Origin of the sequence: Staphylococcus microti, from assembly GCF_000934465.1 — a bacterium.
GTDB classification, from domain to species: domain Bacteria; phylum Bacillota; class Bacilli; order Staphylococcales; family Staphylococcaceae; genus Staphylococcus; species Staphylococcus microti.
Genome location: NZ_JXWY01000001.1, coordinates 1 through 43408, shown reverse-complemented (window position 1 = coordinate 43408; position 43408 = coordinate 1). Strand labels below are relative to the sequence as shown.

Annotated in this window: 40 protein-coding genes and 1 pseudogene; 14 read left to right on the top strand and 27 right to left on the bottom strand. The window is 38.8% G+C overall.

Going from position 1 to position 43408, the window contains the following annotated elements:
- Positions 1 to 58: 58 nt before the first annotated feature.
- From deoC to TP70_RS00190, 4 genes and pseudogenes are all read right to left on the bottom strand, one after another.
- On the bottom strand, positions 59 to 721 hold the full coding sequence (gene deoC, locus TP70_RS00205; protein WP_044358479.1) for a deoxyribose-phosphate aldolase: 663 nt from the start codon (positions 719 to 721) through the stop codon (positions 59 to 61).
- Positions 722 to 734: 13 nt separating this feature from the next.
- A pseudogene (locus TP70_RS00200) lies at positions 735 to 2085 on the bottom strand (MFS transporter).
- A gap of 12 nt (positions 2086 to 2097) precedes the next feature.
- Entirely contained in the window at positions 2098 to 2805 is a 708-nt protein-coding gene (deoD, locus tag TP70_RS00195) for a purine-nucleoside phosphorylase (protein WP_044358478.1), read from the bottom strand.
- A gap of 326 nt (positions 2806 to 3131) precedes the next feature.
- Positions 3132 to 3869 (bottom strand): GntR family transcriptional regulator, encoded by a 738-nt coding sequence (locus tag TP70_RS00190; RefSeq protein ID WP_044358477.1) that lies wholly within the window; start codon positions 3867 to 3869, stop codon positions 3132 to 3134.
- A 333-nt stretch (positions 3870 to 4202) separates the two neighbouring features.
- Between TP70_RS00190 and TP70_RS00185 the strand changes: the two genes are divergently transcribed.
- A complete protein-coding gene (locus TP70_RS00185) occupies positions 4203 to 4979 on the top strand; it encodes a DMT family transporter (RefSeq protein WP_240626955.1) in 777 nt (258 codons plus the stop codon).
- Between the two features lie 494 nt (positions 4980 to 5473).
- On the opposite strand, the gene TP70_RS00180 is transcribed toward TP70_RS00185, so the two are convergent.
- From TP70_RS00180 to TP70_RS00170, 3 genes are read right to left on the bottom strand one after another with little or no spacing between them, the layout of a single operon-like run.
- The gene (locus TP70_RS00180) at positions 5474 to 6835 is read right to left on the bottom strand and encodes a gluconate:H+ symporter (protein ID WP_044358476.1); all 1362 of its coding nucleotides are present in this window, start codon (positions 6833 to 6835) and stop codon (positions 5474 to 5476) included.
- 17 nt (positions 6836 to 6852) lie between these two features.
- Entirely contained in the window at positions 6853 to 8229 is a 1377-nt protein-coding gene (locus TP70_RS00175) for a four-carbon acid sugar kinase family protein (RefSeq protein ID WP_044358475.1), read from the bottom strand.
- A 9-nt stretch (positions 8230 to 8238) separates the two neighbouring features.
- Positions 8239 to 9114: an NAD(P)-binding domain-containing protein gene (locus TP70_RS00170; RefSeq protein WP_044358474.1), complete on the bottom strand. Its 876-nt coding sequence runs from the start codon at positions 9112 to 9114 to the stop codon at positions 8239 to 8241.
- Between the two features lie 121 nt (positions 9115 to 9235).
- Between TP70_RS00170 and TP70_RS00165 the strand changes: the two genes are divergently transcribed.
- Positions 9236 to 9838, top strand: coding sequence for a GntR family transcriptional regulator (locus TP70_RS00165; protein WP_044358473.1), 603 nt, complete (start codon positions 9236 to 9238; stop codon positions 9836 to 9838).
- 51 nt (positions 9839 to 9889) lie between these two features.
- Here TP70_RS00165 and TP70_RS00160 read toward each other — a convergent pair whose 3' ends face one another.
- Together TP70_RS00160 and TP70_RS00155 are read right to left on the bottom strand one after the other, a co-directional pair.
- Positions 9890 to 10072 (bottom strand): hypothetical protein, encoded by a 183-nt coding sequence (locus tag TP70_RS00160; protein WP_044358472.1) that lies wholly within the window; start codon positions 10070 to 10072, stop codon positions 9890 to 9892.
- Between the two features lie 119 nt (positions 10073 to 10191).
- Entirely contained in the window at positions 10192 to 10944 is a 753-nt protein-coding gene (locus tag TP70_RS00155; RefSeq protein ID WP_044358471.1) for a membrane lipoprotein lipid attachment site-containing protein, read from the bottom strand.
- A gap of 180 nt (positions 10945 to 11124) precedes the next feature.
- Here TP70_RS00155 and TP70_RS00150 point away from each other — a divergent pair, with 180 nt between their 5' ends.
- Positions 11125 to 11361: a hypothetical protein gene (locus TP70_RS00150; RefSeq protein ID WP_044358470.1), complete on the top strand. Its 237-nt coding sequence runs from the start codon at positions 11125 to 11127 to the stop codon at positions 11359 to 11361.
- A 76-nt stretch (positions 11362 to 11437) separates the two neighbouring features.
- Here TP70_RS00150 and TP70_RS00145 read toward each other — a convergent pair whose 3' ends face one another.
- The 3 genes from TP70_RS00145 to TP70_RS00135 all read right to left on the bottom strand — a co-directional run bounded on the left by TP70_RS00145 (position 11438) and on the right by TP70_RS00135 (position 13547).
- Positions 11438 to 11971, bottom strand: coding sequence for a hypothetical protein (locus TP70_RS00145; protein WP_052502842.1), 534 nt, complete (start codon positions 11969 to 11971; stop codon positions 11438 to 11440).
- Positions 11972 to 12275: 304 nt separating this feature from the next.
- Positions 12276 to 13208, bottom strand: a complete 933-nt coding sequence (locus tag TP70_RS00140) for a hypothetical protein (RefSeq protein ID WP_044358468.1) — start codon at positions 13206 to 13208, stop codon at positions 12276 to 12278.
- A 165-nt stretch (positions 13209 to 13373) separates the two neighbouring features.
- The gene (locus tag TP70_RS00135; protein WP_044358467.1) at positions 13374 to 13547 is read right to left on the bottom strand and encodes a helix-turn-helix domain-containing protein; all 174 of its coding nucleotides are present in this window, start codon (positions 13545 to 13547) and stop codon (positions 13374 to 13376) included.
- A gap of 208 nt (positions 13548 to 13755) precedes the next feature.
- On the opposite strand from TP70_RS00135, the gene TP70_RS00130 reads away from it, so the two are divergent.
- The 4 genes from TP70_RS00130 to xylE all read left to right on the top strand — a co-directional run bounded on the left by TP70_RS00130 (position 13756) and on the right by xylE (position 19291).
- Positions 13756 to 14910 (top strand): ROK family transcriptional regulator, encoded by a 1155-nt coding sequence (locus tag TP70_RS00130; RefSeq protein WP_044358466.1) that lies wholly within the window; start codon positions 13756 to 13758, stop codon positions 14908 to 14910.
- A gap of 156 nt (positions 14911 to 15066) precedes the next feature.
- Positions 15067 to 16389, top strand: a complete 1323-nt coding sequence (gene xylA, locus TP70_RS00125) for a xylose isomerase (RefSeq protein ID WP_044358465.1) — start codon at positions 15067 to 15069, stop codon at positions 16387 to 16389.
- Positions 16390 to 16394: 5 nt separating this feature from the next.
- A complete protein-coding gene (gene xylB, locus TP70_RS00120; RefSeq protein ID WP_044358481.1) occupies positions 16395 to 17885 on the top strand; it encodes a xylulokinase in 1491 nt (496 codons plus the stop codon).
- Positions 17886 to 17893: 8 nt separating this feature from the next.
- Complete coding sequence (gene xylE, locus TP70_RS00115) at positions 17894 to 19291, top strand: D-xylose transporter XylE (protein WP_338091855.1); 1398 nt, start codon at positions 17894 to 17896, stop codon at positions 19289 to 19291.
- A gap of 54 nt (positions 19292 to 19345) precedes the next feature.
- Here xylE and TP70_RS00110 read toward each other — a convergent pair whose 3' ends face one another.
- Positions 19346 to 19546 (bottom strand): hypothetical protein, encoded by a 201-nt coding sequence (locus TP70_RS00110; protein WP_244914282.1) that lies wholly within the window; start codon positions 19544 to 19546, stop codon positions 19346 to 19348.
- Positions 19547 to 19809: 263 nt separating this feature from the next.
- Positions 19810 to 20130: an SdpI family protein gene (locus TP70_RS12335; protein WP_169924283.1), complete on the bottom strand. Its 321-nt coding sequence runs from the start codon at positions 20128 to 20130 to the stop codon at positions 19810 to 19812.
- A 201-nt stretch (positions 20131 to 20331) separates the two neighbouring features.
- On the opposite strand from TP70_RS12335, the gene TP70_RS00100 reads away from it, so the two are divergent.
- Together TP70_RS00100 and TP70_RS00095 are read left to right on the top strand one after the other, a co-directional pair.
- Positions 20332 to 21285: a 2-hydroxyacid dehydrogenase family protein gene (locus tag TP70_RS00100; RefSeq protein WP_044358461.1), complete on the top strand. Its 954-nt coding sequence runs from the start codon at positions 20332 to 20334 to the stop codon at positions 21283 to 21285.
- Positions 21286 to 21298: 13 nt separating this feature from the next.
- Positions 21299 to 21643 (top strand): cupin domain-containing protein, encoded by a 345-nt coding sequence (locus TP70_RS00095; protein ID WP_044358460.1) that lies wholly within the window; start codon positions 21299 to 21301, stop codon positions 21641 to 21643.
- A gap of 213 nt (positions 21644 to 21856) precedes the next feature.
- Here TP70_RS00095 and arcC read toward each other — a convergent pair whose 3' ends face one another.
- From arcC to allC, 8 genes are all read right to left on the bottom strand, one after another.
- A complete protein-coding gene (arcC, locus tag TP70_RS00090; RefSeq protein ID WP_044358459.1) occupies positions 21857 to 22792 on the bottom strand; it encodes a carbamate kinase in 936 nt (311 codons plus the stop codon).
- Between the two features lie 12 nt (positions 22793 to 22804).
- Positions 22805 to 23458: an oxamate carbamoyltransferase subunit AllH family protein gene (locus TP70_RS00085; RefSeq protein ID WP_142382266.1), complete on the bottom strand. Its 654-nt coding sequence runs from the start codon at positions 23456 to 23458 to the stop codon at positions 22805 to 22807.
- A 95-nt stretch (positions 23459 to 23553) separates the two neighbouring features.
- Positions 23554 to 24819 (bottom strand): YlbE family protein, encoded by a 1266-nt coding sequence (locus TP70_RS00080; RefSeq protein ID WP_044358458.1) that lies wholly within the window; start codon positions 24817 to 24819, stop codon positions 23554 to 23556.
- Complete coding sequence (gene fdrA / locus TP70_RS00075) at positions 24819 to 26570, bottom strand: acyl-CoA synthetase FdrA (RefSeq protein ID WP_044358457.1); 1752 nt, start codon at positions 26568 to 26570, stop codon at positions 24819 to 24821. Before fdrA ends, TP70_RS00080 begins: the two co-directional genes overlap by 1 nt.
- A 15-nt stretch (positions 26571 to 26585) precedes the next feature.
- Positions 26586 to 27635 carry an ureidoglycolate dehydrogenase gene (gene allD, locus TP70_RS00070; RefSeq protein ID WP_044358456.1) on the bottom strand — a complete coding sequence of 350 codons (1050 nt, stop codon included), beginning with the start codon at positions 27633 to 27635 and terminating at the stop codon, positions 26586 to 26588.
- A 27-nt stretch (positions 27636 to 27662) separates the two neighbouring features.
- Positions 27663 to 28679: an ureidoglycolate dehydrogenase gene (gene allD / locus TP70_RS00065; RefSeq protein WP_044358455.1), complete on the bottom strand. Its 1017-nt coding sequence runs from the start codon at positions 28677 to 28679 to the stop codon at positions 27663 to 27665.
- A gap of 18 nt (positions 28680 to 28697) precedes the next feature.
- Entirely contained in the window at positions 28698 to 29489 is a 792-nt protein-coding gene (gene allE / locus TP70_RS00060) for a (S)-ureidoglycine aminohydrolase (protein ID WP_044358454.1), read from the bottom strand.
- A gap of 18 nt (positions 29490 to 29507) precedes the next feature.
- Complete coding sequence (allC, locus tag TP70_RS00055) at positions 29508 to 30731, bottom strand: allantoate deiminase (protein ID WP_044358453.1); 1224 nt, start codon at positions 30729 to 30731, stop codon at positions 29508 to 29510.
- A gap of 179 nt (positions 30732 to 30910) precedes the next feature.
- Between allC and TP70_RS00050 the strand changes: the two genes are divergently transcribed.
- Together TP70_RS00050 and TP70_RS00045 are read left to right on the top strand one after the other, a co-directional pair.
- Positions 30911 to 31699, top strand: a complete 789-nt coding sequence (locus tag TP70_RS00050) for an alpha/beta hydrolase (protein WP_044358452.1) — start codon at positions 30911 to 30913, stop codon at positions 31697 to 31699.
- Positions 31699 to 32937 carry a Zn-dependent hydrolase gene (locus tag TP70_RS00045; RefSeq protein ID WP_044358451.1) on the top strand — a complete coding sequence of 413 codons (1239 nt, stop codon included), beginning with the start codon at positions 31699 to 31701 and terminating at the stop codon, positions 32935 to 32937. The genes TP70_RS00050 and TP70_RS00045 overlap by 1 nt, the downstream gene beginning before the upstream one ends.
- Before the next feature lie 48 nt (positions 32938 to 32985).
- Here the strand turns inward: TP70_RS00045 and allB are convergent, their stop codons facing one another.
- Both allB and allW read right to left on the bottom strand, forming a co-directional pair.
- Complete coding sequence (allB, locus tag TP70_RS00040; protein ID WP_044358450.1) at positions 32986 to 34269, bottom strand: allantoinase AllB; 1284 nt, start codon at positions 34267 to 34269, stop codon at positions 32986 to 32988.
- Positions 34259 to 35719 (bottom strand): allantoin permease, encoded by a 1461-nt coding sequence (gene allW, locus TP70_RS00035; RefSeq protein ID WP_044358449.1) that lies wholly within the window; start codon positions 35717 to 35719, stop codon positions 34259 to 34261. The genes allB and allW overlap by 11 nt, the downstream gene beginning before the upstream one ends.
- A 141-nt stretch (positions 35720 to 35860) precedes the next feature.
- On the opposite strand from allW, the gene TP70_RS00030 reads away from it, so the two are divergent.
- Together TP70_RS00030 and TP70_RS00025 are read left to right on the top strand one after the other, a co-directional pair.
- Positions 35861 to 37465 carry a PucR family transcriptional regulator gene (locus tag TP70_RS00030; RefSeq protein WP_044358448.1) on the top strand — a complete coding sequence of 535 codons (1605 nt, stop codon included), beginning with the start codon at positions 35861 to 35863 and terminating at the stop codon, positions 37463 to 37465.
- A gap of 109 nt (positions 37466 to 37574) precedes the next feature.
- The gene (locus tag TP70_RS00025) at positions 37575 to 38816 is read left to right on the top strand and encodes an MFS transporter (protein ID WP_044358447.1); all 1242 of its coding nucleotides are present in this window, start codon (positions 37575 to 37577) and stop codon (positions 38814 to 38816) included.
- 128 nt (positions 38817 to 38944) lie between these two features.
- On the opposite strand, the gene TP70_RS00020 is transcribed toward TP70_RS00025, so the two are convergent.
- The 3 genes from TP70_RS00020 to TP70_RS00010 form a co-directional block, all read right to left on the bottom strand.
- Positions 38945 to 39700, bottom strand: a complete 756-nt coding sequence (locus tag TP70_RS00020; RefSeq protein ID WP_044358446.1) for a hypothetical protein — start codon at positions 39698 to 39700, stop codon at positions 38945 to 38947.
- A 302-nt stretch (positions 39701 to 40002) separates the two neighbouring features.
- Positions 40003 to 41307 carry a YjiH family protein gene (locus tag TP70_RS00015; RefSeq protein ID WP_052502839.1) on the bottom strand — a complete coding sequence of 435 codons (1305 nt, stop codon included), beginning with the start codon at positions 41305 to 41307 and terminating at the stop codon, positions 40003 to 40005.
- A gap of 29 nt (positions 41308 to 41336) precedes the next feature.
- Positions 41337 to 42020: a flavin reductase family protein gene (locus TP70_RS00010; RefSeq protein ID WP_044358443.1), complete on the bottom strand. Its 684-nt coding sequence runs from the start codon at positions 42018 to 42020 to the stop codon at positions 41337 to 41339.
- 206 nt (positions 42021 to 42226) lie between these two features.
- Between TP70_RS00010 and TP70_RS00005 the strand changes: the two genes are divergently transcribed.
- Positions 42227 to 43018 (top strand): hypothetical protein, encoded by a 792-nt coding sequence (locus tag TP70_RS00005; protein ID WP_044358441.1) that lies wholly within the window; start codon positions 42227 to 42229, stop codon positions 43016 to 43018.
- The last annotated feature ends 390 nt before the right edge of the window (positions 43019 to 43408 follow it).

The following is a 43408-nucleotide window of genomic DNA, read 5'->3' as shown; positions in this document are numbered from 1 at the left end:
AAGTGAACACGTTGAAATGGTGTTGTCATCACAATCACTCCTTAAAGTTTTATGTCTTTTAATAATCTGTGTCTGCTTCTAACCCTTGCATAATTTGTACGCCTGCACTTGCGCCAACACGTGTTGCGCCTGCGTCTAACATTGCTTGGAAGTCTGCCAAGTTACGCACGCCACCTGACGCTTTCACTTCTAATGCATCGCCCACTGTATCTTTCATTAATTTCACATCTTCCGGTGTTGCGCCGCCACCAGCGAAACCAGTAGATGTCTTCACAAAGTCCGCACCTGCTGCTTTAGAAAGTTCGCATGCTTTGACTTTTTCTTCATCTGTTAATAAGACTGTTTCGATAATGACTTTAACCGTTTTATCGCCAGATGCTTCGACAACCGCTTCGATGTCTGCTTGTACATCATCATAACGCCCGTCTTTCAACGCACCGATATTAATCACCATATCGATTTCATCGGCACCTTTCGCAATTGCATCTTTCGTTTCGCATGCTTTCACGTCAGATGTTGACGCTCCTAATGGGAACCCGATAACCGTACATACTAAGACATCTGAGTCCGCTAATTTTTCAGCTGAATACGCCACATGTGTTGGATTCACACATACTGATTTGAAGTGGTATTCCTTCGCTTCTTCAATAATTTTGTCAATTTGTGCGCGTGTTGATTCAGGTTTTAATAAAGTATGATCAATATATTTTGCGTAATTCATGTTATAACTCCTTTTATGCTTCTGTTTTTGTCCAACGATTTAATACAACAAATAATACAAGTCCAACAATACTCATCAACGCTAAGATAATTAAAATCATACCAAAGTGAGACGTCAATGCTGTATTACCCGGGAAATTAAGTGCTTTAAAATCAATCAAAGCTGCTGCAATCGCAATTCCTACTGATACTGCCACGTTAATAATTAAGTTGTAGAAACCAATCGCAACACCTGTCATACTGACGTCGATTGTGCGAATCGCTTCATTTAATAACGGTGCGTACATTAACGCAAAGCTACCTGCGAAGAAAATCATTGAGATTACGAAAATCGATACATGTTGACCAACGACAAATGCTGGTAAGAACAAGCTCAACGCAATTAAGCCAATCGCTGTGATAATCGCTTGTTTTGAATTTAAGAAATTCGCAATTTTACCACTCAATGCACCGACAACAACTGCCACTAAATAACCAGGAATCAGTAATAATGATGTTGTATCTAATTCAAAATGATAAATCTGTTCCATAATAAATGGGAACGTAAAAATATAACCTAACTGTATCATATACATCACAAACACAATAAATAAAAATGATGCATAGCGTTTGTTTTGGAAAAATTTCTTATCAACCAATGGCTGTTTCGCATTTTTAATGTATAGCGCAAAAATAGCAATAACAATCAATGCACCTGCTAAATACCACCAGTTAAAGTTCGTAATAAACAACATCACCGTTGTCGCAATCGTTGACACTAAAACCAATCCAATAAAATCAAGATGTGCTTTGTTCACTGACTCTTCTTTTGGTAAAAGTTTAAACTAGGAACGGAAGTGTAAACACAACGATTAATGCGATTAAAAACATATTCGTCCAGTGTAAGTACGTTGAAATAAAACCACCTGATAACGTACCGATAACGAGTGATAATGAATAACTACTCGTACTCAAACCGAGATACGTCTTCTGATCTTCTTTGGACAAGTACTTCGCAACATAAATAACATACAATGTCTCAGCCGCCGCAAGTCCTGACGTTTGAATAATACGTCCTGTTAACAACAGCGGGAAGTTCCCTTGGAAAATATAACCAATAATTGAACCGATAATGATTAAACACACACCGTAAATAAACAGTGTACGGATACTGATCGCATCAGACAGTGATGAATACACCACTGCCCCGATACCAATTACAAGTCCTGCAAGAGTCGCTTGCCAACTTACCGTCGTTACCGAAATGTTCAAGTCATCCGCAATCGCAACTGAAATTAATTTGAACGAGTTGTCGATAACCAAACTGAAAACGAATAGAAAGAGTAAGATCGGTACCGCTTTTTTCACTTTGTCATATGATGTCATCACAGTCACTCCTTAAATGAGAGACAGTGCGATTTCAATCATATCCGTAAACGCACGTTCTCTTTCTTCTGGTGTTGTGGCTTTGTTGTGAATAATGTGGTCACTTACTGTAAACACACCTAACGCTTCGACACCTGCATATGTCGCATTCATATATAACGCTGCAGATTCCATTTCTACGCCTAAAATACCCATGCGTTGCCAACGTTCATTCGCTGTTTCATCTGCATTATAGAAAATATCACTTGATAACACGTTACCAACATGATAGTTCACACCTTTTTCACGTGCTTTACTTACCGCACCTTCTAATAAACGATAAGAAGCGATTGGCGCGTAGTGACCTGGTAAACGATATTGTTTCACATAGTCAGAATCTGTTGATGCCGCTTGCGCAATAATCACATCGTATAAGTCGATATCCGGTTGCATTGCACCGCATGAACCGACACGGATTAACTTCTTACAACCAAATGTATGAATCAACTCATATGAATAAATACCGATTGATGGAATCCCCATACCTGAACCCATCACAGATACTTTTTGACCTTTGTACGTGCCTGTGTAACCGAACATGTTTCTTACACCATTGAACTGTTGTACATCTTCCAAATACGTCTCCGCAATAAACTTCGCACGTAGTGGATCTCCTGGTAATAATACTGTCTCTGCAATCTCTACGCCGTTCATCGGCTTAATATGTGGTGTAGCTTTCATGTATAACGACCTCCAAGTTGTATAGTAATTTGTCTATTTGTCTAACCACTTATATCTTACAACTTGTAGATAGCGCTTTCAAGATGTAATTTGTGACAAATTGTCGAACGACGAAATTGAAACCAATTGAACGATGATATTAATTGCATATGCCTGAAAAACCAGCCTTATCGAGACACTACAACAAAGCTTTACTAAATAAAAAGCCATACAAGGTGGCACCGTTCATGTGCATTTCCTCATATGACTTTCATTTGTATTTTATTATCATAGACTAGACAACTACTTTTTATTTTAGACAACGCCAACAACATACTAAGCTCTGTCTACGTTGTTTCTTTCATACGTGTCACGGTTATATCTGCCTGCGTTTGCGGCACATACCATTTATTGATGACAATCGGACTTTCATGACCACTGTACACCGTCTCCACAATCAGCCAGCAATGTTCACCACCATCAAACGTATGAGCATCATGCGCAAAGTGCGGCTTTTGTGTCATAGTAAATTTCAAATCAGACTGCGCTGCATATTGATACACTTGTTGTTCAACAAACGTTCGCACAGCCGCTTCATCTTGCGTCGACACCTCATACATATCAATGACATTAATTGGAATAAACGTAAAGCACATCGCATCTGCTTGTTGTGTCTCATTGTCTTTGCGTGTGTAATAACGCTCCATCGCCACAACCACTGATGGATGATCCGGGAACAAATGATTCGTATACTCGCTTTCCAAATCAACACGATAGTGAATCGCATCAAGTGTCATCGGATAACGTGCCATTTGTTGGAGGGGATGCGCCAATCGTGCCATACTCGATGCACTGTGATCTCGATGTTGCGACACGACGAAATGACCTTTCCCACGAATACTCTCCACAACACCATCTTCCGTCAACAGCTTAATCGCTTGGCGCAACGTCATACGACTCACACCAAAACGTTCACAAAGGACCTTCTCCGTCGGTAATGCCTCGCCACCCGGAAACTTGCCCATTTGAATTTCTTCATAAAGCGTATTATAAATTGTTAAAAATTTTGGCTGTGCTTGCGTCACCAAAATAACCTCCCGTACTATACATACTTATATCCTTATCATACACCAACTACATTCAAGACATAAAGCGCAATATTTGCCGATACTCGGGCAATTCGAGACATCCTTCTGAGTGACCGCACTATGACAGCACACTGACCCAATCACTTCACATTGTGTTCTGACGCAACTTTCGCTATAGTAAAATACAAGTTATTGTATGCAAGGGGGAATACGCATTGAATCCATTTATGTACATCTGCTGTATGCTTATTTGGGGACTGAACTTCATCGCCGTGAAAATACAAGGCACTGACGCACCACTCGAAATTTCATTATTGTATCGGTCCATTATTGTATCGGTCCATTATCGCATTCGGTCTCTTTTCCATTCTTTTGTATGTTCAACACAAACGTCCAACAGGGTTAAAAAGAAATCTATGGACGGTCATTGGCTTTGGACTATGTAACTTTGCGATTAGCTATTTATTATTGTATTACGGCACGATACTCACAACATCTGCCCTTGTGACACTTATTTTCTCTATGAAAGTTGTAACAACACCGCTCTTTATTAGCATCGTTTTAAAACAGCGTGTAAGCAAGAAGATTTATGTCGGTGGTACATTAGGTATTTTAAGTGTTATCGTGACACTCATTCCACAACTGCATCAATTAAGTGGAGACGTTTTGTTAGGGGCCGCCCTTGCTATACTCGGTACATGTATCACTTCCTTAGGCGACGTCTTCTCACTTTATAATAGTGATAAAAATATTGACCCCGTACTAGCAAATACTGTTGGTATGTTCAGTGCCGTCGTGCTATTACTTGTTTTTTCAATAGTAAGTGGACAATCATTCGTCATTCCAACACAACCTACATACTGGCTCGGCTTAAGCTATCTCGCCATATTGGCATCATTTGTTGCTTGGCTCTTTTATTTAAAACTTGTTAAAAACATTGGTGCTTCTAAAAGTAGCTATATGGTTGCCGGTTTTCCAGCAATTGGGGGTATTGCGAGCGTGATGATTGGCGAATCACAGCTAACGATTTATCTCGTACTCGGTATTATTTTCGCAGTGTTAGGGGCATACATCGCCTTGTCAAAAGAGCGCACAACCGCATCGTAAATGTCTCTAATTACAGCCTTAAAAATGATACACTGGCTGTAAGGAGTGATTCTCTTGTATATTAAAAACCGACTGCTCTTTATTTTAGGACTACTCACCATTATATTAATGCTTATTTTTCATCAAACGTTAGCCAACACATTAATAAGGCCACTTATTTATTTCTTAGGTGGTTGTATAATCTCTGCATCTCTAGGTTATCGTGAAAAACAATAAATGATAAAAGCCGTACAATAGCGACATCTCTCACTATTGTACGGCTTCATTTTATGTAGTATTTATTTTATATCCGCGCCACAACGCCGATTCTCGTTAATGTAGTATTAATTTTCTGTCCGCGCTACAACGCTGACTCCCATTAATGCAGTATTAATTTTCTATCTGCGCTACAACGCCGACTCATTTACACACTTATTATCCGTTGTGTTTATAAAGATATTTTGTTTAAAATTTTATGTTGTTTCATCACATACTTACTTTTCCATATACAACGGCTATATTACCATTCCTAACAACAAGACAAAACCTAGACCAAGTACCGACAAGATAGACTCTAACAATGTCCAAGTTAAAAATGTTTCTTTCATTGATAAGCCAAAGTACTCTTTGAACATCCAGAATCCAGCGTCGTTTACGTGTGAGCAGAAAATACTACCCGCACCAATCGCAAGTACGACAAGTGCTAAGTTAACATCTGACGACTGCAACATTGGCAAGACAATACCGACTGATGAAATGGCAGACACTGTTGTGGAACCTAATGCTAGACGTAATAACGCAGCGGCTAACCATGCCAACACAATGGGTGACATGTTCGTATCACTGAAGATATTTGAAATGGCGTCACCTACACCACCGTCGATTAAAATTTGTTTGAACGTACCGCCACCACCGATGATGAGTAATAACATCGCAATCGGTGTAATCGCTGCTGTCACGGAATCCATAATGTTATTCATTGAACGTTGTTGTCTAATGCCCATTGTATAAATCGCAAATAGCACCGCAATCAGCATCGCTGTTGATGATGAACCGATAAAGTAAATAAATCCTTCTAATCCGCTTGCTTTACCATCTTCATGCCCTGTCACCAGTTGCACAATCGTTGCGATAATCATTAAAATAACTGGTAAAAGTGCTGTTAATAAACTCACACCAAAGCTTGGTAATGTGGTTACTTTTAATTCATTAACATCATTGTCGACAGCCGCTTCATTCACTTTATCAAAAGCAGATGGAGCCAATTTACGTGCCATCGCAGGGAATGTACCCCCTACAATAATTGCCAATGGAATACCGATAATAATCCCATACATTAACACGTAACCCACATTCGCATTAATTGCTTCTGAAATCGCAACCGGACCTGGATGTGGTGGTAAGAAACCATGTGTTACCGCAATCGCTGCAGTCATCGGTAGCCCAACCTGTAATCGTGGAATATCCATACGTTTCGCCAACGTAAACACGAGTGGAATCAATAATACGAACGCTACTTCTAAAAATAGCGAAATCCCAATAATAAATGACGCAATAATCATCGCCCATGTCACATGTTTCGTCCCGAACGTCACAATCAACGTGTCGGCAATTTTCGTTGCACCCCCACCGTCTGACAGCAGTTTACCTAAAATCGCACCGAGACCGAAAATAATCGCGATATGTCCAAGCGTATCGCCCATTCCTTTTTCAACAGTTGCGACCACTTGATCAATCGGCATTCCTAAAATAATACCCGTCACCATCGACGTAATAATTAATGCGATAAATGTATTCAACTTCAAGCCCATAATTAAAAACAGTAATAATGCCACACCAATGACAACGCCAATAATTGGCCAAACATCTCCCATCATATACAGTAACCCCTCTCTTATCCTTTACGTGTTTGATTCATTTGATAAACATTCGTTAACGTTTCAACAGCGCCAACATTTCCCGGGAAAATCACATACGGCATACCCGCATACTTCGCTTCATCTCCCGTTAACCATACGGGCACACCATTCGTCACTTGACCGATGACTTCCGCTTTTTTAATGCCTAACCCTTTCGTTGCGACATCACTTGACGTAATCCCGCCTTTCGCAATAATAAAACTTGGCTGGATTGTTAGATTTTGAACGATTTGAACTAAACTGTCTGAAATACGTGTTGAAATATTTAAGTTTTGATCGGTATCTGTCGTTTTCACAACATCACGTGACGTATACAGCACCACATCTTGCCCTGTACGCAACAACGCCTCTACTTGTTGTGTTAACTGTTGGATATAATCATCCACTAACTCTGGCGTTTCTAAAATTTTTACACCAAACTCCACCGCTTGAATATCCGAATGTGCTAACAAATGTTGTAACTGTTCAGACGACTTCTTCACATGCGAGCCAACAATCATCAAGCCACCGTGATCACTCTGTTGATAGTCGTTCAACTGAATAATTTCCCCCGGCGTCTGACAAATCGCTTTTACAAAAGACGCAGCCGTTCTAAAAATAAAGCGTTTCGGCTGTTGATTCAGAAAATCAATTAAGCATGCCACAAAATAATCCATATCTTCATCATTCAACGCATCAACAACCACCGCTTCAAAACCTTCAAGTTGTGCAAAGACATCGAATAAACTGTCTCGATTTCTTAATTGTTGCAACGTAATATGTTGTACGTTTTCTTGCTTAATTGCACCATGACTCTTTTCTTCTATGAAAGCTGCCATCGTCTCACTTTTAAAGCCAAACGTCGTATCATGCGCAAACTCACTATCTGAAACAGGAATAAGCACACCATTGTCTTCTAAATAGTGCACACCCTCGTATGTGAAGCGATTGCCTTCAAAAAATGCCGGCGCATAAAATACCGCATCGAATGGCTTGTCTGCCGCATCATTTAACACTTTAGGTTCTAAATAAAAATGCCCACGTAACGTCGAGTCACCACGGCTAATCACCATGTAAGGCATATCTAACTTTTGTGATACAGACTCAATATTTTTAATAATCGTCTGATGTAACACGGTTGTTTCTTTTTCAGTTAATGCACGTGAATTCGTTAAAATATAAAACATATTATGTGGTTGTCGAAAACCATCTTCAATATACTGTTCTGACCAATCTGTATACACCGGCAAATCTTTCACCGTTTGTGTCCCTGTTGGATCATCGTCTAATACAACGATTTTAAACTTCAACATCTCCAACCCTTTACGAAACTCATCGCCTTGGCGTTGTTCAATTAATTGTCGATTCAACATAACTCTCACCTACAATTGATTAATATTTTCGATATATTTGATCACACCTGAATGATCATTCATACCATGATCAGACGCCACTTCCGCCTTGTACATCTCTTTCACCATATTGGCAACAGGGAGCGCCAAATTCACAGTATCTGCCGTCATCATGACATTTTTTAAATCTTTATAGTTAATATTGATCGTGCCACCCGGTGCATAGTCTTCTGCGATCATCTTAGGGAACTTCGCCTCCATAACCGCTGAACCTGCCAAGCCACCACGAATGGCGTCAAACATATCTTGTAATTGAATATCGAACTTTTTCGCCAAAACAACCGCTTCTGACAATGCCACAATATTCGTATTCACAATAATTTGGTTTGCAAGCTTTACAACACTACCAGCTCCTACATCGCCGACGCGAATCACAGACGCCGACACAGGTGCCAACACTGTTTTAACCGTGCCTAACACTTGTGCGTCACAACCAATCATTACCGCTAGTTCACCGGTAATCGCCAGTGGCTCCCCACCACTAACCGGTGCATCACAATATTGTACGTTCACTTCTTCCAGCATTTTATGAATTTCCAGTGCTTCATTCGGTGTAATAGAACTCGTATCAATCACATACTTCGTGTTAATGGTCGGTTGCGCCATTAACGCATCTTCTCCGCTATATAACACCGCCTTCACAATTGCACCACTAGGCAACGACGTGATAATATATTCCGCCTGTTCCGCCATCATTTGCATCGTAGCAGGGTGGCCTCCTAGCTGCGCCAACTCATTAATAGCCGCTTCATTCACGTCATACACATAAACATCATGACCTGCGTTGATAAAATGCTTTGCCATCGGTTTTCCCATAATCCCAAGTCCAATGCATCCAATTTTCATATTAACCCCTCCAATTGTAAACGTTTGCAAGAGTTATTGTATATCATTTTTTATAAATTGTATACATTTTTCTTCTATTGCATTTTGTAGTACACTAATTTTGATAAGGGGGCACGACGATATGATGCGTAAAGACACATCGATCTATCAACAAATGCGGGACGATATTATTCACGGTATCTTACAACCCGGAGAAAAAATTACAGAAGTGAAAATGGCGGAAAAATATAATGTGAGTCGCACACCCATTCGAGAAGCAATGAAACAACTGGAACTTGAATATTTGATTAAAGATGGTTATATTTTCGTACCAAACGCAGAAGAATTTCGAAAAATATTTGAGCTACGCATCTTACTCGAAACACACGCACTCAAAAAAGCAGCCATCGTCTTTGTCCAAGAAGACATTGATGAACTGCGCAGTTATACGAATATTGACGTCGACGCCGATGAAAACTTAGTCATTGAAACAAATGATCAATTTCATCAAAAACTCATGAGCGCGACACATAATGAATTTATTATGGAAACTTATGAAAAAATGAAAGGCTTTATATTCTTATTCAGCAAAACCGTCATCAACAAGCGACGTCACGGCCTTATCGAAGAACATAGAGAAATCGTGACCGCATTAGAAAAAAGAGACATCGACCAAGCCGTTCACTTACTGAAAACACATCTGGAGAAAGATTTAACCTTCACACTGCATTACTTAGACTTATAACAGCGAAAAGCCATACAAAAGCGACATGTTCACTTCTGTACGGCTTCTTTTTTATGAATTTTTTGGCGGTTTCCCTATTAAGAAGAACCAAATAGCAACCAATAATAATGTATTCACAAGACTAAAGATAATCTTATGTTCTGAGATAACTGCGTACGGTACCAAGTAACGCGCTGTACAAAAAACAAGGAACGCAATTAGACCCGTTTTTAATGCATACATCAATCGGTCCATCGTTTAACCCCCTGTTTTTATTAGTGTAACATCGTTGCATCTTGGCTGATGTTATCGGCTATGCATAACAAAGCCTCTATTTATGTAACATCATCGCTACATAAATAGAGGCACAAATCTTAGTCTACTTTATCTACATATTTGTCGTCTTGTGAATCAAACATTGGCGTTTCAACCTTATCACCTACTTCGGTGATTAAGTATATCTCTTTACGCTGACTATAAAAACCAGCATATTTTTTATCGTAAATTTCAAAAGGATACTTAGGAACAGATATTGATACATTATACTCAGCAGGATCTATATTAAAATAATGATTTTCATTTACAAATGTAAACGTTTCTGAAGACGTCTCATTCCCTGAACCATCTGTGAAAACAGTTAATTCTATATCTTTAAATTCTGGCTCTTTGTATTTGATATTTTTTGCCTCATCATAAGATTTCTTTACATCATCCATTTTCAGCGAATTCAATTCTGCGTCACCTTCCAAATTTTCATCATCTTTGTGATTAATATAATACATATGTGATTTTAATTGGTCCAACTTGAATCCCTTCATTGTTTTAAAATACTTCTTATCATCTTTTAGCATTTTTTCTTTTTTCTTATCATCATCCAATTTGGCCATGTCACCTAAAGTAGTATCTGATTTGATATTATATAATTTTGATTTACCATCTTTAGTTACAATCATCATTTCAATTTCCGAATCCTTATCAATATCTTCTGAACCATCTACAACATAACTAATATGTTCTTTCCCACTATTGAAAACTTCACCCATTTTCAATTCTTTTGAGTTTGTGACATTTGAACAGCCTGTTAATAAAAATGTCGAAACAATCGCACCAAATAAAAGTTTTTTCATTCTTTTAATCCTCATTTCTTATCATTTTATATACCGTTATTATCTCATACAACATTCTAATATTAAAGTACTATTTTATTGATTTACTAAACATTGTAATGGTGTGTTATTTTGTTTAATGTGATGAAAATGTTACGATTGGTATAGCGTATGAAAACTTAACAAAGGGGGCGAGCGTATATGCCATCGTACATCACGATTCCTATTATTATTGTGATTTTGGCACTACAATATTTCATGGCAAGTCGTCAATCCGCAATATGGGGTGCAGTTATTCCTGTTCTATACGTTTTTGTGATGGGCTACTTGTATGTGACACACCATTTTCCAAGTTTCTTATCTTTTATCTTATTCTTTGCGTTAGGTGCTGTATTCCTAATTGAAGAATGGCATCGTGGCCGTAAAAGTATCAAATAGTCAAAAAGTGTGAGCAGGAGGTCGTTATCCCGTTCACACTTTTACTTTATATAACTAGATAGCTATATTCTTAATTTTACTTTTTCATCGCATTAATAATTTGTTCAGTAGATTGTGCCTGTTGATTGTTAATCATTTGAGCATTCATATAGCCATTGCGATGATCGTTATATTGATTGATTTGCGCAATGACTTTATCTGCAAATGCTTGAGCATGATGTGCCTCAAAAAACGGTAAAGGCACACTGACTGAATGACCGTTATTTTCATAGCGAAAAACAGTAATAATTCCAGAAGCAATTATCAATGCACCTAAGGCTAATAAAACAAACGCACGTATAAAACTCGTTCCAAATAAGCCAAAAGAAAGTAAACAAATTAATAATCCAAATATCATACGTACTAATTTGTATGAGCTACTTGTGTATACGTTAGATACATTTCCCAATGGCGTTGTATGCTTTCGACGACCAGCAGGTATTAATCCGAAAAGCACTGTATTGGGAATATCAATCATAACATTATGTGAGTCAACATCCATTTTCCCTTTAATCCAAGGTGTCGCAACTGAAACAGCGAATTTTTTCTCAATATCTTTATTAACTTGCACTATTATTGTCTCCTATCTTTTATTTTTTTACTTTTACTGCAAGGATGGTCTCTTGATACTCAAACACGTTCTAACCTATTTAAAGTATTGAAACTTTCCAAAACAGATAAATAATTGTGTATTTACATTATCTCATAAAATTTTATAATATTGAAGTACTATTTTAGTTATTCACTTTAATTTGTATTGATAATTCCTTTGATATTTCAAATTAACTTATATTCTGTAAATAAAAAAATGTGGGTAGCATAATTTGACTGTTATACTACTCACACTTTTGGTCTGATTTTATTCTTATGAAATTCTACTCTTCAATACCTTTTTCATCATATTTCGTTACAACACCGTCTGCACTCACAATATAAGATCCGGCTAAGTTCCCGGCCTTATCAAGGAATGAAAAGCCCCAACTACCATCGCCTAATTGTGCAGGTTCTTTGTACGTATACGTATTAGTGTCTAACAAATGACCTTCATAATCTTCTACTAAGTCGATTACATTTTCACGCGTTACTTTGATACTAGAGCTACTGCTAGATGAACTAGAAGATGTATCCTGTGCTTGTGATGTTTCTTCTGACGGTGCTTGTCCGATTACAATTTTGCTTGCCAATCCTTTGTAATCTTCACTACTATGGCGATTGTATAGGTCCTTTACATTGAATACATGACTTGCACCATACGGATCATTAACAATTTGATCATAAGTTTTAGGTGACTGTGTAATGTATATAACTACTTGATCATCACTGATTAATACACCTGTACCCCCTGCAGTTGTCTTTGCCGGTGAAGGTCCATAAAGTCTAACATTACTTGGTGTCCCAGGATGACCATTGGGATTCCCAGGAACAAGTGTAATCCGACTTATAGTCTTTATTTCACTGTGCCCACCATTATGTGTCTTTTCATACTGACCATTTGCTAAATCATTAGGTGTTACAACAATATCATTTATTCCACTTTCATATAAAGCCAACGCATATTTTTCCTCATCCGTTAAGTTTTGGACGATTTCATCGACAGACGGTTGTTTTTGACTGGATTGATTCATATTACTTTTAGGTTGGTTGTTCGATTGATTTGTAGTGTTATTTTCATTCGTTTTATTTTGGCTCGTTTCATTATTTGATGTTTTGTCTTGAGATTGATTGCTTTCGTTATTATCCCCACCCGAACATGCAGCTAACGTAAGGGCTAATCCTGTTGTTGTTAAAATACCTAGTACCTTCTTCAAATTCAAATCATCCTTCCTTATTATCACATCATTTAATTTAAAAACATTATCTCATACATCATTTGAATATTAAAGTTTTATTTCATTGATTTACTATCATTAAGTATAAAAACAAAAAACGCCACAATTTCTCTAAATTAGAGAGAACGTGGCGTTATATTAACGTTATTCATTTACAATAATATCTTCCGGCTGACAGTCCAAGTAATTACAAATCGCTTCAAGTGTACTAAAACGAACGGCTTTGGCTTTACCTGTTTTTAGGATAGATAAGTTGGCGATGGTTACATCAACGGCTTGTGACAACTCGGTCAGCGAGACATTTCTTTCTTTTAACACTTCATCACACTCTAACTTCCCTTATTCAGCTACTCTGGAAGTTACGCGCAAGTTAAATCCAATCTTCCCTCCAACGACACGTTTTCTCAATTAATGCTATACTTATTTATTATTGATGCGGACTGGGAAACGAAAATGATGACAATGATTCAATTTCTGTTCCACGTCCAATGACTAACAGTATCAACTTATTAAAGGGGTTCACGCAATGAAACAGATGCCATATTTATCCTTTACAGCTAATGAACGCATGGTGTTAAAAACGATTTTCAATCATAAACCGCTCTCGATGACGGATATTTCGCAGTTGACGAATACGAATAAGGCGACGATTTCGGGGGTATTAAATCACTTAAAAGCACAACAACTTGTCTGTGAAGTCGGGCAAGGCGAGAGTACGAAAAAAGGTGGGAGAAAGACGATTTTGCTGGAGATTAATCCGGATTTTGGCTATACGGTCTCTCTTGATTTTACGTATGATTCTGTCGATATGATGGTCAATGCGTTTAATGGAAAAGTGCTAGCCTATGATTCTTACCCACTAACGGAAAAAACGATGGCGCATGCATTGTCGATTGTGGAATCAAAGTTGAATCCAAGCGATCAACGTGGCACACAACATGGCTTGCTCGGGATTGCGGTGTCAATTCACGGCATCGTCAATCAAGATCAATCGATTCGTACGTTGCCGTTCCTTGAGTTGGATGACATTTCAGTACGTGAACGGCTGGAACAGTATGCGGAAGTGCCGATTTTAATTGAAAATGAGGCCAACCTTGCTGCGCTTTATGAACATGCGTTACGCAATCATACATGTACGGAAAGTTTAGCAACGTTAAGTATTCATAAAGGGATTGGTGCTGGGCTTATTTTAAACAATCAGTTGTATCGTGGTTCAGATGGCAGTGCTGGCGAAATTGGGCAGTCACTGGTGCTCGTCTCAGACACACAACCTGTCCACTATGACAAAATTGAAAATATTTGTTCTCAAGATGCGCTTGTTTCACGTTTGCGTGCACATTTGAACGAACCACTCACACTCGAAACAATCAGCCAATATTACAAAGCACAACACCCGATTGTTCGGGAAGAAGTCCAAACATTTGTTGAACGTATCGCGGTGCTTATCTATAACTTTTCTATGCAGCTCAATCCAGCACATATTTATATTAACTGCCCTATTATGAATGAAATACCTGAAATATTAACGCAAATTCAAGACCAACTCCACACGCTTTCATATGACGCGACAGCGATCCGCCTCACATCCAACGTACAATATGCAACATTGTTTGGTGGTGCGCTTGGCATTACCCAACAAATACTTAATATCGGCAATATTAAACTCGATTTTTCATCTTAACAAGAGGTACTACGGCGAAATCTAACCAACGTTTCGTCGTAAAACCTCTTTTTTATTTTCTAACCCCCAATAGAAAACGTTTACAAAATAAATAAAACGTGCTATATTCTAGTTAGTTAATTTATTAAACAAACTAACATGTAGGAGGTTTTCTCTATGACATATTTCGATATAGACAAAGTAGCTTATGAAGGTCCGACATCAACGAACCCTCTTAGTTTTAAGTATTACAATCCAGATGAAAAAATCGGCGACAAAACGATGAAAGAACATCTCAGATTTAGTGTGGCTTACTGGCATACATTCACGGCTGATTTATCGGATCCATTTGGTGTAGGAACGGCACAACGTGATTGGGATAATCTAGATGAAATGGATAAGGCGAAAGCACGTGTAGAGGCTATTTTTGAATTTATGGATAAAACAGGTATTGAATATTTCTGTTTCCATGACGTGGATATTGCCCCTGAAGGTAAAACACTTGCTGAAACGAACCAAAATTTAGACGTTATCACAGATTTAATTAAAGATAAAATGGCTGAAACAGGTAAAAAGTTATTATGGAACACAGCGAATAACTTTACACATGAACGCTTTGTTCACGGTGCAGCCACGTCTTCTCATGCAGATGTGTTTGCGTATGCAGCTGCAAAAGTTAAAAAATCGCTTGAAATTGCTAAAAAGTTAGACGCTGAAAACTTTGTATTCTGGGGCGGACGTGAAGGTTACGAAAGCTTACTCAACACGGATATGAAATTAGAGTTAGACAACTTAGCACGTTTCTTTAAAATGGCAAAAGCGTATGCAGATGAAATTGGTTTTACAGGTCAATTTTTAATCGAACCTAAGCCAAAAGAACCAACATCACATCAATACGATACAGATGTTGCGACAGCACATGCCTTTTTACAAAAATATGACTTAGACGGTTTCTTTAAATTCAATATTGAAGCGAACCATGCGACTTTAGCAGGTCATACATTCCAACACGAATTACGCTATGCGCGTGATAACGGTATGTTAGGTTCTGTCGATGCCAACCAAGGTCACCCATTGCTTGGCTGGGATACAGACGAGTTCCCATCAGATGTTTACGAAACGACTTTAGCGATGTATGAAATTTTGAAAAATGGTGGCTTAAATCCAGGTGGCCTCAACTTCGATGCGAAACCAAGACGTACGTCATTTACGCAAGAAGATTTAGTGTTAACACATATCGTTGGTATGGACGCCTTTGCGCTTGGCTTACGTGTGGCACATAAAATGATTGAAGACCGTTTCTTTGAAGACATCGTTGACAATAAGTATGCCTCTTTCAAAAATGGTATCGGCGAAAAAATCATAAATGATGCGACGTCTTTTGAAGAATTAGAACAACACGCCCTACAACTTGGCGATATCGCATTACAATCTGATCATTTAGAAGTTATTAAATCACGCATTAACCAATATATTTTAACGATTAACAACGAGGGATGATGCACATGAAATACGTAATCGGCATGGACATCGGAACGAGCGGGTTAAAAAGTTTAAAAGTCAATATGGCAGGAGACGTTGTAGATCAATACAGCGTCTCTTATCATACAGAGCACCCGCAATCCGGTTATAGCGAAATGAACCCTGAAGTATGGTACGACGCAACCATTGAAAGCTTGAAATATTTTATTAATGAAGAAACAGCACAAGACATTGTCGGCATCAGTTTTTCTGGCCAAATGCATGGGCTTGTCATGATTGATGCGCAAGGCGATGTGATTCGTCCTGCGATTTTATGGAATGATACGCGAACAGCTAACGAAGTCCAGTCATTGCTTAATACTGTTGGCCTGGACACATTCCTCGCACAAACGCAGAACACGGTGTTAGAAGGCTTCACTTTACCAAAACTGATGTGGGTGCGTCGACACGAACCTGATAACTTCGCAAAAATTCATAAAATCATGTTACCGAAAGACTATATTGCCTACCGTCTCACAGGCAATGTGTACAGCGAACCGTCAGATGCGTCAGGAACGTCACTGTTCAATGTCAAAGAAGGCAACTGGGCACAACCTTTGTTACAACAACTTGACTTAGACCCTGCGATATTGCCTGACATTATACCGTCACATGGTAAAAATGGCGACTTATCTACAGACATTCAAGCACAACTCAGCGTATCTCATGATATTGCGGTATATCAAGGTGGTGCAGATAACGCATGTGGTGCGCTCGGCTCAGGCATTACCGATGACCGTATGCAAATGGTGAGTATTGGTACATCCGGCGTCGCCCTAGCAATTCAAAATGATACAGATTTTGAAAATGATGGCAGCATTCACTATTTTAATCATTGTGTCCCGAATCAAAATTACATTATGGGCGTCACGCTGTCGGCAGGTTATAGCTTAGGCTGGCTCAAAAAATTATTAAATGTAACCGAAGACTTCGATGTCTTTTTAGACGACCTACCGTCTTCAAAACCCGGTGCGAATGGGTTATTGTTCACACCGTACTTGTTAGGCGAACGTACGCCTTACAACGATACGACGATTCGCAGTAGCTTTATCGGTCTTGATGCGACAACAACTGATCATGACTTAAAACGTGCTGTTATTGAAGGCATTACTTTCTCCATTCATGACAGCATCGACATTATTCGTCAAAGTGGCAAGCCGGTCGAACGTATCGTTTCAATCGGCGGTGGTGCTAAAAATGCGACATGGCTACAAATGCAAGCAGACATTTTCAATGCATCTATCCGAACGTTAGCACAAGAACAAGGGCCTGCTTACGGTGCAGCAATGCTTGCGGCAATGGGAGCCGGTTGGTTCGATGATTTCCAAACGATGCGCGAACAATGGATTACTTATCGTGATGACATCACACCGAACCCAGCACATCACCAAACATATGAACAGCTATTCCCAATTTATCAATCTGTATACAAACATACGCAATCCATCTCAGAACAGTTACTGTCATTTAAATAAACAAGGGGATGCATAAAATGAAAAACTACGATAATAAAAAGTTTATTTTCACCATTGCCTTAATCGCAACACTCGGCGGCTTGTTATTCGGTTATGATACAGCCGTTATCTCAGGTGCCGAACAATCACTACAAAAATATATTACTGCTGACTATAACGACTTTATTCACGGATTAACCGTTTCAAGTGCCTTAATCGGCTGTGTCATCGGTGGGATATTATCATCATCCCTCTCCAGCCGTTTTGGTCGTAAACGCACATTACAAGTCGCAGCCGTTTTATTCGTTGTTTCAGCTTTATTATCAGGGTTCCCAGAATTCATGTTCTTCACACCCGGTGAACCGACATTAATGTTACTCATTATGTTCAACATTTATCGTGTTATCGGCGGTATTGGTGTAGGTTTGGCGTCAGCAATTTCACCCGTTTATATTAGTGAAATCTCGCCTTCCAGCATTCGTGGACGTCTCGTATCGTTCAACCAATTTGCGATTATATTCGGGATGCTCGTCGTTTATTTCGTCAACTACGGCATTATTTTTGGCGAAACACAACAGTGGATAGAAACAATCGGTTGGCGTTATATGTTCGCAACCGAAGCCATTCCAGCAGCTGTCTTTTTCTTCTTACTGTTCTTCGTGCCAGAAACACCACGTTATCTGACACTGATAAACAAAGAAGCAGAAGCACTATCCGTACTCAACAAAATCTATACATCCGCATCACATGCGCAAAACGTATTTAACGACATCGTTTTAACAAAAAATAAAGAAAAAGATACGAAAGCCCCACTTTTTAGTTTCGGGAAAACGGTCATTATTGTAGGGATTTTCTTATCGATTTTCCAACAATTTATCGGTATTAACGTCGCATTATACTACGCACCACGTATTTTTGAACAACTCGGTGCAGGTGGCAATGCTGCGATGGTTCAAACCGTCGTGATGGGCTTAGTGAACGTTATCTTTACAGTCGTCGCTATTTTATATGTCGATAAATTCGGTCGTAAACCATTGCTCATCATCGGCTCAACAGGTATGGCGATTGGTATGATCGGCATGAGCGTCCTTACAGCAAACGGCACATTCGGTATTATCACATTGTTATTCATGGTCATCTACACAGCGTCATTCATGATGAGTTGGGGACCAATCACATGGGTACTACTCTCTGAAATCTTCCCAAACCGTATCCGTAGTGGCGCCATGGCCATCGCCGTTGCCGCACAATGGCTCGCCAACTTTACAATCACATCAACATACCCATCAATGATGGCATTCAGTGGTACATTCACATACGGCTTCTACGCCTTGATGTGTATCTTATCCGGCCTATTCATCTGGAAGTTCATCCCAGAAACAAAAGGCAAAACACTCGAAGCCCTCGAAAACGTATGGCAAAAATAAGCACAACACCCCCAATCATACGCATCACGCTTACGTATGTTGGGGGTGGTTTATTTAAAGTCCTTTTCGCTTCACTTGTCGTACGATAAATACCATCATTAAAAGACCGTGTATCATCGTCAGCCCTTTGAAAATTGGTGAACTAAACGAGATAAAGAAAGCGGTTAGTATCACTTCAAGGACGAGCATAACGATAATTATTGCCAGCAATACTTGTTGTGACTTAGGCATAGGTTGTTTTTGTTTATCCATCATAACTCCTTTGTCAAAATGTATTTACTTCCCCAAATGTGGTGTTCCCTTAATTCGATGATAACATAAGACCTTTACTTTATTAGAAGTAGGCTAACAGTCCAACGATTGTTAAAAATATCATTGACGATTACACTAAAAATAAATAATATGATCAGTAAGGAAAGAGACGCTTTGTCTCCGAGAGATACTTATCTCTTGTTTTTATGAATGCGTTATATACACTCATTCCGTTTTAAGAGGTTGACTGAGAAGTTGCCTCTTTTTTAATTTAACTGCCGATTCACATGCCAATATACTGCAAAATAGAGCACAAACAAGATGATTGCCTGGGAAATAACAGATGTCAGCAGTAAATTGTCATACCCCACTATTAAGAAAGCGATGTCCATCGCAAAAATCACGACTGAAACCATCAATGTATAACGAAAAACTTTTTCAAATAGTTCCGCAAACAGTTTTTGTACACGATCCCAATTTTCTTGATTTTTCATTGCTTTTCTAGAGCGAAAGCCAAAAAATAGTTGATTTGTTGTGGTGGGACATTCAAAAATAAACGCCCTATCAATACACTCATCGGACTGCATGGTAATAATGTCATACGCCTTCCCCCTTTGTATCATTATCATATCCTAATAACTTGTTTATACCGCACTAATTAAAAATCCACTCCTTCTTTTTGTGCATTACTAACAATAATTCTGAATTTTTCTTCCATTTATGTGCTAATAACACTATTCAAAAAGACTTATAATTGAATTACAAAGTAGAATAAAGGAGGAACAGTCATGAAAATTTTAGTTGCTGGAGAAATTCCTGAATCAGGTATGACGTTTTTAGAAAAGCATTTTGAACATGTGGACGTGTTTGAAGGAGAAAAGCTCATCACTAAAGAAACGTTAATCGACAAAATCAAAGATAAAGATGCGTTGATCAGCTTGTTGTCGACAAATGTGGACAAAGATGTCATTGATGCGGCACCGAATTTAAAAATTATTGCGAACTATGGTGCTGGTTTTAATAATATCGACATTGATTATGCACGTTCAAAAGGTATTGATGTGACGAACACACCGAATGCCTCTACAAATGCAACGGCTGACTTAACGTTTGCGATTTTATTAGCGGCGGCAAGACGTGTGGTTGAAGGAGACGAATTATGTCGTACAACTGGCTTTAACGGTTGGGCACCTTTATTTTTCAGAGGTCGTGAAGTGTCTGGCAAAACGATTGGTATTATCGGTTTAGGCGAGATTGGTTCAGCTGTAGCAAGACGTGCGAAAGGCTTCGACATGGATATTTTATACTGTGGCCCTACAAGACATGAAGAGAAAGAACAAGCGCTCGGAGCGAAATATGTATCACAGGAAGAATTGCTGAAAACTGCTGATTTCGTCGCAATTAACTGTTCTTATAATCCATCTATGAAGCATATGATTGATGCTGAAGAAATTGCGATGATGAAACCAACTGCGTACTTAATTAACGCTTCAAGAGGCCCGATTGTACATGAAGCGGCTTTAGCTGACGCTTTAGAAAACAAAGTCATTGAAGGTGCAGCACTTGATGTGTTTGAGTTTGAACCTGAAATTAATGACAAATTGAAAACGTTGAAGAATGTTGTGATCACACCACATATCGGTAATGCAACGTTTGAAGCACGCGATATGATGGCTGAAATTGTGACGACGAATGTCTATAAAAAGTTAAATAATGAATCACCGGACTACATTGTCAATTAGGAGGCTTTGTGTAATGGCTGAAAGATATTTTAAGTTAGACACGTTACATCAATATTGTGACTTTGAAGCAAAGAAAAACATTTTTTATCAATCTAAGCAATCAGCTGGTGCTGTATGGTGTATACGCCCTGGACAGTTTTTAAAAGCGCATAAGCATGCCGACGCTGATGACGTCTGGATTGTGTTGGAAGGTCAAGGCGAGTTTATCACAAATAACGATGAAAAACGCATCATCTCAAAAGGTGATATTATCGTTTCTTATCCAGGTGATATTCACGGTGTCTATAATACTGGCACTGAAAACTTTGTAATGTTAGGCTTTGCAACACCTATGCCACTAGATTTTATAGAATGTTAAAGTAACAACCATACTAACCCTGTGGGATAGATGAGACTTCTATCCCACGCAGTTCCCATACCCCAAATAGCAAAACACCGCTACAATGATGACTAACGATTCCCTCAGTTTTGTAGCGGTGATTTTATGTTTATTGCACGACACTTTTTAGTGGTCTCCAACGACATGCTAGACAAAAATAGGACTCGCGCCCTTTTACACGAGTCCTATTTTTTATAATGTAATTTTTGTACCAGCTTGTCCTGCTAAAGCATCAACAGCGTCTTCTAGCGCACAAATAATGGCTTCTTTGCCCGTCTTCGCAAATTCAATTGCTGCTTCCACTTTCGGCAACATACTGCCGGCTGGGAACTGACCTTCTTGAATATATTGTTCCGCTTCTGCAACGGTCATATGTGTCAGCTTCTGTTCATTGTCTTTACCCCAGTTAATATAAACGTTCGGCACGTCTGTTAACATCATAAAGACATCTGCATGTGTTTGTTGTGCCAATTTGAGACCGGATCTATCTTTATCAATCACTGCATCGACACCTTGAATACGACCGGCTTCATCTTTATAAACTGGAATACCACCGCCACCTGACGAAATAATAATTGTGTCATCGACTAATTGATTGATAGCGTCAATGCCATGAATTGTTTGTGGTTCTGGTGAAGGTACAACGCGGCGATAGCCTCGCCCTGCATCTTCTACCATCATGTAGCCTTTTGTGTCTTCCAATTGTTTGGCTTCTTCTTCTGTAAAAAATACACCAATTGGCTTCGTTGGATGTTCAAATGCTTTGTCATCCTTGTCTACTTCTACCATTGTCATTAACGTCACAACATTAATCGGCATCTGTTCTTTGTGCAGTTTATTTTTTAATGCTGCTTCTAACATAAAACCGATAAACCCTTGTGATTCTGCGCTACTAATAAAAATAGGTAGCGGGGCAATGGTTTCTTTAGCAGCTTCATTTTGCGCGATAATGTTACCAACTTGTGGCCCATTACCGTGCGTCACAATGATGTTATGACCTGCTTTTTTTATATCAATCATATTTTCACTTGCTTTAATAACGTTCTCATATTGATTATCATATGTTGGTTCTTGTTTAGGACGTAAAATTGCATTACCACCTAACGCCAACACGACTTTTTTACCCATACATATCCTCCTTTATAGAGCAGAAAAGATACCATAAGCGGTATCCTTTCCTGAAGAAGATCCGACTTTTAATAAGCGCGCTATATTTAAGGAAAGGGTGGTTTCATCTAATAAATCCATGAGGCGTGTACTAAATACACCATCAAGTGCTAGATTTAAAAACTGCTTACTTACCAAAGTCGTACAATCTTCTTGCAATATTTTTTTGATTTGCGCTATTTTAGAAAGGTCAATGAAAGGAACTATACGATGTACAAATAACATGCCTATTAATATATCGTCGCCTGTCGGGGTCAGACCACTGCCTCTTCCAATAAAATAGCGCAACATCTCCTCATCATCGTTACCATTTGTAAGTTCTGCTAACAGTAAATCCACTTTTTGCTTGTTAAAATCTGTATTTTCATACGCACGAAAGTCTAATTTTTTTATTTCATCGACAAATGCTAGTTGGGGGACTAATTTATCTTTGAAATTCAGTATATTGCCATTCAACTTTAAAATATGATGATCAAAGTAAAGGCAGTTATTTTTTGTTATGATTTCTGAACCAATTTCTACGTCATCTAATAACCATGACTTTGTTTGCTGGTCTACATTGATACCAAAAGGGAATAATCCATTTTCATCCGTACCAATGAATATCATGTTTTGACGTTCATTCACGATATTGAAACCTTTGTTGAACTTACTATGGACGATGAGACGGTCGGCATCCAAAAAGTTGAATACTTCATGACCAATGACTTTTGAATCGAATATCAAGATGTGTAGCCTAACTTTTTAGCATATGCTTTGATTGCTTTCTCAAAGCATTCAATCGGCGGATGCACCGTACCTGCACCAATTTGTCCATAGCCTGCAATTTTATGTGCAATACCTGTATTAATCACTGGTGTAATACCTGTTTCAACAACTTTTCTTGCATCAATACCGAGTGGTGCACCTTTAAAGTTCCATGTCGGAATAATAAAGTTAGGGTTCTCTGCGACACAGATTTCGGTCATTTGATTGGATGTTTCAAGTGCATCATTAAAGCCACCTGTTCCTACAAAACGTGTAACGGCTGGTGCCGCAATCATTGACATACCACCAACACCGATTGTTTCCGTAATGGCAGAGTCGCCAATGTCTGTGTTCGCATCTTCAGCTGAGTAACCTGTAAAGTATAAGCCTTGTGGCGTGTTAACCGGGCCTGTAAACCATTCGTCACCCATACCAGCAATGCGAATACCAAACTCTTTACCGTTACGGCACATGGCAGTGACAATTGTTCCTGCTTGAATCGTACGTGCAGCGTCCATCATCGCTTTACCAGTTGCCATTGCGATATTTAAGAAAAATTGGTCCGTATCTGACAAGAACTGTAAAACATCTTTTTTATCTTTATCGTCGACATCTTCAAGTCCTGAAATAATAGGTGCCATATCACGTAAAAATGCGTAAGATGCGGCAATATTACGTTGGTGGAATTCATCACCCATCGCAATCGCTTTGGCAATTAAGACGTTGATATTTAAACCACCATCAATCGTTCTCAATGCTTTACTCAAGACAGGCCCTAAGACGTTTTTCATCCAGTGCAAGCGATCGACAACTTGTTGATTGTATGCACCAAATCGCAAAACCGCACCGATGCCTTCATTCATTTGACAGTATGCTTCATTGCCGTTTTCTTTATTAACAACAACGAGTACAGGCATGTTCATCGATGTAATACCACCCATTGGGCCAACCGCATTCACGTGATGACATGGGATTAACTTGATTTTGCCTGCTTCTAATAATTGTCTTGCGCCTGCTTCGTCACTTGCCCAACCTTCAAATAAAATGGCACCGACACATGAACCTTGCATTGGATCTGTCATATCTTCATATGTCATCGGTGGTCCGGCATGTAACAACACATGTTCTTGCAATTCAGGAATCACTTCATATGCTGGCACGACATCAGTTAAAAATGGAGACGCGGCAATAACTTTTTCAACAACTGCTTGGTTCGCTTCATCTATTGTTTTAAAATTCATCAGTTAGTCTCCTTTTCATAGTTATTTAAAAATTGTAGTACTTTGATTAACTCTGTATCTCCACCTGCAACTGGTTTCCAATTGAATTGGACATATGGGGTATCATGATCTTGAAGTGCTGTTGTGAAGCTCTTCAAACCGATATTAATCACGCTCGGTTTGTCGTTAATCAACTGCATCACTTTCTCATCAACCGCAAGATCTTCTGTAACTTTGTCGAAAGTTTCGAGTGTTTTTTCAGGTTGCGCTACTTTGCCACCTAACAATTCAATCGCCGTGCGCACCATTTGATCATTCGTATCACAAATATGTGCCCCTGCATCTGCTAAAATGGCTTTTTGTGATTCATAGCCTTGGTAATCTTTCGTCGTACCAACCACTGTTGCTAATACGACAATTTCACGGCCTGCTTGTTTTGAACGTTCAATCACTTCAGCAATAATTGGTGCGAGTTCATTCGCCATATCATCATGACTACCGTAGCCAATAACGTTGTCTAGCATAATAACAGCTGTTTTTTCATCTTCTGCCGCTTGACGTAGCTTTTCTTTACGAATTTCCGGATCAATCATCGGATGTGGCTTACCTTGTGTATACATATCATCGCCTAAATCAATCACTTCATGATGTTCTGATTTCAACGTATAACCTTCTTCATGATCACCTGTGACATCAAAAGCATCTTGGATTAAAATAGCTGCTTCGTAGGCTAATGTGCCACCTGAATAAAATCCTTTAATACTTGTTTGTTCTGCTTTAAATGCTGGTTGTACGTCAGATAATGACTTCGGTGCATACGCTGGTGTTTCGCCGTTCGCTAGTTGTACTGAAACAACCGCCGCTTCTTCTAATGTGTACGCATTGTAAATATTTTGCTCATCGAACGTCGGTTTATGTCCGAGGAATAGCGTCACAATTGGCTTAGCAATATTTCGTAGCGTGTTCATTACCTTTTCTTGAACTTCCTTCGCAGGTGGCTTAGAAATGACAGTAATCACATTGACAGTCGGATCTGCATTCAACGCTTTAATACTGTCGATCATCGTAATCGCACCGACTTCAGTAGATAAATCTCGACCACCTGTACCAATTGCATTCGTGACACCTTTACCAAGTCGATCAATGATTGTTGTAACTTCTTGAATACCTGTGCCAGACGCACCGACAATACCAATGTCACCCTTGCTTACGGTATTCGTAAACGCTAATGGCACACCATGCACAATACCCGTACCACAGTCAGGTCCCATCACTAATAACCCTTTTTCATGCGCCAATTGTTTTAACTTCACTTCATCTTCTTTTGCGACGTTGTCACTAAACATAAACACATTTAAGTTCTGCTTTAATGCGTTCTCAGCTTCCATCGCAGCATATGTGCCAGGAATCGAAATCAATGCTAAATTCGGTTTATCCGCCATATCTAACGCTTGTTTCCAACTGACTGCTTCCTTATTCGCTGTACTACTGTCAGACTCTGATTCACCTTTTAACGCCGCTTCCACTTCCACTTTTACCGTCTCTACTTTTGACGGATCTTCTGTGTCAATGACGATCGCAATATCATTAGGGCCCGCTTGTTCGAGCGCTTCTGTCGCTAATCCTGAAGATTTGAAAATATCTTTGTTCGCAGGTGTCCCCATCATGACCGACGCTTTATTAACCCCTTCAATACCGCTTAATTTATTGGAGAGTAACATCAGTACGATAGAGTCTTGATACGTATTTTCCTTAATCACTGTGTATAGCATCATGTTCCTCCTTTATTATTCTGCAAATCGATTCTTGCCATGATATCTGTCATAATGCACGTCATCACTCATTAAATAGTCGTAAATATCATCTGGTATTTCGATGCCGTGTTTATCATAATTTTCAGCACGCAACTTACCGCGTTCACCCGGATAATACACTTCATCATATCCTTGTGCGGCAGGCTGTTGCTTCAATTCATTTAACATCGTTGAAATCTGTGTTTTAAACTGCTTTGGATCTGTAAAGAACGCTGGATTGATCACGATGTGTAACTGTCCCAAATCGCGTCCTTTCGTCAAGTCTGCATACATAGATGAAACGTGAATGCCTTGAGGTAGGCCAAGTAAAGCGCCAGAGAGGATGTCGACCATCATCATCAAACCATAGCCTTTCGGACCAGCCACTGGTAAAAGGGCATGCACATCTCGAGAATTCGTTGTTGGTACGCCTGCAGCATCAACTGCCCATGTATTCGGAATGTCTTTCCCTTTACTACGCGCATCGAGAATTTTGCCCCACGCCTGTACTGTCGTTGCCATATCAAATGTAATAATGCGTTCGTCATCCGTTGGGCAACTAAATGCGATTGGGTTCGTGCCAAAGTATGGCTCTGTGCCACCAAAAGGCACGACCATTGGATCTGATTGACAGACACTGATTGCGACCATACCTTCTTGCGCTGCTTTTTCAACAAAATATCCTAAAGCACCGCTATGCGAAATCGCTTTTACACCTACAACTGCAATACCGTTATCTTTCGCCATAGCAATCGCTTCTTCCATCGCATATAACGCTGCTTCGTGTCCAGGTCCATTGTCTCCATGATAAATAGCAGAAGCTGGTCCTGTTTTTTCCAAGCGATAGTTCGGCTGTACCGTAATACCGCCTTTTGCAATTCTTTCTGCATAATATTCCACACGAACGGCGCCATGCGAATGAATACCTCTATGATCCGCAAAGACTAAAACATCTGCGACATGCCCAGCAGACACATCTTGTAGTCCTGCCTTCATTAACTTTTCTTTGATTAACTTAAATAACTGTTCCTTCGTCACTCTCACAGTGATGACCCCTCTCTATTGCAATACTTACTTCGTTAAATAGTCATAGATTTCTTTGGCAACGGGGATGCCGCTTGCTTCATATTTAGCAATGACCGCTTCTTGAATTTCTCCAGGATAGTACACTTGATCAAAGCCTTTCGCAGGTGGTATCGCATGTAATTCATCAACCATTTGTGAGACTTGTGCTAAGAAATGCGCTTTATCTCCAAAAAATGCTGGGTTAATGACAATATGCAATTGCCCAAGCTTGCGATATTCTGATAAGTCTTTGTACATAGATGTCACATGTTGTCCAAATGGCAAGCCAAGTAATGATCCAGATAAAATATCAATCATCATCATAAGGCCGTAACCTTTTGGACCTGCAACTGGCAATAACGCTGCAACATCATTTGGATTCGTCGTCGGTTCGCCTTGCGCATCTACAGCCCAAGTATCAGGAATGCTTTTCCCTTTACTTCGCGCATCCAAGATTTTGCCCCATGCTTGTACTGTCGTTGCCATATCAAAAATAATCGGTTTGCCATCTTTTTTCGGTGTCCCAAAAGCAATAGGGTTCGTACCAAAGTAAGGTTTTGTCCCACCAAATGGCACAACCATCGGATCTGATTGACACACTGTCAATGCAACCATGCCTTCTAAAGCAGCTTGTTGCGCATAGTAGCCGATTGCACCGCTATGTCCCATTTCTTTTACACCAACGACTGCCACGCCTTTATCTTTCGCCATGGCAATCGCTTCTTCCATCGCTTGATAAGCAACATAGTGACCAATTGCATTGTCACCGTAATAAATACCGCTACACGGCCCCGTCTTCTCAAACTTCAATTCTGGATTTAGATTGAAACCTTTTGCTTGAATACGATTTGAATAGTATTCTGCTCTCACCGCACCGTGAGAATGAATGCCACGTTCATCCGCAAAGATCATCAAATCCGCTGTTTTTTCAGCAAACTTTTCCGGCAGACCCGAATTAACTAACTGTGTTAAAAATAATTGTCGTAATTCATCTCGCTGAACATACACTAATTCTTCTGCCACGATAATAGCCCCTTTCTACTAAAGTTCAATGTCTCTATTCGCATCTTTAGAATAGATATACGCAAACGGCTCATCTAATCCAATCGCATACGTTGCTTGTGGTGAGTACGCACCCATAAAGATGTAGTCGCCTTTATCTACAGGAATCCAGTTTTTATCAAGGTTATACATACCTCTACCACTCAATACATACGCACCGTGTTCTTGTACATGTGTTTCAATATAACCATGTGATGCACCTGGTTTGAACGATAAAATGTGGAAGTTCATATCGAATTCTAAAGATTTAGGGAGTAAGTCTTGAATTAACACTTCCTCCATACCTTCATATGCTTCCGGTTCAATATCATTGACGTTGCCGACTACGATGTCCGGTTTACCAACATTTTCCGCTTCTTGATAGCGTTTTTTATACAAGAACAGACGACTGTCTTCGCCACCATTGTTGTTTTCAAATGTTAATTGAAGATGTGGTGGGACATACAAGTAACCGCCTTGTGTTAAATCATATGATTGACCGTCTACTTTTGCTGTAATCGCACCGTAAACGACATAAACAAACGTTTGAATCCCGTTACCGCCAAAGCCTTGTTTGTTACCGCCTTGATTTTTAACCGTTACTAAATAGTCAACGAATCGTGCGCCTAATCTTGGTGAACCTAAAATAGTCATATCGCAATCTTCAAATCCTGGTACAACGTTGTTGACTAAGCCGTCTGGTGTAATTAATGCAAAGTTGTCTTTTTTAATGACTGATCTTGTTTCTAATAATTCTTCTCTATAACCTTGTTTGTGATTTAAATAGCCCACGTACAATCGCTCCTTCTTCTAATATGCTAATTTGTGTAATACGCTCGCTAATACTTCGATACCTTTTACTAAATCTTCTACGTTTGTTTCTTCTTCAACGTTATGTGAAATACCTTTAATAGACGGTACAAAAATCATGCCTGTTGGTACGTGTTTCGCAAAGATTTGAGAATCGTGTCCAGCACCTGATGGCATCACTTTATACGCTTGTCCAGCCACTTCTTCGGCAGCTAACTCAACATTTTTAATAATGTCGTCGTCCATTAATGTTGGTTCTTCATCCATCCATAAATTGATATTCACGTCCATACCACGTTGTTGTGCGACTTCTTTAATGGTTGCTTCTACTTCATCCGCAAAATCATTCAGTGCCGCTTGATCAATGTGTCGGCAGTCTACTGAGAACTCTACTTCACCCGGCACAACGTTCACGGTATTCGGTACAGGCGTTACATGACCAAACGTCAATACAAGCGGATCACCAATTTCTTCCGCTCTTTTCACAAGACGTTGTACAATTTCTGTAAATGCAACGACTGCATCTTTTCTAAGTCCCATTGGTGTCGTACCTGCATGGTTCGCTTCACCTTTTAAATTAATCGTATAGCGTTTTTGCCCAACGATACCTGTCACAACACCGATTGATTTTTCTTCTGTTTCAAGCACTTTACCTTGCTCAATGTGCATTTCGACAAATGCTTTAATATCGTCACGAACAGCGTCATCTTGTCTGAAATCAAAGCCAGATTGACGCATTGCATCTGTAAATTTCACACCTTCTGCATCTGCAATCTCTTCTACATCTTTTTTATCTGCGAGATTGAAGAAGTTTTTACTCCCCCAGAATGTGTATGGGAAGCGACTGCCTTCTTCTTCCGCTAAAGATAATACCTCTAAAGACTTTTTCGGTTGGCCATATTTTTCGACTAAATATTTCATTGCGATAATGGCAGATAAAATACCGAACTGTCCGTCTAAGTGACCGCCTTCAACAACCGTATCTATATGTGAACCAGACATGATTGTTTCTTCAGGATGTTCACTCCCTTCGATACGACCTGTCAGGTTACCGACGTCATCAAACGACACTTCAAAGCCTTCCTCTTTTAGAAGTGTTTCCAATGCACGGACTGCTTCCGTCCACTCATCCGAATATAATAATCGTGTAATACCGCCACCTTGAAGGCCACCATAACTAGTAAATTGTTGATCTAAACTTTCAAACATTGTACGAATATCCACAGCATTTACCTCCTCGTTTTATCTTCTACTTTAATTCTATACCGCCAGTAGGGATTATTCTTTGACACTTCAGATAATACTCTCGCTACTTTTTATACAAGTTATACAAATATTTTTTAGAATTATCGCCGTATACTAAAGTCAGGGAAGTAGCTTCAAATAGAGAAAGAGGTGTATGTATGCAAGAAGTTCATATTTATAGCGGAGACACGTATACACTCAAAGGCACTTTGTATCGTGCACAAACGACATGTCAACGTATATTGATTTATTTTCACGGAGGTGGCTTAATATTCGGTCAACGCAATGATTTACCGACAGAATATATCGACGTCATCACGCAATACTACCATTTATTAACAGTGGATTATCGCTTGCTACCAGAAGCGAACTTTCAAAACATACTGGAAGACTTGCAACATATTCATACATACGTTAATACTTATGATATGGAAGTATATTGTATGGGACGTTCTGCAGGTGGCTTTTTAAGTTTAATTTATGCGAGCCAATATCCGACCCAAGGCGTCATCGACTTTTACGGCTTTTATGATGTAAGTCATCCTGATTTTAAAGCGATACCGAAAAATCATCTTAACGTAACAGCACTACTCACTGACGACATTAAAACACAATTTACACAACCAACCGTCTCAACGTGCATCCCGCCACATCCTAGATATCTCTTATACCTCTATTACAGACATTGCGGGCTATGGCCAACGATCATCGACTATCACATTGATACATCTGCACTCACCAAGTTACCAAAACTATTCATTGCACATGCAAGCGATGATCCGGACGTACCGATTACTTATAGTGAAAACTTAACGAAAATCAATCCAAATGCAACACTCGTGAAAATCAACAGTGACGCCCATCAATTCGATGAAACTGTGACCCATGAAACACTGAAAATCTATCATCAAGCATGTGCATTTATTAAAAATGAGGAGGCGTTGTAATGAACATACATCGCATATTATCAACCTTAAACAGCTTTAATAATTTAGGCATTAGCACGAAGTTAGATGGCATCAATCGTCTTGCATTTACACATAACGAAAGACTGGCCGCACTGAAATTCTCCATGTACTGTCAAGAACTCGGCATGACCGTCTACTTCGACAAAGTCGGAAACGTCATCGCACGACGCGACGGGAAATACAATGATTTGCCGCCCGTTGTTATCGGTTCACATATTGATACCGTACCTGAGGGCGGGCAGTATGACGGCCTGCTAGGTGTTGTCGGCGCACTAGAAGTGGTACGCCATCTTAACGACATCAACTTCATCACCGATCATCCGATTGAAATTATCGCCTTTAGTTGCGAAGAATCTGCACGCTTTAACGTCGCAACGATCGGCAGCAAATATTTGTGCGGTATGTTAAACGAAGAAGATATGAAAACAATCCAAGACAAAGACGGGCAAACTTTACTAGACGTCGTGCAATCCATGACCTCTACCGAACCGAGAAAAGCCCCTCACACCGATAAGATGAAAGCTTTTCTTGAATTACACATCGAACAAGGCCCTATTTTAGAAAACAAAAATAAAGAAATTGGGATTGTCACACATATTGCAGCACCTGAACGTTTTAAAGTGAAATTGACAGGTACAACGAGCCATTCCGGTTCAACACCTATGCCGATGCGTAAAGACGCCATGACTTGCGCCGCAGAGATTATTCTTCAAGTTGAGTGTATCGCCAACAACTACCATCATGACGGCATTGTCGCAACGGTTGGTGGCGTCAATGTCACACCAAACACGATGAACGCCGTACCCGGTGATGTTCAACTTTTAATTGATGTCCGTGGCATCGACAAAGATGTTCGTACGACTGTCGTGAACGAAATCATGACGCAAATTCATACAATTACAAGCACGCGCAACATTCATGTCAATATCGATTCTCTCGGTCAAGACACACCCGTTGCATTATCAGAAAAAATCGCCGACATTATTGAAGAAAAAGCCAAACTACAAAAACGGACGTATCACAAAATGTTTAGTGGTGCCGGCCACGATGCGATGAATATGGCACATCTGTGTCCTACGAGTATGATTTTTATTCCTTGTAAAGACGGGATTAGTCACTCACCACAAGAATCCGTCACAACACAACAAATCGAAAATGGGATTAGCATCTTGATTGATACAGCAATCGAAGTTGCATCTTCTAACATAAAACTTTAAAAGCCCAGCTGGCGTGTCGTGCCAGCTGAGCTTTTTTATGCTGTTTCATTATTTTTTAATAAATTGACCTACAAATTCTGATAATAAACCTTTTTCTTGTTCATACGTTGTTTGCCCGCGTAAAATCGTTCTCACAACTTGCGCACCAATTTCTCTGCCTACATATGGGCTAATTTGATGTCTGTATGCTAAATCTTCTGCTTTTAATGTGTAAGGTGCATCACGTTTAATCAATACGAAGTCTGCATCTTTACCTTCTTTAATGCTACCTTTTTCTTTAAGATCGAATCTTTCTGCTGGGTTTTTAGCAATAATTTCTGCAAAGCGTATTAAAGACATATCGCGTTTTTGAACACCTTCATCAAATAACACATCAACGTTATTTTGTACGCCTGCAATACCGCCCCACGCTTCAAACGCATTGTCTTTATCTTTTAATTCAGGATTACATGGTGAGTGGTCACTCGTTACAAAGTCAATGTCATCTAACTCTTCTTTGTAGAAATACAAGTAGTGTGTGCATGTTTCACATGTAACGTCTACGCCTTCTTTTTGTGCTTTCACAATCGCTTCGACACCTTCTTCACATGCAACGTGTACGATGTGAATACGACAACCCGTTTCTTTCGCGAATAAAATTAATTTTTGAATCGGCTCAACTTCTGTAAATGCTGGTCGGCTATCCACATAAGCAGCCATCGTTGTTTCACCATTTTTGTAAGCAATCTCGCCTAATTTATCCGTAATCGCAGCATTTTCAGCATGGATAGATAAGATTTTGCCTGTTTTCGCAATTTGTTTCATACCTTCATACAGTGAATAGTCATCCACATTCATGAAATCTCCATCAATCGAACGGTCACCACATGTCGCAACGAAACATTTGTATGCGACAACACCATCTTCATCCAGTTCTTGGATACCACCATCAAGATTGTATGGCACCAAACCACCATAACTTGCGACATCAACCGCTAACTTACCTTCACCCGCCGCATATTTCACTTGGATTGATTCATGATCTGTCGTCGCAGGCACTTGGTTTAACGGCATTTCAATAATCGTTGTAACGCCACCTTTAGCCGAACCACGTGTGCCTGTTTCATAACCTTCCCAATCATCACGATAACCGCCACCCGGCTCTGTAATATGCACGTGCGCATCAATCATACCCGGCGATACAATAAGTCCTTTCGCATCAATCACTTCAGCTGCGTCGCCTAAGTCCGTACCAATTTCAGCAATCTTGCCGTCTTTAATACCTACTTCAACCTCTTTCGCTTCATCTTCTAAAATTACAAGCCCATTTTTAATTAAAGTATCAAACTTCATGTTGTTTCACCTGTCCTTTTCCCAATTTTTTTAATATTAGATATAGAACTGCTGCTGTTATAAAGCCAATGAACCAAGATAAATCAGAAATTAATTTCAAACCTGGAATAAAACCCGAAAATGATACAAGCACACCGACAATCGTTGCAATATACGCTTTTTTGTTTAAACGCTCAAGGTCTGCTGGTGGATTGTTTGTATCGAAATACAGTTTATCCAAGTCGACTTCTTTATGAATGACGCGATAGAAATGGGCAACCATCACACCCGCAACTGGGCCGAGAATCGCACCGATTAAATTTAGAAACATAAAGATACTATCGCTGTTTTCCATCATTTTCCAAGGCATGATGATGACACTAATAACAGCGGCAATGATAACACCGCGTTTATAAGTGATTACTTTTGGTAACAGCGCACTTAATTGATACGCCGCTGGAATAATATTACTTGTCGCATTTGTAGAAATCGTCGTCATCAGTAACACGCCAACTGCAAAAATAATTGCGATCAAGCTATCCCACTTACCGATAATATGAAGAATATTCCACTCTTGTTTACCAGTAAAAATAGAAGCACCGATTAAAATACATACACTTGAAATCGCAAATAAAATATGTGCCACAACAACACTACCAATTTGTCCAACGACTTGTGCTTTCGTAGATTTCGCACTTTGTGTAAAGTCCGCTACACTCGCACCAGGCGCTGCCCATACCGCAATCAATGAATTCATAACGACTAAAAAGCCTAAAATCACTGGATAGGATGCATGCGTATTGTTCGTTAAATCATAAGCGAGAATGTTGCTAAAACCACCGCCTACTTTGACACCCCATATCGCCATACCACCAAAAATGATATAGATCAGCGGATTTAAAACCGCCGTAAATTTATTTAAAATAGCACCCCCACCAAAACCGATGGCGAAGTTAATCAACCAAAAAATGAAAAATGCAATGGCCGCAGATGCTGTTAAGCCTAAAAACTCACCACTCCCACCAATATCTGAGAAACCTGGGAAAATCTTGTCTAATAATACAATTAAAGCCAATGCCCCCGCGTATGTTTGTAAACCGAACCATGCAATACCTGCTACCACACCACGCAAGATACCTGGGAGTTTAGCCCCCATATCGCCATACGTTAACCTCAGATGCATCGCAAAAGGAATGCCATATTTCGATCCTGCATAACCATTTGCCGCCAATAAGATGCCAATCGCCACAGAACTGATGACTAATGCTATCATAATCTGTAGTGGGGATAGTCCCAACAGCAAAAAGCCACCCACTGCCGTATAGTTAGGAATATTGTGTACAGCACCCATCCACAGCGTAAAATAGTTAAAAGTATTAAAGTTACGTTGCTCTGGTGTCTTCGGCATAATATCTTTGTTATACCCGCGTTGCTCATAGAATGAAATCGGTCTATTATCAATACGATCCATTTCAAGCCTCCTTTAAAACTTTTAGAAGGATCCTCTCTTTATTAAAATGTACTATTGTGTGCGCTTACATTCTATGACAGAATAAACATATAAAATATTTTTTTAGTCATTTTTGACAATTTTTTGGGAGATGATAAGAATATGGCAACATTAAAAGACATTTTGGACATCGAACTCTTTTCAGGATTAAAGCTCATTAACGCCCAAGGAGATTTGAACAGATATGTAGAATTTGTAGATATTACGGAAACACCTGACATCAAAGACTATATTGCTGAAAACACGTTATTACTCACAACAGCCATGGTTTACCAAGACAATCAAAAAGGGTTGATACAGCTCATTAACGACTTGCATAGCGTGAATGTCGCAGGAGTGGGTATTAAACTTTCGCGATTTTTACACAAAATTGATCAAGAAGTTATCGACCATGCGAACAAACTCAACTTCCCGATTATCGAGATTCCATATTATTGGAAATTAGGCGCTATCACACATGAAATCGCCGCATATATCGCAGACGACGAAAACGACAAACTCAACTTTGCGATTGATTTACAACAAAAAATGAACAAAATGATTATCAACGAATATACGATTGATAAAATTATCGAACAGCTATCTAAACTCATCAAAGCACCCATCTTACTGATTAACCCGTTTCTAAGCATCGAAAGCCAAAGTTTATATTTCAAAAATAAACCCGGCGAAGCACGACAGTATTTGAAGAAATTCACCGACAACTACAATCACGAAACCAAAGAAGTGACATTCGATGAAAACGAGTACGGTGTGTTCGAAGTCCCTGCATTTACATACTTCCCGTACTACATCATGATTTTAGAAATTCAAAAATTAAGCTATCCATTCAGCTACCTTGCAATTGAACAAGCCGTTAACGTACTCAGCTTCGCCATTTATAAAGAAAACCGTATACTGGCCCAGCAACAAGAAGACACCAACCAATTTTTCGAATCACTTATGAAGACAAAAGACAGTTCGCCCATTGATATGAGCCAAAACCCTGACTTCTTCCAAAACTACCACTTAAGACAATCCAACTACTATCAAATCATCATTTGTGGGGTAGACCGAGAAGACGGCATGGAGAATAGCGTCTACCTTAGCGAACGTTATCAAATGACCTTCATTTGGCTCAAAGAAATGCTAGAAAACATCGACGATAACATCAGCATTTACGGGCTCAGAAACAACTATAAATTCGTTATATTAATGCAGAAAAAGCATGAAAATTATATAGAATACTGTAAGTTTTTGCAGAAAGAATATAAGAAATTCTTTAACAGTTCACTCTCATTCGGCATAGGTAACCAAGTGACAGACTTTAAACAAATCACATTGTCCTTTATCGAAGCAAACGAAGTCTATGACACACATAATGAAAGCTATCTCAGAGAATTTATCGAAATCTATCGTTCAAAAAGCGTAGAAGAACTGCTACAACTCATTCCTGTCGACAAACTGAGACCTTTCGTCAATTACACACTGGGGCCACTCGCCTATCCACAAAAAGTGAAAGATAAAGAATTGAAAAAAACATTAAAAGTGTATATGGAGAATCAATGCGATATTACAAAAACCGCTTCATTAATGTTCATACATCGAAACACCGTGAAATACCGCATTAACAAATGTGAGGAAATGTTAAATATGGACATTAGCGATCCAGAAAACTCATTAGACATTCGACTCGCCATTTTCACATCCGAACATCTAACGCTATAATTTGGCTGAATTAGACATAATATGAAACATCTTTGTCCAATTATACCAATGTGATCCTTCATCAATTCCACTATCCTTGAGATACACACATATATCTAAGGAGGATATCATGATGAACAACATAAAGTATGACGAAAATTATTATAAAAAGATTATTTTCGCCCTCGTTCTAGGTTGGGTTGCTATATGGATTTATAGAACAATCTTAACGCCCATATATCCACAAATCCAAGAATCACTTGGCAACATTAGCGACGCACAAATGGGCTTAGTCGCTTCTATCTACTTCTTTGCGTACACAGGGATGCAAATACCATCCGGCGCACTCGTAGATAAATTCGGCCAGAAAAAAGTACTGATTCCTGCCTTTTTAGGATTTGCAGCTGCAGCCTTAATCATCGGAACGAGCAGCACCATCATGCAAGTCTATATCGGGGCACTCGTAGCAGGGATTTCAACAGGTTCTTATTATGGCGCGGCATATTCACTGTCAGCCAAACATATGCCAAAAGAGAAAAAATCATTCTCAAACGCCATTATTAACAGCGGTTCAGCATTAGGGATGGTTATCGGACTCGTCGGTTCATCCGTCCTAGTTGCAGGCATGAACATTCAATGGAACTACATGCTATACATGACAGCCGTCATCATCATAGCCGTCACATTCATCTTCATGCTCTTTATTAAAAGCGACAAATACGATCAACAAATTGCCGTGAAAAAAGAAGAAAACGTTGCAGTCGTAGACACACCCGCAGAAGACGTATCACTCTTCGCACCGAAACAACTCGCAACATACTTCGTTTACTTTGCAACATGTTACGGCTACTACATGATTGTGACATGGTTGCCATCATTCTTAGTATCAGAAAAAGGGTTCGCCCAATCATCAGTAGGCTATGTAGCCGCACTCGTTGCCGTCACAGCCATTCCGGGCGCACTCTTCTTCTCAAAATACATCGACAAACACGGCGACCAACGTTTAAAACTGATTTTATTCTTATTACTCGCAGCAGCGATTACAATCAGTTTAACCGTATTCGCACCAAACCCAACCGTGCTTTACATCGCACTCGTCCTCTACGGATTATTAGGTAAACTGGCCATCGACCCCGTGTTGATCACATTCGTATCTGATTCCGTATCACAAGACAGAGTCGCAAAAGCACTCGGAACCTTTAACTTCTTCGGTATGGCATCATCCGTTGTCGCACCATGGTTAACAGGCTACATCAGTGACCTTACAGGCTCGAAAGTATTGGCATTCTATATCGCTGCCATTCTATTATTAATCGCAACAATTATTTTCTACCTCGTTGTATACGTACGCGAGCAACGTGTTGCGAAATAACATTTGGGACTCTCTCTTATAGAAGAGTTTATATACTTCTCTCTAAATCTATTAAACCCCCAAGCAGTGCATGTGTTGTGCATTGGTTGGGGTTTTTTGGGGTTTTAAATTTTTGAACGCTAAAAACGCTATGATTTGATTATTGCCACCTGTTTTTTGCTAATTATTTTTGATTTAAATTTGTTGTATGTTCCAGAAGATTGCCAGTTCCCAGCAACCACTAAAATCTTATCCTTGTTATTATATATTTCTGTTCTAATTGCTTTATAGATTGTTTCATCTGAAAACGATAATATAAATGTATATTTTTTGGAGTTAATAGGCGCTACTAAATAAACTTCTTTCTTTTTATTGTCATATATTTGCCCGTCTACAGTCGCTTCAACTAACTTATTCCCAAAACAACCTTTGGGATATCTGTATTGACTCCTATCGTCTAAAATCATTTCACCTATTTCTTTACCAGCATATTTATCCCTAACAGATAGACTTTTACACAAAGCGTACATTTGTCTTAATGTTTTTATTGAGTGAATACCCGGTTCACCAGTCCCGTGTGTAGTAGAACTACTTGTTGACGATGATGTTTTTGTTGCGCATAAAAGATTATCTATTGCATCGTCAAAAACAAATTTTGATTCATCATAGTTGTTTGAATCAAACTCTGAAACACTAGTTCCATATGGACACTTTAAATCATGTTTTGAATTAGATTTTGTAGCTCTAAAATAAGCGTTTTTACTACCATCGATTGCACAAATATATAGTTCAGCATTACACCTAGGGTTTGGGCAATAAAAACGCGTATTTCTATCCTCTTCAATTACTTGATTTGAACGAATGATCTTTTGTCTTTCTTCATCTCTAAATGCAAATTTAGCCATATATATTCCTCCTATCACTCACTTTTCGTACTACATTTCTATGCACCTTACCATCTTCTCAAATTCCAACATTACTACCGCGCTTCATTTCATCTTTTATTGAATAGGCTATTCATTTGAATTATATCAAACTCTATCTCGAATTAAACATTGCTATTTTGAAATGACATTACCTCAAAAATTTCTATTCAATGTAATGAATTTATCCTAAACAATACTCAGACGAAAATAGATATTCTAGAACCGAATATCCCCATACCCTGTTCTAAAATATCTATACGTTTCATATAAAATTCTGCTTGTTATCCCAAGAACAAAAATGCTAATGGTGTCACGATGATTAGACTTAGTACTGAGCGTTCAAACCAAATAATGACGAGGTCTTGTATTTTTAATGGTATGTGTGTTGATAACATGCTTGGTACACTTGCTGAGAAGAATATAATTGTTGAAACGGATACGACTGCAATAATGAATTTGGTCACTAATGGTGCACCGATAACAATCAGTGATGGCAAGAACATTTCTGTAATGCCAATGGCTGTACCTTTTGCTGCTAGAAATGGCTCCGGTATTTGTAACAATGCGGTTAATGGATAAAATACATATGCGCCGTAGTTAAAGACGGGTGTGTATTCGGCAATCAACATAAAGATGAGTCCTATTGATAAGATCGTTGGCAATATGCTCATCGACATGAGTACACCTTCTTTAAAGTTTTGCCATACATTTTTAAATAAATGTGGAGCTTCTTTAACTGTTGTTAATCCTCTTGTCCATGCGAGTGACACTTTACTTTTAAATGTGAGATCACTCAAGTCTTCTTCAATTTCTGGTGTATCATAATAGTCTGTACTCATTCGGCTAATCGGTGGTATTCTCGTCGTAATCGCTGTTACCACAAATGTCACAAACAGTGTCACGAAGAAATACAAGTTCCAATGTGACATTAAATCTAAAGTTTTCGCAATAACTACCATAAAAGCCACTGTTACAGTCGAGAAGCCTGTCGCTATAATGACTGCTTCTTTATGGTTGTATTTTCCTTCACGGTATTCTTTGTCTGTGATTAATAAACCTACCGCAAAGCTTGCGACGAATGAAGCGAGTGCGTTTACTGCTGCGCGACCTGGCACATGCCATACGGGTTTCATAATACGTTGTGTGAACACGCCTACAAATTCAAATAAGCCATAACTGACTAAAAATGTGAGAAAAGCAGCACCAATGGGTACGGTGAGCCCAACCGGTACAACAAGATAGTCATACAAGTAGAGTCCTGTCTTTTCGCTGACAAACCAATCTGGTCCAATTTTAAAGAATAGCAAAATACCGATAACTGCACCTAAAACTTTAAAAAAGATGAAACTTGTGGCGATTTTCCCCTTTTGCCAATCTTTTTGAATAAATGGCAATATACCACCACAAATAATGACAATTAAAATAAGTACTTTAGTTAAAGTGGCTAAATGTTGCTGAAACAGTGTAACGACATAATCTAAAGGTATCGATGTTGAACCATTCACTGTGATTGGTATAAAGAAAAAGATAATACCAATCAAACTGTAAATTATAAACTGCAGTTGATAACTTAATTTTTCTTTCATTCCCCCATCTCCCCTCGATGGTTCAACCATTATTCAGTTTTATTATCAAAATTGCGTCCTTCTAATCCTGCAAGTTCTTCTTTCGTTGCGGCTGGTGCTTTCATTTCAAAGATTTCATCTACAACGGTGTAATCATAGTAGCCAAGACGTGCAATTGGACGAATGGATTTAATATCCAACTTTCCATTATCTAAAATTACGTTGTCATCGATATGTACTTGCGCAATACGCCCAATCACAATATCTACCGTTGATACAGGATCTCCTGTTGGAATTCGGATTGTTTGTACATACTCACACTCAAAATGTACCGGTGACTCTTTGACACGATAACCAGGCGCTTCGATACACGCTTCTTTTGTCACGCCTGCAAATTCAAATTCATCATCTTCAGGTGGTAATGCTTTAGATGATAAATTGACAGCTTCTCGTAAATCATATGTCGCCATATTCCAAACAAACCAACCAGTCTCTTCAGCATTCTTCACAGTATCTTTACGCTCATGATTACCCAATACCGACTGATTCGCCGCAAACATAACCATAGGCGGATCCCAAGTTAAGTTTTGATACTGACTATAGGGCGCTAAATTATCCTTACCATCCTTTGAAACCGTAGAAATCCAACCAATCGGACGTGGCACCGTGCTACTCTTGAAAGGATCATGTGGCAAACCGTGACTTCTAACCCCTTGCTTTGGTGAATATTCCATAACAACTCCCCCTTGAATATATGATTTCCTTTAATCTACCAAAGAGTGTAATAAGTGTCTAATACATAAATTTTATAAGTTTATAGGAGGATTTGATAAGTGGAGTTTACAAGTGTCTCTTTTCTCTTGTATCAATCAACTTATAAACATTGCTTCTATTAAACCTATTGTATATAATATCTTTAATATTAGAGGAGATGATTATAATGTTAATCAAATCGCTTATAACTGAATTTCAAAAATTTGGATATCATTCTGATTTCACACCTTTTTTTATCTTTATCTTTATACTTTATTTAGTTATAACTTTATTTGATACTAACAAAATTATAAAGGGTATTAAAAAAAGCGATGTATACTTAAAAAGCTTTATTTTTATATTAGTGACAATACTGATGACTATTTTTATATTAGCGCTTAATTATATAATTTGGCTTAAGATACCAAAAGATAAAGAAATAATGTTTATTTATTTTTATTTATTTTTATTTGTGTTATCTTCTATCTTATTCTTAGTTTTTTCATTAATTTTTTCGAGTTATGAAAAATCTAAAGTTTTTTATAATTTGACCCAAAAATCTAAATTTGATTACAATACAAGCAAGGAAATTGCCAAAAAGGAGTACGACATAATCAAAACTATTTCCTTGAAATATAATGAATCTAAGCAAGTAGGGGATAAATCAATATTTACTAAAGAAAAAAACAAAGAAAAGGCACAAAAAGATGAAATTAAAAACTTAAAAAAGAAAAATTTTAAAATTTTACGAGTAACACAAATCTACTTACATTTATTACGTTCACTATATTTTATTTCTATACTTTTTAATTCAGTCCTTATCTTATCAATGATTAATACAGGGTTCGACTATGTACTTACATTTCTTGTTTGTTCAATTAGTGTAATTCAAATTCTGACATGTATTACTACAGCAAACAATATGTACAATTATGACCACTTAAAAAATTATTCAATTAACGATAATAAGAGTAAATAGGTTTTATAACCAATGGCCAAAAGCCAATGCAAATATGTATTGAAACCCAAAACTTGTACTTTAGACAATGAAATTTTCTTTTCAATTAAAAAAGTTGAATCGCACTTCAATAACAGCACTACTCTCAACCACTAAAGCATACTAATATTGTTAAAGACACAGTTAGTAATGTAAGAAAACGATAATTAAATATTGTTAGTTTTCCTATATTAACATTTCCTACTACCAAGCCTGTAACGGACTTTCAACGTCAAGTTATTACCCATGCCAGGCGCACCAAAAAAGGGGCTGGGACATAGGCATCCAGTTTCTTTGATAAAAAGTCGTTAAAATTCAGTTTTGGGATTTTAACGACTTTTTTATCTTATGTATAAACAAAAAACTAGCACT

Excerpts from the sequence above, each read along its gene's own strand:
- deoC (WP_044358479.1), bottom strand. The coding sequence starts at position 721 with ATGAATTACGCAAAATATATTGATCATACTTTATTAAAACCTGAATCA.
- deoD (WP_044358478.1), bottom strand. The coding sequence starts at position 2,805 with ATGAAAGCTACACCACATATTAAGCCGATGAACGGCGTAGAGATTGCA.
- TP70_RS00180 (WP_044358476.1), bottom strand. The coding sequence starts at position 6,835 with ATGATGGGAGATGTTTGGCCAATTATTGGCGTTGTCATTGGTGTGGCA.
- TP70_RS00175 (WP_044358475.1), bottom strand. The coding sequence starts at position 8,229 with ATGTTGAATCGACAATTAATTGAACAACGCCAAGGCGATGAGTTTCGT.
- TP70_RS00170 (WP_044358474.1), bottom strand. The coding sequence starts at position 9,114 with ATGAAAATTGGATGCATTGGACTTGGGATTATGGGAAAACCGATGGCA.
- TP70_RS00165 (WP_044358473.1), top strand. The coding sequence starts at position 9,236 with ATGATGCGTAAAGACACATCGATCTATCAACAAATGCGGGACGATATT.
- TP70_RS00160 (WP_044358472.1), bottom strand. The coding sequence starts at position 10,072 with ATGGACCGATTGATGTATGCATTAAAAACGGGTCTAATTGCGTTCCTT.
- TP70_RS00155 (WP_044358471.1), bottom strand. The coding sequence starts at position 10,944 with ATGAAAAAACTTTTATTTGGTGCGATTGTTTCGACATTTTTATTAACA.
- TP70_RS00150 (WP_044358470.1), top strand. The coding sequence starts at position 11,125 with ATGCCATCGTACATCACGATTCCTATTATTATTGTGATTTTGGCACTA.
- TP70_RS00130 (WP_044358466.1), top strand. The coding sequence starts at position 13,756 with ATGAAACAGATGCCATATTTATCCTTTACAGCTAATGAACGCATGGTG.
- xylA (WP_044358465.1), top strand. The coding sequence starts at position 15,067 with ATGACATATTTCGATATAGACAAAGTAGCTTATGAAGGTCCGACATCA.
- xylB (WP_044358481.1), top strand. The coding sequence starts at position 16,395 with ATGAAATACGTAATCGGCATGGACATCGGAACGAGCGGGTTAAAAAGT.
- xylE (WP_338091855.1), top strand. The coding sequence starts at position 17,894 with ATGCATAAAATGAAAAACTACGATAATAAAAAGTTTATTTTCACCATT.
- TP70_RS00110 (WP_244914282.1), bottom strand. The coding sequence starts at position 19,546 with ATGATGGATAAACAAAAACAACCTATGCCTAAGTCACAACAAGTATTG.
- TP70_RS12335 (WP_169924283.1), bottom strand. The coding sequence starts at position 20,130 with ATGCAGTCCGATGAGTGTATTGATAGGGCGTTTATTTTTGAATGTCCC.
- TP70_RS00100 (WP_044358461.1), top strand. The coding sequence starts at position 20,332 with ATGAAAATTTTAGTTGCTGGAGAAATTCCTGAATCAGGTATGACGTTT.
- TP70_RS00095 (WP_044358460.1), top strand. The coding sequence starts at position 21,299 with ATGGCTGAAAGATATTTTAAGTTAGACACGTTACATCAATATTGTGAC.
- arcC (WP_044358459.1), bottom strand. The coding sequence starts at position 22,792 with ATGGGTAAAAAAGTCGTGTTGGCGTTAGGTGGTAATGCAATTTTACGT.
- TP70_RS00080 (WP_044358458.1), bottom strand. The coding sequence starts at position 24,819 with ATGAATTTTAAAACAATAGATGAAGCGAACCAAGCAGTTGTTGAAAAA.
- fdrA (WP_044358457.1), bottom strand. The coding sequence starts at position 26,570 with ATGCTATACACAGTGATTAAGGAAAATACGTATCAAGACTCTATCGTA.
- TP70_RS00050 (WP_044358452.1), top strand. The coding sequence starts at position 30,911 with ATGCAAGAAGTTCATATTTATAGCGGAGACACGTATACACTCAAAGGC.
- TP70_RS00045 (WP_044358451.1), top strand. The coding sequence starts at position 31,699 with ATGAACATACATCGCATATTATCAACCTTAAACAGCTTTAATAATTTA.
- allB (WP_044358450.1), bottom strand. The coding sequence starts at position 34,269 with ATGAAGTTTGATACTTTAATTAAAAATGGGCTTGTAATTTTAGAAGAT.
- allW (WP_044358449.1), bottom strand. The coding sequence starts at position 35,719 with ATGGATCGTATTGATAATAGACCGATTTCATTCTATGAGCAACGCGGG.
- TP70_RS00030 (WP_044358448.1), top strand. The coding sequence starts at position 35,861 with ATGGCAACATTAAAAGACATTTTGGACATCGAACTCTTTTCAGGATTA.
- TP70_RS00025 (WP_044358447.1), top strand. The coding sequence starts at position 37,575 with ATGATGAACAACATAAAGTATGACGAAAATTATTATAAAAAGATTATT.
- TP70_RS00020 (WP_044358446.1), bottom strand. The coding sequence starts at position 39,700 with ATGGCTAAATTTGCATTTAGAGATGAAGAAAGACAAAAGATCATTCGT.
- TP70_RS00015 (WP_052502839.1), bottom strand. The coding sequence starts at position 41,307 with ATGAAAGAAAAATTAAGTTATCAACTGCAGTTTATAATTTACAGTTTG.
- TP70_RS00010 (WP_044358443.1), bottom strand. The coding sequence starts at position 42,020 with ATGGAATATTCACCAAAGCAAGGGGTTAGAAGTCACGGTTTGCCACAT.
- TP70_RS00005 (WP_044358441.1), top strand. The coding sequence starts at position 42,227 with ATGTTAATCAAATCGCTTATAACTGAATTTCAAAAATTTGGATATCAT.